Origin of the sequence: Achromobacter sp. ACM03 (genome assembly GCF_014851665.1) — a bacterium.
GTDB lineage: Bacteria > Pseudomonadota > Gammaproteobacteria > Burkholderiales > Burkholderiaceae_B > Achromobacter > Achromobacter aegrifaciens.
On sequence record NZ_JACVAD010000010.1, the window covers coordinates 55,096 to 111,105 of the forward strand.

54 protein-coding genes, 2 tRNA genes and 1 pseudogene (2 of these 57 cut by a window edge) are annotated in these 56,010 nt (G+C 65.5%); 24 read left to right on the forward strand and 33 right to left on the reverse strand.

All coding sequences use genetic code 11. The features are described 5' to 3' along the window. The 5 genes from IB257_RS28870 to IB257_RS28890 all read left to right on the forward strand — a co-directional run. Positions 1-333: the 3' portion of a GNAT family N-acetyltransferase gene (locus IB257_RS28870; protein WP_054458458.1), read on the forward strand. It extends 165 nt beyond the left edge of the window; only the last 333 of its 498 coding nucleotides appear in the window; its start codon lies beyond the left edge, outside the window; its stop codon occupies positions 331-333. Between the two features lie 185 nt (positions 334-518). Next, complete coding sequence (gene gltS / locus IB257_RS28875) at positions 519-1,727, forward strand: sodium/glutamate symporter (protein ID WP_054458457.1); 1,209 nt, start codon at positions 519-521, stop codon at positions 1,725-1,727. Next, positions 1,724-3,229, forward strand: a complete 1,506-nt coding sequence (locus tag IB257_RS28880; RefSeq protein ID WP_175161268.1) for a TAXI family TRAP transporter solute-binding subunit — start codon at positions 1,724-1,726, stop codon at positions 3,227-3,229. Before gltS ends, IB257_RS28880 begins: the two co-directional genes overlap by 4 nt. Positions 3,230-3,271: 42 nt before the next feature. After that, positions 3,272-3,538, forward strand: coding sequence for a hypothetical protein (locus tag IB257_RS28885; RefSeq protein WP_054458453.1), 267 nt, complete (start codon positions 3,272-3,274; stop codon positions 3,536-3,538). Between the two features lie 4 nt (positions 3,539-3,542). Next, on the forward strand, positions 3,543-4,007 hold the full coding sequence (locus tag IB257_RS28890; RefSeq protein ID WP_054458451.1) for a YaiI/YqxD family protein: 465 nt from the start codon (positions 3,543-3,545) through the stop codon (positions 4,005-4,007). Positions 4,008-4,031: 24 nt separating this feature from the next. Here IB257_RS28890 and IB257_RS28895 read toward each other — a convergent pair whose 3' ends face one another. Continuing rightward, positions 4,032-4,199, reverse strand: a complete 168-nt coding sequence (locus tag IB257_RS28895; protein WP_042796365.1) for a hypothetical protein — start codon at positions 4,197-4,199, stop codon at positions 4,032-4,034. Positions 4,200-4,301: 102 nt separating this feature from the next. Between IB257_RS28895 and IB257_RS28900 the strand changes: the two genes are divergently transcribed. Beyond that, positions 4,302-4,463: a hypothetical protein gene (locus IB257_RS28900; RefSeq protein WP_156337472.1), complete on the forward strand. Its 162-nt coding sequence runs from the start codon at positions 4,302-4,304 to the stop codon at positions 4,461-4,463. Positions 4,464-4,518: 55 nt separating this feature from the next. Here the strand turns inward: IB257_RS28900 and IB257_RS28905 are convergent. From IB257_RS28905 to IB257_RS28930, 6 genes are all read right to left on the reverse strand, one after another. After that, a tRNA-Val gene (locus tag IB257_RS28905) sits at positions 4,519-4,593 on the reverse strand. A 61-nt stretch (positions 4,594-4,654) separates the two neighbouring features. Beyond that, entirely contained in the window at positions 4,655-5,377 is a 723-nt protein-coding gene (gene dnaQ, locus IB257_RS28910) for a DNA polymerase III subunit epsilon (protein ID WP_054458449.1), read from the reverse strand. 3 nt (positions 5,378-5,380) lie between these two features. After that, entirely contained in the window at positions 5,381-8,497 is a 3,117-nt protein-coding gene (locus tag IB257_RS28915) for an efflux RND transporter permease subunit (protein WP_119450688.1), read from the reverse strand. A gap of 33 nt (positions 8,498-8,530) precedes the next feature. Next, the gene (locus IB257_RS28920) at positions 8,531-9,619 is read right to left on the reverse strand and encodes an efflux RND transporter periplasmic adaptor subunit (RefSeq protein ID WP_054458445.1); all 1,089 of its coding nucleotides are present in this window, start codon (positions 9,617-9,619) and stop codon (positions 8,531-8,533) included. 180 nt (positions 9,620-9,799) lie between these two features. After that, on the reverse strand, positions 9,800-10,261 hold the full coding sequence (gene rnhA / locus IB257_RS28925) for a ribonuclease HI (protein WP_054458443.1): 462 nt from the start codon (positions 10,259-10,261) through the stop codon (positions 9,800-9,802). Positions 10,262-10,328: 67 nt separating this feature from the next. Next, positions 10,329-11,102, reverse strand: coding sequence for a class I SAM-dependent methyltransferase (locus tag IB257_RS28930; protein ID WP_054458442.1), 774 nt, complete (start codon positions 11,100-11,102; stop codon positions 10,329-10,331). Positions 11,103-11,122: 20 nt separating this feature from the next. On the opposite strand from IB257_RS28930, the gene gloB reads away from it, so the two are divergent. The 3 genes from gloB to IB257_RS28945 all read left to right on the forward strand — a co-directional run bounded on the left by gloB (position 11,123) and on the right by IB257_RS28945 (position 14,858). Beyond that, on the forward strand, positions 11,123-11,944 hold the full coding sequence (gloB, locus tag IB257_RS28935; protein ID WP_054458440.1) for a hydroxyacylglutathione hydrolase: 822 nt from the start codon (positions 11,123-11,125) through the stop codon (positions 11,942-11,944). A 7-nt stretch (positions 11,945-11,951) separates the two neighbouring features. After that, positions 11,952-13,370 carry a transglycosylase SLT domain-containing protein gene (locus IB257_RS28940; RefSeq protein WP_054458438.1) on the forward strand — a complete coding sequence of 473 codons (1,419 nt, stop codon included), beginning with the start codon at positions 11,952-11,954 and terminating at the stop codon, positions 13,368-13,370. Positions 13,371-13,769: 399 nt separating this feature from the next. Further along, complete coding sequence (locus tag IB257_RS28945; protein ID WP_370540137.1) at positions 13,770-14,858, forward strand: ATP-binding protein; 1,089 nt, start codon at positions 13,770-13,772, stop codon at positions 14,856-14,858. A 68-nt stretch (positions 14,859-14,926) separates the two neighbouring features. On the opposite strand, the gene IB257_RS28950 is transcribed toward IB257_RS28945, so the two are convergent. After that, positions 14,927-15,859 carry a pyridoxal-phosphate dependent enzyme gene (locus IB257_RS28950; RefSeq protein WP_192493188.1) on the reverse strand — a complete coding sequence of 311 codons (933 nt, stop codon included), beginning with the start codon at positions 15,857-15,859 and terminating at the stop codon, positions 14,927-14,929. Between the two features lie 25 nt (positions 15,860-15,884). Then, positions 15,885-16,958 carry a succinylglutamate desuccinylase/aspartoacylase family protein gene (locus tag IB257_RS28955; RefSeq protein ID WP_192493189.1) on the reverse strand — a complete coding sequence of 358 codons (1,074 nt, stop codon included), beginning with the start codon at positions 16,956-16,958 and terminating at the stop codon, positions 15,885-15,887. A gap of 106 nt (positions 16,959-17,064) precedes the next feature. On the opposite strand from IB257_RS28955, the gene IB257_RS28960 reads away from it, so the two are divergent. Continuing rightward, on the forward strand, positions 17,065-17,949 hold the full coding sequence (locus IB257_RS28960; RefSeq protein WP_192493190.1) for a LysR family transcriptional regulator: 885 nt from the start codon (positions 17,065-17,067) through the stop codon (positions 17,947-17,949). Positions 17,950-18,066: 117 nt separating this feature from the next. Beyond that, on the forward strand, positions 18,067-18,852 hold the full coding sequence (fabI, locus tag IB257_RS28965) for an enoyl-ACP reductase FabI (RefSeq protein WP_013391441.1): 786 nt from the start codon (positions 18,067-18,069) through the stop codon (positions 18,850-18,852). Positions 18,853-18,900: 48 nt separating this feature from the next. Here the strand turns inward: fabI and IB257_RS28970 are convergent, their stop codons facing one another. Next, positions 18,901-19,299, reverse strand: a complete 399-nt coding sequence (locus tag IB257_RS28970) for an OsmC family protein (RefSeq protein ID WP_054458431.1) — start codon at positions 19,297-19,299, stop codon at positions 18,901-18,903. Between the two features lie 190 nt (positions 19,300-19,489). Here IB257_RS28970 and IB257_RS28975 point away from each other — a divergent pair, with 190 nt between their 5' ends. Then, positions 19,490-20,173: a tellurite resistance TerB family protein gene (locus tag IB257_RS28975; RefSeq protein WP_192493191.1), complete on the forward strand. Its 684-nt coding sequence runs from the start codon at positions 19,490-19,492 to the stop codon at positions 20,171-20,173. Between the two features lie 22 nt (positions 20,174-20,195). Here the strand turns inward: IB257_RS28975 and IB257_RS28980 are convergent, their stop codons facing one another. Together IB257_RS28980 and nadC are read right to left on the reverse strand one after the other, a co-directional pair. Beyond that, a complete protein-coding gene (locus IB257_RS28980) occupies positions 20,196-21,182 on the reverse strand; it encodes a tripartite tricarboxylate transporter substrate binding protein (RefSeq protein WP_054458428.1) in 987 nt (328 codons plus the stop codon). Positions 21,183-21,259: 77 nt separating this feature from the next. Further along, positions 21,260-22,144 (reverse strand): carboxylating nicotinate-nucleotide diphosphorylase, encoded by an 885-nt coding sequence (gene nadC, locus IB257_RS28985; RefSeq protein ID WP_192493192.1) that lies wholly within the window; start codon positions 22,142-22,144, stop codon positions 21,260-21,262. A gap of 236 nt (positions 22,145-22,380) precedes the next feature. On the opposite strand from nadC, the pseudogene IB257_RS28990 reads away from it, so the two are divergent. Continuing rightward, positions 22,381-22,527, forward strand: a pseudogene (locus IB257_RS28990) (type II toxin-antitoxin system RelE/ParE family toxin); the annotation flags it as partial. Positions 22,528-22,571: 44 nt separating this feature from the next. On the opposite strand, the gene IB257_RS28995 reads toward IB257_RS28990, so the two are convergent. Then, entirely contained in the window at positions 22,572-23,501 is a 930-nt protein-coding gene (locus IB257_RS28995) for a hypothetical protein (protein ID WP_054458550.1), read from the reverse strand. A gap of 199 nt (positions 23,502-23,700) precedes the next feature. Between IB257_RS28995 and IB257_RS29000 the strand changes: the two genes are divergently transcribed. After that, a complete protein-coding gene (locus tag IB257_RS29000; RefSeq protein ID WP_054458424.1) occupies positions 23,701-23,928 on the forward strand; it encodes a hypothetical protein in 228 nt (75 codons plus the stop codon). Positions 23,929-23,980: 52 nt separating this feature from the next. Here IB257_RS29000 and IB257_RS29005 read toward each other — a convergent pair whose 3' ends face one another. Continuing rightward, entirely contained in the window at positions 23,981-24,886 is a 906-nt protein-coding gene (locus IB257_RS29005) for a LysR substrate-binding domain-containing protein (RefSeq protein WP_054458422.1), read from the reverse strand. A gap of 140 nt (positions 24,887-25,026) precedes the next feature. On the opposite strand from IB257_RS29005, the gene IB257_RS29010 reads away from it, so the two are divergent. The 3 genes from IB257_RS29010 to IB257_RS29020 all read left to right on the forward strand — a co-directional run bounded on the left by IB257_RS29010 (position 25,027) and on the right by IB257_RS29020 (position 29,414). Further along, positions 25,027-26,016: a tripartite tricarboxylate transporter substrate binding protein gene (locus tag IB257_RS29010; protein WP_192493193.1), complete on the forward strand. Its 990-nt coding sequence runs from the start codon at positions 25,027-25,029 to the stop codon at positions 26,014-26,016. Positions 26,017-26,079: 63 nt separating this feature from the next. Then, positions 26,080-27,360, forward strand: coding sequence for a hypothetical protein (locus IB257_RS29015; RefSeq protein ID WP_192493194.1), 1,281 nt, complete (start codon positions 26,080-26,082; stop codon positions 27,358-27,360). Positions 27,361-27,542: 182 nt separating this feature from the next. Next, positions 27,543-29,414 carry a PhoX family phosphatase gene (locus IB257_RS29020; protein ID WP_119450699.1) on the forward strand — a complete coding sequence of 624 codons (1,872 nt, stop codon included), beginning with the start codon at positions 27,543-27,545 and terminating at the stop codon, positions 29,412-29,414. Positions 29,415-29,542: 128 nt separating this feature from the next. Here IB257_RS29020 and IB257_RS29025 read toward each other — a convergent pair. The 5 genes from IB257_RS29025 to IB257_RS29045 all read right to left on the reverse strand — a co-directional run bounded on the left by IB257_RS29025 (position 29,543) and on the right by IB257_RS29045 (position 35,348). Beyond that, positions 29,543-29,633 (reverse strand) — tRNA-Ser (locus tag IB257_RS29025). Positions 29,634-29,764: 131 nt separating this feature from the next. Beyond that, entirely contained in the window at positions 29,765-31,321 is a 1,557-nt protein-coding gene (locus tag IB257_RS29030) for a SpoVR family protein (RefSeq protein WP_082401331.1), read from the reverse strand. Continuing rightward, a complete protein-coding gene (locus tag IB257_RS29035) occupies positions 31,318-32,577 on the reverse strand; it encodes a YeaH/YhbH family protein (protein WP_175161254.1) in 1,260 nt (419 codons plus the stop codon). Before IB257_RS29035 ends, IB257_RS29030 begins: the two co-directional genes overlap by 4 nt. 12 nt (positions 32,578-32,589) lie before the next feature. Then, positions 32,590-34,506, reverse strand: a complete 1,917-nt coding sequence (locus IB257_RS29040; protein ID WP_370127010.1) for a PrkA family serine protein kinase — start codon at positions 34,504-34,506, stop codon at positions 32,590-32,592. A gap of 533 nt (positions 34,507-35,039) precedes the next feature. Continuing rightward, positions 35,040-35,348: a hypothetical protein gene (locus IB257_RS29045; protein WP_147400248.1), complete on the reverse strand. Its 309-nt coding sequence runs from the start codon at positions 35,346-35,348 to the stop codon at positions 35,040-35,042. A 75-nt stretch (positions 35,349-35,423) separates the two neighbouring features. Between IB257_RS29045 and IB257_RS29050 the strand changes: the two genes are divergently transcribed. Together IB257_RS29050 and IB257_RS29055 are read left to right on the forward strand one after the other, a co-directional pair. Further along, entirely contained in the window at positions 35,424-36,584 is a 1,161-nt protein-coding gene (locus tag IB257_RS29050; protein WP_054458411.1) for a DUF3142 domain-containing protein, read from the forward strand. Beyond that, a complete protein-coding gene (locus IB257_RS29055; RefSeq protein ID WP_192493195.1) occupies positions 36,571-39,051 on the forward strand; it encodes a hypothetical protein in 2,481 nt (826 codons plus the stop codon). The genes IB257_RS29050 and IB257_RS29055 overlap by 14 nt, the downstream gene beginning before the upstream one ends. On the opposite strand, the gene ribD is transcribed toward IB257_RS29055, so the two are convergent. Next, positions 39,048-40,199, reverse strand: coding sequence for a bifunctional diaminohydroxyphosphoribosylaminopyrimidine deaminase/5-amino-6-(5-phosphoribosylamino)uracil reductase RibD (gene ribD / locus IB257_RS29060; protein WP_370540136.1), 1,152 nt, complete (start codon positions 40,197-40,199; stop codon positions 39,048-39,050). The genes IB257_RS29055 and ribD overlap by 4 nt on opposite strands. A gap of 179 nt (positions 40,200-40,378) precedes the next feature. Between ribD and IB257_RS29065 the strand changes: the two genes are divergently transcribed. Both IB257_RS29065 and IB257_RS29070 read left to right on the forward strand, forming a co-directional pair. Then, on the forward strand, positions 40,379-40,942 hold the full coding sequence (locus IB257_RS29065) for a cysteine hydrolase family protein (protein WP_192493196.1): 564 nt from the start codon (positions 40,379-40,381) through the stop codon (positions 40,940-40,942). 17 nt (positions 40,943-40,959) lie between these two features. Continuing rightward, positions 40,960-41,925 carry a GlxA family transcriptional regulator gene (locus tag IB257_RS29070; protein ID WP_119450702.1) on the forward strand — a complete coding sequence of 322 codons (966 nt, stop codon included), beginning with the start codon at positions 40,960-40,962 and terminating at the stop codon, positions 41,923-41,925. A gap of 73 nt (positions 41,926-41,998) precedes the next feature. Here the strand turns inward: IB257_RS29070 and nrdR are convergent, their stop codons facing one another. Then, a complete protein-coding gene (nrdR, locus tag IB257_RS29075; protein WP_013391422.1) occupies positions 41,999-42,478 on the reverse strand; it encodes a transcriptional regulator NrdR in 480 nt (159 codons plus the stop codon). Between the two features lie 205 nt (positions 42,479-42,683). Further along, positions 42,684-43,934, reverse strand: coding sequence for a serine hydroxymethyltransferase (glyA, locus tag IB257_RS29080; RefSeq protein ID WP_054458401.1), 1,251 nt, complete (start codon positions 43,932-43,934; stop codon positions 42,684-42,686). A 205-nt stretch (positions 43,935-44,139) separates the two neighbouring features. Here glyA and IB257_RS29085 point away from each other — a divergent pair, with 205 nt between their 5' ends. Continuing rightward, positions 44,140-44,775 (forward strand): LysE family translocator, encoded by a 636-nt coding sequence (locus IB257_RS29085; protein ID WP_054458399.1) that lies wholly within the window; start codon positions 44,140-44,142, stop codon positions 44,773-44,775. 63 nt (positions 44,776-44,838) lie between these two features. On the opposite strand, the gene IB257_RS29090 is transcribed toward IB257_RS29085, so the two are convergent. After that, entirely contained in the window at positions 44,839-45,492 is a 654-nt protein-coding gene (locus IB257_RS29090) for a YbhB/YbcL family Raf kinase inhibitor-like protein (RefSeq protein ID WP_054458397.1), read from the reverse strand. Positions 45,493-45,564: 72 nt separating this feature from the next. Then, positions 45,565-46,794 (reverse strand): tyrosine--tRNA ligase, encoded by a 1,230-nt coding sequence (tyrS, locus tag IB257_RS29095; protein WP_192330138.1) that lies wholly within the window; start codon positions 46,792-46,794, stop codon positions 45,565-45,567. 255 nt (positions 46,795-47,049) lie between these two features. On the opposite strand from tyrS, the gene IB257_RS29100 reads away from it, so the two are divergent. Both IB257_RS29100 and IB257_RS29105 read left to right on the forward strand, forming a co-directional pair. After that, positions 47,050-48,459, forward strand: coding sequence for a M23 family metallopeptidase (locus IB257_RS29100; RefSeq protein ID WP_054458392.1), 1,410 nt, complete (start codon positions 47,050-47,052; stop codon positions 48,457-48,459). A gap of 76 nt (positions 48,460-48,535) precedes the next feature. After that, complete coding sequence (locus tag IB257_RS29105) at positions 48,536-49,657, forward strand: anhydro-N-acetylmuramic acid kinase (protein WP_306650853.1); 1,122 nt, start codon at positions 48,536-48,538, stop codon at positions 49,655-49,657. Between the two features lie 67 nt (positions 49,658-49,724). On the opposite strand, the gene erpA is transcribed toward IB257_RS29105, so the two are convergent. From erpA to IB257_RS29150, 9 genes are all read right to left on the reverse strand, one after another. Then, complete coding sequence (gene erpA / locus IB257_RS29110) at positions 49,725-50,096, reverse strand: iron-sulfur cluster insertion protein ErpA (protein ID WP_013391415.1); 372 nt, start codon at positions 50,094-50,096, stop codon at positions 49,725-49,727. A gap of 86 nt (positions 50,097-50,182) precedes the next feature. Next, entirely contained in the window at positions 50,183-50,929 is a 747-nt protein-coding gene (locus IB257_RS29115; protein ID WP_192493197.1) for a DUF6776 family protein, read from the reverse strand. Positions 50,930-50,973: 44 nt separating this feature from the next. After that, positions 50,974-52,038, reverse strand: a complete 1,065-nt coding sequence (gene argC, locus IB257_RS29120; RefSeq protein WP_054458385.1) for an N-acetyl-gamma-glutamyl-phosphate reductase — start codon at positions 52,036-52,038, stop codon at positions 50,974-50,976. A gap of 214 nt (positions 52,039-52,252) precedes the next feature. Then, a complete protein-coding gene (rpsI, locus tag IB257_RS29125; protein WP_006217310.1) occupies positions 52,253-52,645 on the reverse strand; it encodes a 30S ribosomal protein S9 in 393 nt (130 codons plus the stop codon). A gap of 9 nt (positions 52,646-52,654) precedes the next feature. Continuing rightward, positions 52,655-53,083 carry a 50S ribosomal protein L13 gene (rplM, locus tag IB257_RS29130; RefSeq protein WP_013391412.1) on the reverse strand — a complete coding sequence of 143 codons (429 nt, stop codon included), beginning with the start codon at positions 53,081-53,083 and terminating at the stop codon, positions 52,655-52,657. Positions 53,084-53,381: 298 nt separating this feature from the next. Then, the gene (locus IB257_RS29135; RefSeq protein WP_054458384.1) at positions 53,382-54,092 is read right to left on the reverse strand and encodes an ABC transporter ATP-binding protein; all 711 of its coding nucleotides are present in this window, start codon (positions 54,090-54,092) and stop codon (positions 53,382-53,384) included. Next, positions 54,089-54,877, reverse strand: coding sequence for an ABC transporter ATP-binding protein (locus IB257_RS29140; RefSeq protein ID WP_054458382.1), 789 nt, complete (start codon positions 54,875-54,877; stop codon positions 54,089-54,091). Before IB257_RS29140 ends, IB257_RS29135 begins: the two co-directional genes overlap by 4 nt. Further along, positions 54,870-55,745, reverse strand: a complete 876-nt coding sequence (locus IB257_RS29145) for a branched-chain amino acid ABC transporter permease (protein ID WP_054458380.1) — start codon at positions 55,743-55,745, stop codon at positions 54,870-54,872. Before IB257_RS29145 ends, IB257_RS29140 begins: the two co-directional genes overlap by 8 nt. A gap of 3 nt (positions 55,746-55,748) precedes the next feature. Next, positions 55,749-56,010, reverse strand: partial view of a branched-chain amino acid ABC transporter permease gene (locus IB257_RS29150; RefSeq protein ID WP_054458379.1) — the end only. It continues 620 nt past the right edge of the window; only the last 262 of its 882 coding nucleotides appear in the window; its start codon lies beyond the right edge, outside the window — the gene reads right to left on this strand; its stop codon occupies positions 55,749-55,751.

The window sequence follows — 56,010 nt, forward strand, 5'->3', positions numbered from 1 at the left end:
ATCTCCTATCCCTGGGATGCGGGACTGCCGCCCGCCCTGGACGTCGCGCTCGCGACGCTGCCGGCCGCGGCCGACCACTGGTTCCTGCACGACTGCGCCGTGGCGCCCTCGGCGCAAGGGCTGGGCGTGGGCCAGGCGCTGCTGCGCGCCGCCGCCCGCAGCGCGCATGAGGGCGGCTTGCGCCGCGCGAGCCTCGTGTCCCTGGAATCCGCCGTGGGTTATTGGCAGCGCCACGGCTACCTGCCGGTCAGCGCAGACAGCGCCGATCTGACCGAAAAACTGGCTGGCTACGGGCCGCGCGCGCAATACATGTCGCGCGCATTTCCGCTCTAGCCGCCCCGGCCGCGGCTGCCTGCGCCGCGGCTTTCCGCCCGCCCGGCTTCGCGCCGCGCGCCGCCCCCCTGCCCCCATGTACACCGCCCGCGCGGCGGACGTAACATAAGCCTCAGTCCGTGAGAGGCGGCAGGGTTCAAACAGCCAGAAAGTTCACCGTGCCCTGACAGGGCGCAAAGGTACCTATGATCTCGCTTACGCCCGTTCAATCACTGCTGGCATGCTGCCTCGTCCTGGTCATCGGACGCGTGCTCACCACCAGGATCGGCTTCCTCGCCCGCTACAGCATTCCGGACCCCATCGTCGGCGGCCTCCTGTTCGCCGTACTGGCCTACCTGCTGGCGACCTGGGGCGGCGTATCCGTCTCGCTGGAAACCAGCATCAAGCCGACCTTGCTGCTGCTGTTCTTTGGCAGCATCGGCCTGACCGCCAACCTCAAGCTGCTGGCCAAGGGCGGTCCCAGGCTGATTGCCTTCCTGCTGGCCCTGATCCCGTTCCTGGTGCTGCAGAACGCCGTCGGGCTGGGCATGGCCTGGCTGCTGGACATGCATCCGCTGATGGGCCTTTTGGGCGGCACGATCACGCTGGTGGGCGGGCATGGCACGGGCGCGGCCTATGCCACGCGCTTCGCCGACTTCAACAACATCCAGGACGTGATGGCGCTGGCGATGACCGCCGCCACCCTGGGGCTGGTGCTGGGCGGCGTGGTGGGCGGGCCGGTGGCCGAATGGCTGATGCGGCGCCACAAGCTGGCCGGCAGCCTGGACCACGCGCCCGGCGACGGCCACGAGCCTGCGGACCTGACGGAAAACGCACCCGCGTCCTCTGCAGGCTCCTACATCGTGTCCCTGACCGCCGCCCTGGTCTGCCTGGTGGTCGGCGGCTACCTGGCCGCCCTGGTCGAGGACGCCCCGGTCAGCCTGCCGAATTTCCTGTGGTGCCTGGCCACGGGCGTACTGATCCGCAACGGCGGCGAAAAGCTGGGTCTGAAGCTGGACGACCGCGCCACCGAAATCATCGGCACCATCTCGCTGTCGCTGTTCCTGGGCATGACGATGATGACGCTGGACCTGTCCAGCGTGGCGCGCCTGGCCGGCCCGCTGGCCCTGATGCTGGCGGTGCAGACCCTGGTGTGCGCGCTGTATGCCGCCTGGGTCGTATTCCGCATGCTCAAGCGCGACTACGAAGCAGCCATCATGTCGGCCGCCTTCTGCGGCTTCGCGCTGGGCGCGACCGCCACCGCCATCGCCAATATGCAGGCGCTGACGCGGCGCCATGGCCCGGCGCCGGAAGCGTTCATCGTCGTGCCGGTCACCGGCGCCTTCCTGGTCGACATCCTCAACGTGATCGTGCTGACCTCGCTGATCTCCTTGCCGTTCGTGGGAGGCATGTGACCATGTTCAAACGTCTTGTCATTCTGAGCTTCTGCCTGCTGCTGGCGGCCTGCGGCCGCGCGCCCGACACCGATGCCCTGCGCGCCGACGTGGAACGCAGCCTGGCCACCGCCTACGGCGCGGATTTGTTCCGCATCGCCGAGATCAAGCGCATGGGCTCGGCCTCGGACAGCAGCGCCCCGGCGGGCGAAACCCGCCGCGTGGTCTATTACGACGTCGAACTGGACCTGGCGCGCAACATCACCCTGGGCGCCTGGGACCAGCCCGGCGCCGCCGCGCTGGTCACGCTGCTGGGCGCCGGTCCGCGCAGCATCAGCGGCGTGAAATCCGGCGGCAACCAGGCCGGCGACCGCATCGTCGCGCACGCCAGCGCCATCTACCGCCAGGAAGGCGACACCTGGAAGCTGGTGACCCCGGCCGGCTTCAAGGCGGCCGAGGCGCCCAACCTGGACACCGGCGCGCCGCCTCCCGTCACGCGCCAGCTGCTGGACACGCTGGACCAGATCACCCATTCGGTTTCCTACAGCGCCTCCAGCACCGCGCAGCACGTAGTGCAGCAGGAACTGGAACGCTCCGTGGCGCGCATCAATGGCCGGCTGGCCCGCATGCAACAGGGCTATCCGCTCGCCGGCGGTCCGGACCGCGGCGAGTATGTGGCGTTCGCGCGCGCCCTGAGCGACGTCGCTCGCAAGCAGCAGATCCGGGTCTCGCCGCTGATCACGGGCGGCGGCGCCGAGAACATTGCGCTGTTGCGCAGCGGCGACGCGGTGGTGGGCCTGGCCCAGGCCGACACGGCGCGGCTCGCCTATGACGGCAAGGGGCCGTTCGCCGGCCAGGGGCCTTTCACCGGTCTGCGCGCCCTGGGCAGCCTGTATCCGGAACTGGTCCATATCGTGGTCCGCGACGACGCCGCCCTGCGCGGCGTACGCGATCTCAAGGGCAAGACCATCGCCCTCGGACCGGAAGGCTCGGCGGTGCGCGCCACGCTGGAAACCGTGCTGGCCGCGCACGGCCTGCAAGCCGGCCGCGACTACACCGTGGCCGATACGCCCTTCACAGAGTCCCTGCCTGCGCTGAACTCCGGCAAGGTCGACGCCGCCGCCCAGGTCATCGGCGTGCCCGCCACGCCCTTGCGCGATGCGCTGACCCAGGCGCGACTGAAGCTGCTGCCGCTGGACCCTGCCGCCATCAAGACGCTGACCGGGGCCGAGGACAACGCGCTGATGCCGCTGGACATCGCCGCCGGCACCTACCCCAACCAGACGGAGCCTATCTCCACCGTGGGCATGGCGGCGCTGCTGCTCACCACCGCGGACCTGACCCGGGACGAGGCCCTGGTGATCGTGCGCGCGGTCTATGTGACCGGGCAGGACCTGCTGGCCGCGGGCTCGGCCCAGGGCGCTCAGGTGGGCCTGGCGACCGCCCGCCGCGGCCTGACCGTGCCGCTGCACGACGGCGCCCAGGAAGGGCTGGCCAAGCTTGAACAGGCCAAGCCGCAATAAAGCCGGTTGCGCTTATGATTGCGCTCCCTACCAGGAATCTCCATGAATAAATTCGATCTGCAGAAAAACCAGGCCCTGAAGCTGGCCGGCCAGCTCAAGCAAGCCTCCACCCCGGACCGCTTCGGCACCGCCTCGCAAGTGCCCGACCGCCGCGAACAGCGCAAGCTGGACCAGGCCGCCGGCCTGGTGCCGTTCCCGCTGAAGCTGTCGCAAGCCCACGCCGACAAGCTGCGCGCCCTGGCGGCCGAACGCGGCGTGTCCACCAACGACATCGTGGCCGAAGTGCTGCAAAACGCGCTGGACAAGTAAGCGCATGCACATCTGGGTCGATGCGGACGCCTGCCCCGCAGTCATCAAGGACATCCTGTTCCGCGCTGCCCAGCGCTGGCAGCTGCCGCTGACGCTGGTGGCCAACCAGATGCTCTACACCCCGCCCTCGCCGCTGATCCGCGCGGTGCAAGTGCCGCGCGGCTTCGACGTCGCCGACGCCCACATCGCCGAGCGCGCATCCGAGGGCGACCTGGTGATCACCGGCGACATCCCGCTGGCCGCGCAAGTCCTGGAGAAAGGCGCAATGGCCCTGAACCCGCGCGGCGAACGCTATACGCCGGAAACGATCCGGGAGCGGCTGGCGCTGCGGGACATGATGGAAGAGCTGCGGGCCAGCGGCGTGGATACCGGCGGCCCGGCCGCATTCAGCCAGGCCGACCGCAAGGCCTTCGCAAACCAGCTGGACACGCTACTGGCGCGCGCGGCGCGCAAGACGCAGCAGGGCTGAAGTCCGGCCGGCCGCGGCTGGCGGTCAATAGAAGGTGATGTAGGCCTTGTAGATGATCGTGCCCAGGGCCGTGATCAGGCCTATGCCCATCAGCCCCATGCCGAGATTGCGGTCGCGCAGCCCGAAGCCGATCAGCATGAGCGCCACCCCGGCGCCGATAATGATCAACATGGTAGTGGTGTGCTCGGACATGACCTTCTCCTGTTCGCCTACGCCTGGCCCCACGGGCCAAAGCCTTTGTTATCCATGATAGTCAGGCTTGCATGCGACGCGGCTCAATCGATGAGAGTCCGCTTGCGTCAAATCAAGCTAAGCGTAATGAAAGGGACGGTTCAGCGCAATGGCTTGCTCGCAATGGGCAAGGCGTCCGGGCTTGAAGGCGGAATCATGTTCGATGCGCACAAAACAAAAAAGCCAACCTCGCGGTTGGCTTTCTTTGCTTTGCGTCTTTTTTAACCTTGGTACGCCGACAACGATAAGCCTGGGGCTTACGTCATCTTCCAAGGGTCTTTGGTGGGTAGTACTGGGTTCGAACCAGTGACCCCTGCCGTGTGAAGGCAGTGCTCTACCACTGAGCTAACCACCCCGAAAGAGGCGAAATATTAGCACGTTTTTTTTGGACGTGTGCAAGTCGCCTCGAAAAAACTTTATGCGGCCGCCACCGGCGCGTCGATCTTGCGCCAGGTGCACTCCCCGCCCACGGACTTGTCCAGGGCCGCGAGATAGTTTTCGTGTTCGGCCAGTTCCGCCTCGCTGGCCTTGATCACGGGCAGGCCCGAAGCGTCGAAGCGGGCCAGCTCGATGCCATTGCCGCCGCCGCTGGCGCTGTCGTCCACGTCGATCAGCAGCGCGTCCTGGCCGCGGGTCATGGCCAGCCAGACTTCCGCCAGCAACTGCGCGTCCAGCAATGCGCCGTGCAGGGTGCGGTGGGCGTTGGAGATGCCGAAGCGGTCACACAGCGCATCCAGCGAATTGCGCTTGCCCGGGAACAGCGAACGCGCATGCAACAGCGAATCCGTGACCGTCTCGCAGTACTCGGTGACCGCGCCGCGCCCGGTCTTGGCGAGTTCGGCGTTGAAGAACTTGACGTCGAACGCGGCGTTGTGCGCGATCAGCTCGGCGCCCTGGATGAACTTGACGAATTCGTCCGCGACATCGGCGAAGCGTGGCTTGTCCGACAGGAACTCCGTGGTCAGGCCGTGCACGGCCAAGGCCTCGGGGTCGCTGTCGCGGTCCGGGTTCAGGTAGATGTGCAGGTTGTTGCCGGTGGCCATCCGGTTGACCATTTCCACGCAGCCGATCTCGACGATGCGATGGCCCTGGGCAGGGTCCAGTCCGGTGGTTTCACTGTCAAAGATGATCTGGCGCATAACTTATTCCGACGCTTGGGCAGGCGCGGCGGGCTGCGCGTGCGGCGCCGGAGCGGGGTCCGGGTGATGCGCTGCGCTGCCGGCCTGGCCGGGTTTCTTGCGTGCGGTGGCGATCAAGGTATAGGCCACCGGCACGACGAACAAGGTCAGTAGTGTACCCAGCATCAGCCCGCCCACCAGGACCCAGCCGATCTGCTGGCGCGATTCCGCCCCCGCGCCCGTGGACAAGGCCAGCGGCACGGTGCCCAGCACCATGGCGCCGGTGGTCATCAGGATGGGGCGCAGGCGCAGCACGCTGGCTTCGACCACGGCCTCGAACAACTCCTTGCCCTCGTCGCGCAGTTGGTTGGTGAATTCGACGATCAGGATGCCGTGCTTGGTGATCAGCCCCACCAACGTGATCAGGCCGATCTGGCTGTAGATGGACAAGGTGCCGCCGGTCAGCCACAGCGCCAGCAGCGCGCCGGTCATGGACAGCGGGACCGACAGCATGATGATGAAGGGATTGCGCCAGCTTTCGAACTGCGCGGCCAGCACCAGGTAGATGAAGGCCAGCGCCATGGCGAAGACCAGATAGATGCTGCCGGAGGAATCGCGGAACTCGCGCGATTGGCCATCCAGGTCGGTCACGATGGTGTTGGGCAGCACGTCGCGCGCCACCTGGTGCATGTGCGTCAGGACTTCGCCCAGCGCGTAGCCGGGCGCCACCGCACCGTCGATCTTCACGGCGCGCAGGCGGTTGAAGTGGTTCAGCGATTGCGGCGACACGCCCTCGTGCACGCCCAGCAGATTGTCCAGCTGCACCATGCTGCCGTCGCGCGCCCGCACGTAGATGCCCGAGATATCGGTGGGATTGGCGCGGTCGCGCGGCGTCACCTGCACGATCACGTCGTACTGTTCGCCTTCGTCCTTGTAGCGCGTGACCTGGCGGCCGCCCAGCATGGATTCCAGGGTGCGGCCCACGGTATCCACATTGGCGCCCACGTCGGCCATCTTGTCGCGGTCCACGCGCACCCGCAGCTCGGGCGTATTCAGGCGCAGGTCGGTATCCAGGTTGATCAGGCCGGGATACTTGCGCAGCTCGGCCAGGAACACCTCGGTCAGGCGTGACAGCTCGGCGTAGGACGCCTGGCTCATGATGATGAACTCAACCGGCTTGGAACGCGCCGACTGGCCCAGCGACGGCGGATTGGTCGGGAACGCACGCACCCCGGGCAGCGAGGCGAATTGCGGCTGCAGCTGCTGCGTGATGGCCTGCTGCTTGCGGCTGCGCTCTTCCCAGGGTTTCAGGCGCAGGATGGCAGTGCCGTCCGTCACGGTGGGGAAGCCCACGGTCACCTGGCTGCCGCTGGCCTCCGGAATGTCGGAGTAGAACTTTTCGATGCCCAGCATACTTTCCAGCGTGTAGTTCAGCGTCGCCCCTTCAGGCGAGCTGACGATGCCGAACACCACGCCGCGATCCTCGATGGGCGCCAGCTCGCTCTTGACGACCTTGAACAGCACGCCGCTCGCGGCCGCGACCGCCAGGCCGATGGCCACCACCACCCAACGGTGACGCAGGGCCAGCGCCAGCGCGCGCCGGTAGCCGTTGCTCATGCCGTTGAGCCAGCCTTCGATCAGGTTGTACCAGCGGCTGTGGCTGCTCTGGTGGCGCAGCAGCACCGAACACATCATGGGCGTAAGCGTCAGCGCCACGAAACCCGACACCAGCACGGCGCCGGCCAGCGCCAGCGCGAATTCGATGAACAGCCGCCCGGTGCGGCCCGTGGCGAAAGCCAGCGGCGCGTACACGGTGACCAGCGTCATGGTCATGGCGACCACCGCGAAGCCGATCTCGCGCGAACCGCGCAGCGCGGCCTCCTTGCGCGGCATGCCCTCTTCGATGTGGCGGAAGATGTTCTCCAGCACCACGATCGCGTCGTCCACCACCAGGCCGATGGCCAGCACCATGGCCAGCAGCGTCAGCGTGTTGATGGAAAAACCGAACAGGTACATCAGCGCACAGGCGCCCACCAGCGACACCGGAATGGTGACGATGGGGATGATGCTTGCTCGCAGGTTGCGCAGGAAGAAGAAGATCACCAGCACCACCAGGACGATGGCTTCGCCGATGGTGTGGAACACGGAGTCGATGGAGCGTTCGATGAACACCGACGAGTCATACGCGATGTTCAGCTTCATGCCGGCCGGCAGGTTCTCGTTCAGGCGCGCCACTTCCTCGCGCGCCGCCTTGGACAGTTCCAGCGGGTTGGCGGTGGACTGGCGCGTCACGCCGATGTTGATGGCGGGCTTGCCGTTGAAGCGCGACAGCACGCGGTCGCTGGCGGCGGCGATCTCCACATTGGCCACGTCGCGCATGCGGACCGGATAGCCTTTGACGTTGGCGACGATCACGTTCTCGAACTGGGCCGGCGTCTGCAGGTCGGTGGAAGACACCACCGAGAACTCGCGGGCGCGCGACTCGATGCGGCCGGCCGGAATCTCGACGTTCTGGCTGCGCAGCGCGGCCTCCACGTCCTGCACGGTCAGGCCGTAGGCGGCGAGCTTGTCGCGGTCCACGTAGATGCGCATGGACGGCAGGCGTTCGCCGAAGACGCGCACCTCGGCCGCGCCGGGCAGCACCGACAGGCGGGTCTTGATGTAGCGGTTGATGTAGTCCGAGGTCTGGATCGCGGAGTACGAACCGGACTCGACCGCGATGTAGATGATGGGCTGGGAATCGGCCTCGACCTTGCCGATGATGGGCTCGTCGATCTCGTCGGGCAGGAAGCGGCGGGCGCGCGAAACCTTGTCGCGGACTTCCGCGGCCGCGGCGTCCGGATTGCGGGACAGGTTGAACTTGATGTTGATGAGGCTGCGTTCCGAGCGGCTGCGCGAGGTCATCACGTCCACGCCCTCGATGCCGGCCAGCTGGTCTTCCAGCGGCTTGGTCACCTGCGATTCGATCACCTCGGGCGAGGCGCCCTTGTAGGTGGTGTCCACCGACACGATGGGCTCGTCGATCTTCGGATACTCGCGCACGGTCAGGCGCGAATACGAAATCAGACCGATCAGCACGATGATCAGCGACAGGACCGATGCGAACACCGGCCGCTTGATGCAGGTTTCCGAGATACGCATTGCGCTACCGCCACATAGGGAAAAAAGCCGGCGTCACGCGCCGTTGGCCAGGACGGTCACCGCGGCGCCGTCTGTCACGCGCTGCAGGCCCGACACCACCAGCCGGTCGCCCGCCGCCACGCCGGTCAGGATTTCGACGCGGCCCTCGCGGCGCTCGCCGATGGTGACCTCGCGCCGCTCGGCCACGCCATCCTTGACGCGGTAGACGTATTGCGTCGCGCCCGAGGGCGACAGCGCGGCTTCCGGCGCGACCAGCGCCTTGTCCTGGTTGAACTGCAGCTGCACGCGGGCGAACATGCCCGGACGCAGCACCGCATCCTTGTTGGGGACCGTGGCGCGCAGCAGGATGGAGCGTCCGCCCGCGTCGACCAGCGGGCTGACCGCGTAGACCACGCCCTGGCGCTCCTGGCCGGGCAGCGCGTCCATGCGCAGCGTCAATTGCTGGCCCACGCCCACCTTGCTCAAATACATTTCAGGGACGCGGAAATCCACCTTGAGCGGATCGATCGCCTCCAGCGGGGCCAGGTCCTGGCCCTGGTTGACGTAGTCGCCCACCGACACGCTGCGCAGGCCCGCGATGCCGCCAAACGGCGCCGAGATCGTCATCTTGTCCAGCCGCGCCTGCGCCAGCGCCACGGCGGCTTCCTGCACCTTCAGGGTGCTGGCGGATTCGTCGCGCGCCTGCTGGCTGACGAAGCCCTTGCCCTGCAGCTCCACCGAGCGCCGGTAGTGGCTTTGCGCCAGCGTCAGGTTGGCGCGCGCCTGGGCCAGCTCGGCGCGCGGCACGGAATCGTCCAGCCGGATCAGCACGTCGCCGCGCTTGACCGGCTGGCCTTCCTTGAAATCGATCGACTGGATGCGGCCCGCGACCTCTGGTCGCAGCACCACGGACTCGTCGGAGCGCAGGCTGCCCACGGCCGAGATGCCGCGCGCGAAAGGAATCTCTTCAACGGCGGCCACTTCGACCCGAACGGGCGCAACGCGCGTCACGAGGGGCGCCTCGACGGCGCCGGGTTGTGGACTGACGGTTCCGAAGGCGAGCCAGCGCGGCACAAAAACGCCGAGCGCGGCCCCCGCGGCCAACCCTGCCGCTACGGCGGCGAGCAGTACTGCTTTTTTCATGCGCGAATGTGGCGGTATTGCGGCGCGGGCCTGGCATGCCCCCACGCGGACTGCGCCGCAGGAACTGGAATGAGGGTTGGCACTTTAGCACCCGGATTTACATACTGGAACAATCCTGAAGCCGGATGAAAGAACTAAATCCGCCCCAGAGGGCGGATTTGAGGGTATATCCCGATGCCCTCAGCCCCGGCGGGCCGATTCCACGCCCATGTTGGCCAACTGGTCGGCCCGTTCGTTTCCGGGATCGCCGGCATGGCCGCGCACCCAGCGCCAGGACACGGTATGGCGCTGCACCTGTTCGTCCAGCAGTTGCCACAGCTCGGCGTTCTTGACCGGCTTCTTGTCGGCCGTCATCCAGCCGCGCCGCTTCCAGTTGGCGAGCCACTCGGTCATGCCCTTCATTACATATTGGGAGTCCGTATGGATGATGACCGTGCACGGGCGCTTGAGCGCGCGCAGGCCCTGGATGACTGCCAGCAGTTCCATCCGGTTGTTGGTGGTCTGGAGTTCGCCGCCATGCAGGGTCTTTTCATGGCTGCCGGCGCGCATCAGCACGCCCCAGCCGCCCGGACCGGGGTTGCCCTTGCAGGCGCCGTCGGTCCACATTTCCACTTTCTGCTCGTTCGCTTTGTCGTCCTGCATGGTGCTGCTTGGTATTCCTTGCTAAAAAAAGTCCCAAAAATTGGCCCCGCGGCGCGGGACTGGGGCCTCAGGAGCCGTCGTCCGCGTGGCGGTTGACCACCACGGACGCGGCGCGGGCGCGTTTGGGCTTGGCCTTCTTCCAGGCCGGGCCAATGATACGCATGCCGGCCACCCGCTTGACGGCCGACACCAGATAGACCGCGCCGCCCACGCTCCACCAGCGGGCGCCCGCCGACTCCAGGAAGGACCAGCGCTGCAGCCACTTTTCGCTGCGGCAGGCCGGGGCGTAGCAGCCGAAGTGGCTGGCCTCGACCTCGAGCGACAGCAGCTTGAACCAGTCCTTCAGGCGCGGCAAGGACACCTGGGATGACGGCGGCTGCGGCAGCCAGGGTTCCATGCCGGGCATGCGCGTGCGCATGCCCCACATGCTCCAGGGATTGAAGCCCGAGATCACGACCCGCCCTTCGGGCACCAGCACGCGTTCGACCTCGCGCAGCACGTTGTGGGGATCGTCCGCACACTCAAAGGCATGCGGCAGGATCAGCAGGTCCACGCTCTGGGATTCGAACGGCAGGGCCTCGGGCTCGGCCAGCACCACCCGCGACTGCCAGGCCGCCGCGCTTTCCGCGGACGGGGTCTCGGCGCCCACGTAGCCCTTGAAGGGCATGCGGTTGGCGCGCAGCAGATTCATGTCCGCCAGACCCACCTGCCAGGCGTAATATCCGAACACGTCCGCGACAGCCGCATCGAACTGCGCCCGCTCCCAGGCCAGTACGTACTGTCCCGGCGGCGTCTGGAACCATTCGGCCAGTTCTACAATCGGCGGAGTATCTTCTGCCACGTTCTATTCCTTCGAATCCCATGCAAGCCTTGACCGCCCCCACAGGCGGCCGCGATCGCAACGCCGCGGTCTTGCCTCTACCCGCCTTCAACGACAACTACATCTGGGCCATCGTCCGCGGCGATGAAGCCGCCGTGGTCGATCCCGGCGACGCCGGCCCGGTGCTGCAATGGCTGGCCCAGAACGGCTTGAGACTGCGCGCCATTCTACTCACGCACCATCATGGCGACCATGTGGGCGGCGTACCGGAATTGTCCCGCATCGAGGGCATTACCGTATACGGCCCCGCGCATGAACAGCTGCCGCGCTGCGACGTGCGCCTGGCGCAGGGCGACCGCGTGGCGATCCCGGAACTGGACCTGGATCTGGCCGTGCTGGACGTGCCCGGGCACACCGCCGGCCATATCGCCTACTACGGCCGGGCGGCCGGTCAGGAGCCGGTTCTGTTCTGTGGCGACACCCTGTTTGCGGGGGGCTGTGGCCGTCTTTTCGAAGGCACTCCGGCGCAAATGCATGATTCTTTAGGGAAATTTGCCGTTTTACCGCCAGATACACAGGTTTTTTGCGCACACGAGTACACTCTAGCGAACTTGCGCTGGGCCTTGGCAGTCGATCCGGCCAACCGCAGCCTGCAACAGTGGCACCAGCAGGCCCAGCAATTACGAGCAGAAGGTCTTCCCACGCTTCCGTCCACCATCGGGCAGGAACGCGCGGCCAATCCGTTTTTGCGCACGCAAGAAGTTGAGGTCGTCCACGCCGCAGAGCGCTGGGCCGGCCGCAGCCACGCTACGCCGGTAGAGGTTTTTGCCTCCCTTCGTGAATGGAAGAACGATTTCAAGTGACAACCCGATGAATCTATCCCGACTCCTTCTGCCGCTCATGCTGGCAGTCCTCGCCGGTTGCGCAGGAACCAAAGCCCCCGATAGCAAGAACCTCACCACCAATTCGCAAGGGCGATACATCGCCCGCGACACGTCCCGGACGGTTGACCTGACCAACCCGCCCGCCGACGCCTGGGACCGCATCCGCCGCGGTTTCGCCATCCCCAACCTGAACACCGATCTCTCGCAGCAGTGGACCGAGTACTACGCGTCCCACCCCGAGTCGGTGCAGCGCATGGCGGAACGCGCAGGCAAATACCTGTACTTCATCGTCGACGAGATCAACCGTCGCGGCCTGCCGACAGAGCTGGCGCTGCTGCCCTTCGTCGAAAGCGCCTACAACCCGACCGCGCTGTCGCGCGCCCAGGCGTCCGGCCTGTGGCAGTTCGTGCCGGCCACGGGCCAGCACTTCAACCTGAAGCAGGACTGGTGGCGCGACGAGCGCCGCGACCCCATCGCCTCGACCAACGCGGCGCTGGATTACCTGGAAAAGCTGTTTGAAATGCAGGGCGACTGGTACCTGGCGCTGGCCTCGTACAACTGGGGCGAAGGCTCGGTGCAGCGCGCCATGGCCAAGAACGAGGCGGCCGGCCAGGGTACGGACTACCTGTCCCTGAACATGCCCGATGAAACCCGCAACTACGTGCCCAAGTTGCAGGCCATCAAGAACATCATCGCCGATCCGCAACGTTACGCGGTGGCCCTGCCCCCGGTGGGCAACACGCCCTACTTCGTGACGGTCCAGAAGAACAGCGACATCGACCTGGAAATCGCCGCCAAGCTGGCCGAAATGCCGCTGGACGAATTCAAGGCGCTGAACCCCTCGTTCAACCGTCCCGTGATCCGCGGCGACCACGGCCCCACCCTGCTGCTGCCGGCCGACCGCGTCGAGATCTTCAACGCCAACCTGACCAACTACAAGGGCGACCTCAGCGCCTGGAAGATCTACCATACGCGCCGCGGTGAATCCTACGCCTCGATCGCCAAGCGTTTCGGCGTGAGCGAAGCCACGCTGCGCCAGACCAACGACATCGGTTCGCGCCAGAAATCCGCCTCCGGCCAATCCCTGCTGGTGCCGGGCGAACCCGGCACGGGCGGCGTGCAGCTGGCCTCGCTGGCCACGCCGGTGGGCGCGCTGGACTCGACACCGTCGGACAACAAGGCCGCCGCCCCGCGTGGCCGCACCACCCAGGCGCCAGCCGCCCGCGTAGCCAGCGCCCGCCCCAATGTCCGCACCCACAAGGTACGCCAGGGCGACACGCTGTTCTCGCTGGCCAAGCAGTACGGCACCTCGGTCGACGCGCTGCGCGCGCTCAACAACATCAAGGGCAGCGCCCTGAAGGTCGGCTCGCAACTGCGCGTGCCGGGCACCAACGCCCGCGGCTGATCGGCGCAGAAACAATAAAGACTCACCATGAAACGACCCCAGAAGTTGGACTAGTGTCCGACTTCTGGGGTCAGTCCATTTTCGGCCGGTGATTTCTATGGAAAATTGCTCCCATTCGGCCGAAAAACCATGCGTCGTCAAGCGCAAGCCCAACAAGCTGCATAGGGAACGGCCCCGCAGGAGATTAATTGGCAAGTTCGCTTGCCGCAATCCCACTATCCCTTCTCTTAATCTTGTTGATAGCGAAATTAGTGAAATTATCGATTCAGGATAATTTCTCTAATTTCCGTACATATGAACCCTGTCCTGAACCCATACGCGCCAGGCGCAGGCAGCCCTCCTCCCGAACTCGCGGGACGTGCCCACATCCGCGAGGACGTGCGCGTGTGCTTGTAACGCCTGAAGCGGGGCAAGCAAGCCAAAAGCGTCTTGTTGTTCGGCCTTCGTGGCGTCGGAAAGACTGTGCTCTTGGACAAGATGCGATCCGATGCGGAAGATAGAGGCGCGCACACCGTTCGCGTCGAGGCCCCCGAGAATAAGTCCTTGCCAGCACTACTGGCGCCGCAACTGCGCTTGGCCCTCCTGCGCCTAAGCAGAGTAGAGGCCGCCAAAGACATCGCGATCAGGGGGCTAAGAGGCTTGGCCGGCTTCGCAAGAAGGCTCAAGGTCTCGTTTACGGACATCGAAGTCGGCTTCGACTACGAACCAGAACCCGGCCTTGCTGATAACGGAGACCTGGAAGAGGACCTTGCCGCGCTGCTTGAGCAAGTTGGCCGTGCTGCCCGAGCAGCGGATACCGTGGTCGCCCTCTTCATTGATGAACTCCAATACGTTGAAGAAGAGCAACTGGCGGCGCTGATCTCCGCGCTACACCGGTGTGCACAACAGCAGTTGCCCGTTACCTTGGTCGGCGCAGGACTACCCCAGCTACGCGGGCGCATGGGCCAGGCGAAGTCCTATGCGGAACGACTGTTCAAATTTGCCGAGATTGGAGCGTTGAGCACGGCTGATGCAACGTTGGCGATCAACGTACCGGCAAACAATGAAAACGTCGAAGTCGAACCCGCCGCGATCGACTCGATCATTGCCGTAACGCAGGGGTATCCATACTTCCTACAAGAGTGGGGAAAATGCGCCTGGGATGTTGCGGCAGCCAGCCCGATCACTGTGGAGGACGTCGAGAACGCGTCTCGCGAAGCCGTCGCAGCATTGGATGAAGGTTTTTTTCGCGTCCGATTCGATCGGCTTACTCCGGCCGAAAAAAAGTACTTACGCGCGATGGCGGAATTGGGACCTGGTCCTCACAGATCCGGTGATATTGCGCAGCGGTTGGGCCGGCCCGTTGCGTCCTTTGGCCCCGTTCGTGGCTCTCTGATCGTCAAGGGAATGCTCTGGAGCCCAACTCATGGCGACACGGCGTTTACCGTGCCTATTTTCGACGCATTCATGAAACGCATCATGCCCGGAGACAGCTGGCAGACGAACTGAGGCCTATGTATTGAGGCACTGGAGAGCTGTCCTTGAAGGCGCTCCCCGAGAGCGTCAAAACCAACTCCTTAACCTCCACCACCTGCTAACTGCGTACTCCATTGCGTCAGCTGGCCCGCCGTTACGCCCACGCCGCCGCACAGGATCACCGCCACCGATCGTGCGTTCTTCAGGAGATCCGAACCGCCGTCCAGCGCCGCAATCGAGGCGCCGCAGGCGGGCTCGACCAGAATGCGGTGCTCCAGCAGCACGTCCTCGCAGGCTGCCACCGCGGCGGCATCCGATACCACCACGCTCTCGATGGGATGCTCCTTCGCCAGCTCTAGCGCGCGGTCGCAGACCTGCCGCGCGCCCAATGAGGTCGCAATGGACCGGATCTCGGGCAACAGCACCGGCGCCCCCGCGCCCAGGGCCTGGGCATAGGAGTCGGCGCCGGCCGTCTCGGCCGCAATCACCGGCACTTCCGCCCAGCCATTGCGCCGCAGGCCTTCGACCACGCCGCATAGCAGCCCGCCGCCGCCGACCGAGCAGATGACCGCATCCGGCCGCCCGCCCTGCCGGGCCAGCTCGTCGATCATGGTCGCGTGCCCCTCCCACAGCAAAGGGTCGTCGAAGGGATGCAGGAACGCATCCGCCTCGGTCATGAGTTCCAGCGCGCGGGCATTGGCCTCCATCCAGGAGGCGCCATGCACCATGACCTCCGCCCCTTCGGAGCGGATCAGGCTCTTGGCGCGCTCCGAGGTCGTGGCGGGCACCACCACCGTCACCGGCGTGGCCAGCATGCGGCCGGCGTAGGCCACCGCATAACCGGCGTTGCCGCCGGACGAAGAGATGAAGCGCCGGGCCCCGCGGGATTTGTAGATCTGGCAGGCGTGGCCTATGCCGCGGGCCTTGAACGAGCCGCTGGGCTGCAGCGCCTCCATCTTCAGGCGCACGTCCTTGCCGCTGCGCAGGGAGAAGGCGCGGGATGCGAGCGCCGGGGTTTCGATATGGATTGCCATGTTCCGTTCTTCAAAAATGGGTGAATCAGGCCGCGCTGGCCACAACGCAGCAGACGTTGCCGGGCACGACGATGCCGGGATGGCGCTTGGCGAAGATGACGCCACTGGTCCCGTAAACCAGCTCGACCGGCGCGCGGCGCGGATCGAATGTCTGGTGGATGCGGCCCGCGGGCTGGCCGGCCTCGACGGCTTCGCCATGCCGATGGTAAGCCTCGAACACACCGCGTTCGGAGGCGATGACGTAGGACTTCGCGCCGCTGACCTTGCACAGGGGCGCTGGCTGCGCCGCCAGCGGCTGGGCGCAAGCCTGGTCCAGCACGCCCCAATTCGCCAGCACGCGCAGCGCGCCGGCGCGGCACAGCGCGAGCGCACTGTCCGTCACCGTGCCGCGTCCCGCCATCTCGGTGCTGACACAGGTAAGCCCCGCCGCCACGGCCGTGGCGACGCTGGTGCGGGTATCGCCCAGCGTGTCCAGCATCACGTTGAACGGCGCGCCGAAGGCCATTACGGCATCGATGTTGCGCTGGGTCTGCCCGGCGTCTTGCGACGGCTGGACCAGGGCGCTGGGAACGATGTCCAGCGACGAACCGCCGGAATGCAGGCTCAGGAACGCGTCGCCGCGCGAGAACAGCTCGTCGCTGACGTAGGCGGCGATCTGTTCCGTGATGCTGCCCGCATGGTCGCCGGGAAACGTGCGGTTCAGGTTCTTGCCGTCCAGCGGCGAGGTACGCAGGCCGGCTTCCGCTGCCGGCGCGTTGAGCGCGGGCATGACGATCAGGCGCCCCCGAATGCGGTCCAGCGGCAGGTCGCGGATGAGTTCGCCCAGCACGATCTGGCCTTCGTACTCGTCGCCGTGGTTGCCGGCTTCCAGGATGACGGTGGGGCCGTCGCCATTGGCCAGCACCGCCATGGGTATGCGCACCGTGCCCCAGGCGTCTTCGTGCGGCGACTGCGGGATGTGCAGGAAGCCCGCCTGGCGTCCAGGCGCGTCGAGATCGATGTCGGTGAAGGCCGTCGCGCAGTGCGGGTTGCGTGCCGGCAGGTGCGCGACCCGCCGGTCACGCAATAACGGCGACTCGCGGAATGTCGGTTTCGTCATAGACCTTTTGGGTATACGTTATGGGGTTAAATCCGAAAATATAGGTATTTGACTGACCAGCAACAAATACTTTTGATGCTTGCTACATATGCCCGGGAGGCATGGCATGGAATTGAGACAGTTGCGCTACTTCGCAGCGGTGTGCGCAGCCGGCAGCGTGGCCGGCGCGGCGAAGGCGTTGCATATCGCCCAGCCCGCCCTGTCGCGCCAGATGATGGCGCTGGAAGAGGAATTCGGCGCGCAACTGCTGGTCCGGTTGCCGCGCGGCGTGGCGCTCACGCGCGCTGGCGAAGCGCTGCTCGCCCACGCGAAACTGATGCTGGCGGGTTCCGAAACCCTGCGGGCGCAGGTGGCGCTGGCGGCCAATGGCAAGGCAGGCTCGCTGAAGATCGGCATCATGCCCGGCTACAGCTGGCTGCCCGGCCTAGGACAGGCGATCGCGGCCCTGTCGCGCGCCTCGCCCGATACCGATGTACAGCTGGAATCCGGCCTGTCGGCCTGGCAGCTCGATGCGATCAAACGCCACGAGCTGGACATGGGCGTCGTCGCCTGGCGCTCTCCGCTCGATGGCGAAGTGGAGGGAATGAAGATCTATGAAGACCGCATGCTGCTCGCCATGCCCGCGGCGGTGGCGCGCAACGTCGGCAAGATCCGCACGCTCAAGGACCTGGCGGGCCAGAAGTTCATCCTGTTCCCGCGCGCCGGATCGCCCTCGCACTATGACGCGCTGATGCGCATCCTGAAGGCCGCCGGCATTCCGTTGACGCGCCCGGCCGCCGTGGCGACCGATCTTCCCACCATCCTCGGCCTGGTGTCGGCCGGCCTGGGCTGCGCCATCATTCCCGCCTCGTTCCGGCTGCATGGTCCGGCCGGCGTGGTCTTCAAGGAAATCGGCGGCATAGACCTGACGTTCGATCTGGAGTTGGTCTGGCGCGCCGACCAGCGCGATCCCTTGCTCGCCAGTTTCGTGCGCCTGTTTCCGCCGCTCTGAAAACCGTCCTAAAGGCTCATGCCGGTCGGATCCGTCCCAGGGATTTTCATATCGCGAAACCGCGCAAACTCCTTAAAATAGGCGGATTCCAGAGGGAAAAAATCAAAGGATAGAAATATGGGCTTTCTCGCCGGCAAGCGCATCCTGGTCACCGGGGTGCTTTCCAACCGATCCATCGCCTACGGCATCGCGCGCGCCTGTCACCAGCAAGGCGCCGAACTGGCGTTCACCTACGTGGGCGACCGCTTCAAGGACCGCGTAGGCGAATTCGCGGCTGAATTCGGCAGCAAGATCGTGCTGCCCTGCGATGTGGCCGAAGACAGCCAGATCGAAGGCGCCTTCGCCGAACTCGGCCAACACTGGGACGGCCTGGACGGCCTGGTGCACTCCATCGGTTTCGCCCCGCGCGAAGCCATCGCCGGCAACTTCCTCGACGGCCTGTCGCGTGAAGGTTTCCGCATCGCACATGACATCTCGGCCTACAGCTTCGCCGCCATGGCCAAAGCCGCGCTGCCGCTGATGGAAGGCCGCAACGGCTCGGTGCTGACGCTGACCTACCTGGGCGCCGAACGCGTGGTTCCGAACTACAACACCATGGGCCTGGCCAAGGCCTCGCTGGAAGCCAGCGTGCGCTACCTGGCCACGGCGCTGGGCCCGCGCGGCATCCGCGCCAACGGCATTTCCGCCGGCCCCATCAAGACGCTGGCCGCCAGCGGCATCAAGGACTTCTCGGCCATCCTGAAGTTCGTGGAAGCCCAGGCTCCCCTGCGTCGCAACGTCACCATCGAAGACGTGGGCAACGTCGCCGCCTTCATGCTGTCGGACCTGGCCGCCGGCGTGACGGGCGAGATCACCCACGTGGATGCCGGTTTCTCGACCATCGTCCCGGGCATGGAAGACTGAATCCGCCCGCGGCGGGGCCGCCGGCCCCTGCCGCCGCAACCGGCCTCGTCAGGCCGGCTGCACCACCACGGTGGACACCTGCACGTCCACCGCCGTCATCAGCTTGTGCACCGGGCACTTCTCGGCCACCGCCAGCAGTTCGTCGATCTGCGCGTCGGACAGCTCGCCGTTCAGCGTCAGCTTGGCCGTCAGGCGGTAGATCCCCTTGCGCTCCTCGCTGGCGTCGCGCACCACTTCCACGCCCACCGATTCCAGCGGCAGGCCCTTGCGCTGCGCGTAGACCATCAAGGTCATGGCCTTGCAGCCGCCCAGGGCGGTGTCGAAGTAGTCGTGGGGGTCGGGGCCGGCGCCGGCAGGCTGGGGCATGTCCAGCGGCAGATCGTGGCCTTCGGCCGTGGCGGTGAATTGCAGCGTGTTGGGCGCATTTTGGCTCACGCGGATGCTCATGGGTCCTGTCTCCTGGTAACGGGGTCCTGACGGGCAGCCGCCGCGGCCGCCCCAGACCACGTTGTATCACCTGGCGGGCGCTCCAAGGACGTCGCCCGCGCAAGCAACTGACTGTAAGCTGAACTTCTGCCTCCCGCTCCGGTCGGATATCTCTATCCGCAATACCTGAGCAAACGTTAAAGGGGGCCGCATGAGCGCCAGACAACTTCTCGATCAACTGCTGCAGTCCGGGCAAGGGCTGCTGTCGGACACCACCAATCGCGTGCAGAACGCCACGGGCGGCAAGGGTTCGTCCTTCCTGACCGGCCTGGGCGGCGGCGCGTTGGGCGCGGGCGCGCTCGGACTGCTGCTGGGCAGCAAGAAGGCCCGCAAGATCGGCGGCAAGGTTGCCATGTACGGCAGCATGGCGGCGCTGGGCGCCCTGGCCTATCGCGCCTATGGCGACTGGCAACGCAGCCAGGCTGGCGCGCCGGCCGCTCCCCCGCAGACGCTGGACCGCCTGCCCGCGCCCCAGGCCGAGCAGCACAGCACGGCTGTGCTGACCGCCATGATCGGCGCGGCCAAGGCCGATGGCCACATCGGCCCGGAAGAACGCGCGCTGCTCGAAACTGAACTATCCAAGCTGTCGTCGGACGCGCAAGACCGCCGCTGGCTTGAAGCCGAACTGTCGCGCCCCCTGGATCCGTCCGTGATCGCGCAAGCCGCGCAAACGCCGGAAATGGCGGCCGAGATGTACCTGGCCAGCCTGCTGGTGGTGGATGAGGAAAGCTATATGGAACGCGCCTATCTGGACGAACTGGCGCGCCAGCTCAAGTTGCAGCCGGGCCTGAAGGAACAGCTGGAACAGCACGCCCGGGCCGCCGCCGCGGCCTGAGTCCGGCCGGCCTGCGCCCGGCTCAGTCGGCGCGCAAGCCGATCGCCTGCGTCAGGGCGGTGTATCGGTCAATATCCGCGTCGATCATGGCCTGGAATTCACGCGGGGTGCTGCTGGCGGGCGTAAAGCCCTGTTCGCGCAGCGCCGCCTGCACCTCGGGGCGCTGGACGATCTTCGCCACTGCCGCATTCAACTTGGCCACCACCGCGGGCGGCGTGGCCGCCGGCGCCAGCAGGCCATGCCACTGGTCCAGCGCGTAGCCGGGCACGCCCTGCTCGGCCACCGTCGGCACCGACGGCAACAGCGGCGAGCGCGCCGGCGAGGTCACGGCCAGCGCCCGCAACTTGCCGGCCGCAATCAAAGGCGCGGCGCTGGACGCGGTGACCACGCCCATTCCAACCTGGCCGGCGGTCACGTCGGTAAGCGCCGGTCCGCAACCCTTGTAAGGCACGTGCTGCAAAGGTGCGCCGGTGGCGCGCGACAGCATCTCGCCGGCCAGGTGTTGCGGCGTGCCGTTGCCGCAGGACGCGAACGGCAGCGGGCGGTCCGGCGTGGCGGCGGCCAGCGCATCGTCCAGACTGCGCCAGGGCGAAACCGCCGGCACCACATACACCGACGGCACGAAGGCCACGTTGATGACCGCCGCAAAATCCTGCTTGGGCGAGAAGCCCAGATTGCTGTAGACCCCCGGATTGATCGCGAAGGAACTATTGACCATCAGCAGCGTATGGCCGTCGGCTGGCGCTTCGGCCACGGCGCGCGCGCCGATGTTGCCGCTGGCCCCAGGACGGTTTTCCACCACCACCGCCATGCCGAACTGCTCCTGCAAGCTGGCGCCGATGCGGCGCGCCAGCAGGTCGGTGCCGCCACCCGGCGGAAACGTCACCACGATGGTGATGGGGTGCGAAGGATAAGCGGCGTCCTTGGGCGCTTCGCCCGAGGGTGAATTGCCGCAGGCGGCCAGGGGCAAAACCAGGAATGCGAGAACAGAGCTAAGCAGGCGATTCATGATGCGGGCTTGCAAGCGTCCCCGCGCGGCATGCGCGCGGGGGCATGGGCAATGCCGGCCGGTGGCCGGCGGAAAGGTCAGGCGTCCAGGCCGATGTCGAGCACCTTGGCGCTATGGGTGATCCAGCCCACCGCGATCTGGTCCACCCCGGTGGCCGCCACCGCCGCGGCGGTTTCGGGCGTGATGCGCCCCGAAGCCTCGGTGATGGCCCGGCCGCGCGCCATGGCCACGGCGCGGCGCAGATCGTCCAGGCTCATGTTGTCCAGCAGCACCACATCCACGCCCAGGGACAGCGCCGTTTCCAACTGCTCCAGCGTGTCCACTTCCAGTTCGATCTTGACCATGTGGCCGATGCCGGCGCGCGCCCGCTCGACCGCCGTCGCGACCCCGCCCGCCAGCGCGATGTGGTTGTCCTTGATCAGTACCGCGTCGTCCAGGCCGTGACGGTGATTGCTGCCGCCGCCGACACGCACCGCGTACTTCTGCACGGCGCGCAGGCCCGGCATGGTCTTGCGGGTGCAGGTGACGCGGGCGCCGTACCCTTCGATGGCGCGGGCGATGGACGCAGTGGCGCTGGCCACGCCGCTCAGATGGCACAGGAAGTTCAGCGCCACGCGTTCAGCCGTCAGCATGGCGCGGGCGTTACCGCTGATGCGGGCGATTTCCGCGCCTGGCTGCAATTCGCTGCCGTCGCGCAGCACAACGTCGAACTTGATGCCCGGGTCCATGGCGCGAAACGCCAGGCGGGCCAGGTCCAGCCCGGCCAGCACGCCTTCCTGGCGCGCGACCAGACGGGTCTGCGCCGTGGCGTCGGCGGGCACGATGGCGTCGGTGGTCAGGTCCCCGGCGCGTCCCAGGTCCTCGAGCAAGGCCGCGCGCACCAGCGGCTCCAGCATGACTTCCGGCAGAGGGGGAACGGGCAGTCGGGCGATGGTCATAGGCGCTTCGGCTTTAATGCTCATTTTGAGTATTTACCAGTTAAAAAAAGGCGCGCGGAGATTGCGCACCACTTATGCTAGAGACGAGCATAAGGCTTGTCAAGCGTCAGCCATTTTCCGTCCAGTTTGAAATAGCTTGTGTGATCGATTAAATTTTAATCACTGTGATTATTTCGAGATCATTAGCGTGTCATCGAGTCCGAAATCTGCCTCGCGCTGATCACGGCGTCGCCAGGAGCAGGGCAAGATCAAGTTCTTAGACCAACCCGCGTATTGGCGAACAACTGTTCCAATTCGAACCACGAGAGGTGAGAAGAATCCTGGTTGGAGAGTACGAGATTCGCTACGAAAACCAGGATGCGGTTGTCCACGTGCTGCGGCTGTGGCACACCCGCGAGAACCGCTAAAACTCTTGGGTGACTTGGACTCTCAAGCGTGATGCATCTCAACGTCACATCGCCCGAGACAGCGGCAACTTGCTCCCTGCAATAGCGCGCTCCAGCAGCACGTCACGACGAAAACGGAACAGCTTGGCCGGCCTGCCGGCCGTGCCCGTGGCCATTTCGCCCGTCTCTTCGACCAGCGCCTGCTGCTCGATGAGGCGGCGGAAATTCTGCTTGTGCAGGCCACGCCCGGCCAGCGCCTCCACGGCCAACTGCAATTGCAGCAGGGTGAACTGCGCGGGCATCAACTCGAACACCACGGGGCGGTACTTGATCTTGGCGCGCAGCCGCGCGATGCCGGTGGCCAGGATGCGACGGTGGTCGTGGCGCATGGGTTCGCCCGGCACCACGGCGCCCTTGCCCCCGCGCCGGGCCGCTTCGGGCACCAGCCCCGCTTCGAAGAGCAGCTCGTAGCGCTGCAGCACCATGTCCTCGTTCCAGGGCGAGCCGTCCAGTCCGAAGGTGATAGCGGCGCGTTGGCGGCGGCGCATGCGCACGGCCGCATCGCTACTGTCTTCGCACCAGGCGGCCAGACGCGGGACGATTATTTCTTCCACCAACGCGGGCGTGCCCGTGCGCTGGTCTTCCCAGGGGAAGTAGCGGTACCAATCCTGCCAGCCGACTTGCGCCACGCCGGTCTCGCCCGCCTCGCGCGTCAGGCCCAGGTAGCTGACCGACATCACGCGCGCGCCCGATTCATCGGAGCGGTCGCCGTCGGCGAAGGTGTAGAGCTGCTCCACGTAACCCAGCGGGTGATGGGTCTGCTCCTCCACCCAGGCGCGCAGCCCGGCCTGCAGCGAACGGTGCGACAGCTTGAAGGGACCGGCCGGCAAGGCGCGCGCATCGTCGGTCGTCAGCACCCGCGGCTCGCCGTTGGTGACGGCGACCAGCACGGCAACGAGTTCAGCATGGACGGAGCGTTCGACGGATTCAGTCAAGGTAGGCGTATGGAAAGTGAGAAACCGGGCGGCTTGCGGCAAGCCGCGAGGCGTCGGAAATTATAAGGGTCGGGCTCCTGCAACAGCCCCTTGCAAACGTGACAGGCATTCCTGCTCCCAGCCGGCCGCACGGCCCTAAGATGGAAGTGGCAACCAGGCGCGTCGCCATCCCGGGACGCCCGCAAGCGGAGCAGACATCATGTTGAAAACCGCCCCCGATCCGCAGGCGGCCAAGGCCGCTGAAACGGAACAACCCGTCGCCGTCGACCCGCGCAAAGGCACCGAAATCCTGCCGATGGCGGACCACAGCAAAGAGGTCGCCGGCATGCCAAGGCGCGGACGCGCCATGGCGGAACCTGGCGAACCCGGCATCATCACCCCGGAAGATGACGTGCTGGATACGTCTTACGAAAACCGCAAGAGCTGAGCCGACGCGATGGCCAGATGATACGCGAGCCCGGGCGCGGCCCCTGCCGCGCTCAGGTCGCGTCCGGCTGCGCCTGGAAACCGCGCGCCAGGATCTCCACGAAGGCCTCGGTCACCGACGACGGCGCGGTCTGCGCGGGGTAAGCCATGCTGACGCGCACCGGCAGGCGCGGCGTGAACGGCCGTATCGCCAAACGGTCCGCGAACACCGCGGCGATGTAGGGATTGACCACGCCCAGGCCGCTGCCGGCGGCAGCCAGCGCGCAGATGGTGGATGAATAGGTGGTCTCGATTTCCGAGGCGGGCTGCGCCTGATGTTCCTGCATCGCGCCGCGCAGCTGCAGATAGACGTCGTCATCCGCGTTCAGCACCAGCAGACGGCGCCCGTCCAGGTCCATGATGTCGACGGACGGCTGCGCGGCCAGCGGATGGTCGGGCCGCATCACGCAAACCGCCGCGCTTTCGTGCAAGGCCTGCATTTCCAACTGTGCGCCGTCCATGGGCGCCGTAGTCACCACCAGGTCGTAGGTGCCGTGCAGCAACCCTTCCCGCAGATACTGGCTGCCCACGGTCTGCATGTTGATGTGGACCTCGGGATAGCGCTGCGCGAAGGTCTCGATCGCGCCGGGCAGCACGCCCAGGCCCAGCGCCGGGGTGCAGGCCAGCCGCAGCACGCCGCTGCCGCTGCGCCGCATCGCAGCAACGCGGTCCTCGATGCGCTCCAGCCCCACGAAGTGCCGCTGCACGGTATCGAACAGATCCTTGGCCTCGCGCGTGGGTCGCAAGCGGCCGCGCTCCATGTCGAACAGCTTCAGGCCGCTGGCCTGCTGCACCTGCGCCAGCAGCCGGCTGACCGAGGGCTGGGTGGTGCGTAGCATCTGCGCCGCGCCGGTAGTGGTGCCGGCCAGCATGACCGCATGGAAGGCTTCGATCTGGCGGAAATTCAGGGGTCGGCTCATGGCGGGCAATGTATAGCAAACTTGCATAGCCTATGTTGAAAAAAGAATTTTTTCAAATACATGAGGACTCCTACACTGGTTTTCCCAAGGGCGCCGCCAGATGCGCCCCCCGCACTACCCAACCTTCCAGGGGAAACCACATGAACCTCCGCCGCTCCTGGCGCCAACTCCTGCAAACGCTGTGCCTGGGCCTGACGACAGCCGCCCTGCCGCTGGCCGCGCACGCGCAAGCCAACTATCCCGACCGCCCGGTGCGCATCATCGTGCCCTTCACCGCAGGCGGCAGCTCCGATATCCAGGGACGGCTGTTGGCCGAACACCTGGGCAAGCTCTACGGCCAGTCGGTAGTGGTGGAAAACCGCCCCGGCGCGGGCGGGCACATCGGCGGCAAGTTCGTCGCCGACTCGGGGCCGGACGGCTATACGCTGCTGCTGGGCTCCATCGGCCTGCATGCCACCTACGGGGTCTACAAGAACCTCAACTACCAACCCGCCCGCGATCTGAAGCTGATCACCATCGTGGCCGAGATGCCGCACGTGGTGGTGGCCAACCCCGCGCTGGAAGCCAACACCCTGGCCGAACTCACCGCGCTGGCAAAGGCCAAGCCGGAAACGCTGCACTTCGGCTCGGCCGGCGTGGGCTCGTCCGTGCACATGGTGGGCGAGCTCTACAAGATGGCCGCGCAGGCGCCCATCGTGCACATTCCATACCGCGGCAGCTCGGCCGCCACCAACGACCTGCTGGGCGGCCAGATCCAGTTGCTGTTCGAGAACGTGCCCACCACCATCGGCTACATCCAGGCCAAGAAGCTGAAGGCGCTGGCCATCACCGGCGCCACGCGTTCGCCAGCCCTGCCCGACGTCCCCACCGTCGCCGAAGCAGGCCTGCCCGGCCTGACCGTGACGTCCTGGACCACGCTGGCCGCCAGCAAGGACGTACCGGACGCGCTGATCGAAAAGATCAGCGCCGACCTGCGCCGCGTCTACGCCGACCCGGCATTCCGCGAAGGTCTGGAGCGCCTGGGCATGACTCCTGTGGGCAACAACCCCGCCGACGCGCGCGCCTTCGTCGAACGCGAACGCGCCCGCTGGAACCAGGTCATCGAAACCGAACACATCACTGCGGGCTGAACGCCCGGGGCGGCGCCTGCGCCGCCCTTTTTTCTTTCCGACTTCCTCTTTGCCCTGCCATCCATGAACCGCATGCTCGCCACGCCCATCGCCTGCCGCCGCCTGGGCGTCACGCCGCACCATCATTTCTTCGGCTACTACAACAAGACCGTCTGGCATCGCGACGGCCGCTATCTGCTGGCCAACCGCACGCCGTTCAAGGACGCGCGACTCACGCCCGAGTTGAGCGCCGAGGTGGGTTACTTCGATCTCCAGGACGGCGACCGCTACCACGTCGTGGGCAGCACCACGGCCTGGAACTGGCAGATGGGCTGCCAACTGCAATGGCTGGACGGCGAGTCCGAGCCGCAGATGATCTACAACTGCCGCCGCGACGACGACAGCGGCTTCTATCCGGGCTTCCGCTCCGCGGTCCACAACGTCGCCACCGGCCAGACGCGCCACCTGCCGCTGCCCATCTACGTGGCCGCGCCCAACAGCCGCTACGCGCTCTGCGTGGATTACCGCCGCCTCTACATCACGCACGAGACCATCGGCTACAGCGAACACGCGCCCGGCCCCGTGGACTACGCCCCAGCCGACGACGGCATCCACAGCATGGACCTGGAAAGCGGCGCGCACCGCCTGCTGGTCAGCTACGCCGACCTGCGCAACTTCCATCCGCGCGACTCGATGGAGCGCGCCATCCACTGGGTCAGCCATATCGAGATCAATCCTTCGTCCTCCCGCATCCTGTTCCTGCACCGCTGGACCGAACGCGTCAAGGACGAGACCTGCTTCCTGCACCGGCTGATCACCATGAACGCCGACGGCAGCGACATGCGCCTGCTGGAATGCTCCGACCATCCGCTGCCGCAACTGGCCGACGACTTCGATCCCGGCGCGGTCGGCACGTTCGACTACGAGAAATCCGAATACCAGATCTCGCACCCGCTGTGGCGCGACGACCAGACCATCATCGTTTGGGGCCCGCATGACGGCAGCATCCACTACCACCTCTACCGCGATGCGCCCGGCGGCGCGGTCCAGGTCGTGGGCGACGGCGTGCTGACGGAAAACGGCCACATGACCTACTCTCCCGTGAACACGCGCTGGCTGCTCAGTGACACCTATCCGGACTCGACCACGCACGAGCGCATCCTGTTCCTCTACGACATGCAGACCGGCCTGCGCCATTCGCTGGGCAGCTTCTACGCCGATCCCAATCTGTCCAAGGAAAACCGCTGCGACCTGCATCCGCGCTGGAGCCGCGACGGCACGCAGGTCTGCATCGACTCCGTGCACGAAGGCGAGCGGCAGATGTATGTGCTGGACGTCACGCCCATCGTCGGGCCGCAAGACTGACAATCGCAACGCCGCCGCCTCAACCGGAATTCCGATCACGGGCTCGGTCAGGCGGCGGACTACCCACTTAACCATAAGGACTTCACACTATCGTCACCCCGTTGTAACGACCGACCTTTAACCTCGCTTTCGTTTTGCTTACAAACAATTGAGCGACTCGATCGCGACACTATGAGGTTGGAATGTCTTACTTGACTGATAAATTGCGCGCCCCCTATCGCGAAGCCCAAGACGAAGTCACCGTTCCCGGGCAGATGTTCGACGAAATCGTCGCCGCGAATCCCCAGCGCCGCACTTTGCTGAAGAACAGCTTCGGCCTGTCAATGCTGTCCGTGTTCGGCGCATCGACCCTGCTGACCGCCTGTGGCGGCAGCGACGATGACGACGACGACACCTCCGGCAACGAGCCGGGCGAAGGCGGCACCAAGCCGCCCCCCGGCCCCGACTATTCCGTCACGTTCACCCCGCTGGCCGACAAGATCGTCGCCGACACCGTCACGGTTCCCGCAGGTTACGTGGCCGAAGTGCTCTACTCCGCCGGCGACAAGTGCATGATCGGCTCGGCTGGCTACGCCGGCGTGCCGCAGTCCTATCCCGCCACGGAAACCCAATCCGGCGGCCAGCACGATGGCATGCACTTCTATGCCCTGCCCGGCGTGGACCCCAACCAGGGCGGCCTGCTGGTGCTGAACCATGAAGCGCTGGACGACGAGACCCTGGACCAGAGCGTCGAGGGCGTGAAGACCCGCCTGTCCAACGTCGGCGTGTCCGTCATCGAAATCGCGCGCAGCGCCAATGGCGCATGGGCCGTCAAGACCGACTCGCGCTACAACAAGCGCTACACCGGCAACACCGTCTACAACGTCAGCGGTCCGGCCAAGTCCGTCGTGGGCGACACCGTCGTCGGCACGCTGAACAACTGTTCCAGCGGCGACACGCCCTGGGGCACCTATCTGACCTGCGAAGAAACGCTCAACAACTACCACTACAAGACCGGCGACGCCGGCAAGCCGGCCGACGAAGGCTATGGCTGGGTGGTGGAAATCGATCCCCAGAACCCGGATTCGACCGCCGTCAAGCGCACCGCGATGGGCCGCTTCAGCCATGAAAACACGGCCTTCATGCTGGACGAGAACAACCGTGTTGCTTTCTACATGGGCGACGACACCACGCCTGGCTGCATCTACAAGTTCGTGCCGAGCAAGCCGTACGATCCCGCCAACCGCGCCGCCAACATGGGCCTGCTGGACGAAGGCACGCTGTACGCCGCGCGCTTCAATGACGACGGCAGCGGCAACTGGGTCGAACTGACCGTGGGCAAGAACAACCTGACCGCCGGCGCCACCGATCCCGGCAATTTCACGCAGGTCGCCAGCGGCACCGTGATCACCGGCAAGCTCGTCAACTTCAATACGCAGGCCGACGTGCTGGTCAACACCGGCGCCGCCGCCCGCGTCGCCGGCGCCACGCTGATGGACCGCCCGGAATGGATCACGGTGGGCGTGGACAAGACCGTGTACTGCACGCTGACCAACAACGGCAGCCGCAAGCGCACCAGCGCCGCCAACCCGCGCGTCAACAACTCGCACGGCCACATCATCCGCTGGCACGAGCGCGGCGACTCGCCCCTGGCCACCACCTTCGAGTGGGACCTGCTGCTGCTGGCCGGCCGCGACAAGGCCGACGGCGTGGCCGCCAACCTGACGGGCAACGTCAACGGCGACACCTTCTCCAGCCCCGACGGCATCCGCGTCGACCCCAAGGGCCGCCTGTGGGTCCAGACGGACGCCGGCACCAGCGCCTCGACCACGGACTTCTTCGGCAACAACTCGATGTACTACATCGACCAGAAGACCGGCGAATCCAAGCGCTTCCTGGTCGGCCCGCTGGGCTGCGAAATCACCGGCATCGCCTACACGCCGGACCTGACCACGTTCTTCATCAACATCCAGCACCCGGATCAGACGTGGAACACGTTGCGCGCAGGCGGCGGCGATGCGCGCTCGGCTACGGTGGTGGTGCGGCGCACTGATGGGAAACCGGTGGGCGCGTAAGCGTTCCGGTCCAAGACGCCGCCCGGCAAATTACGCCGGGCGGCGTTTTTTATGCCGCGAAAATGCAAAAAACCCGCAAGGCTTGAGCGCTTGCGGGTTTTTTGTGTACTGCTTTGCAGTGCGAATTCTGGCGGACAGAGGGGGATTCGAACCCCCGATACGCTTTTGACGTATACACGCTTTCCAGGCGTGCGCCTTCAACCACTCGGCCACCTGTCCTATCTGCGATTTTCGCTGCGGGCGAGCCGCTGCAGAAAATGCGAATCCGCGATTCTAGCAGATTTCGCACAACGCCGACAAGCGGACAAAGAAAAAGGGACGCCAACGGCGTCCCCTGCTTTGGCCGACCACTAGGAGGCTGATGCCGGCGGATCCTGTTCCCGGTAGGAGCTGACGGTGCCGTCCGGCTCGGTCTCTTCCAGCCGCACCCTGAAACCCCACAGTCGGGCCAGGTGCTTCATCACCTGTTCGGCGTCCTCGCCCGCCAGCGGGCGGCCGCGGCTCTTCAGGTGGCGCAGCACCAGCGAGCGGTCGGAGTCGCGGTTGAAGCGTACCACCTGGATGTCCGGCACCATGTTGTCGCGGTTGTGTTGCGCAGCCAGCAGGCGGCGGATGTCGCGGTAGCCTTCGTCGTCGTGGATGGCGGCGACTTCGAGCTTGGGGTTGGCCTGGTGGTCGGAGATCGCGAAGAAACGGAACTCGCGGATCAGGCGGGGCGACAGGTACTGCGAGATGAAGGATTCGTCCTTGAAGTTGCGCATGGCGAAGTCCAGCGTCTTCAGCCAGTCGCCGCCGGCGATGTCGGGGAACCAGCGCCGGTCCTCGGCCGTCGGCGCCTCGCAGATGCGGCGGATGTCGGACATCATCGCGAAGCCCAGCGCATAGGGGTTGATGCCGCCGTAGCCGCGTTCGTCGAAGCCGCGCTGGCTGACCACGTTGGTGTGGCTTTGCAGGAACTCCATCATGAAGCCGTCGTTGACCAAGCCTTTTTCATGCAGCCGGTTCAGGATGGTGTAGTGCCAGAACGTGGCCCAGCCTTCGTTCATGACCTTGGTCTGGGTCTGCGGATAGAAGTATTGCGCGACCTTGCGGACGATGCGCACCAGTTCCTTCTGCCACGGCGCGAGCTTGGGCGAATACTTCTCGATGAAGTACAGCAAGTTCTCTTCGGGCTCCGGCGGAAACACCGAGGCCTCGACGTGGGTGTCCTTGTCGGCCTCCAGGCGCGGCAGGGTACGCCACAGGTCGTTGTACTGCAGCCGGGCATGCTCCTGGCGTTCGGCCTGGCGCGCGGCCTCTTCCTTGTAGGAAATGGGCGTGGGGCGCTTGTAGCGGTCCACGCCGTGGTGCGAGAGCGCGTGGCAGGAATCGAGCAAGGATTCCACCGCGTCGATGCCATAGCGGTCCTCGCAGGACATGACGTATTTGCGCGCGAAGACCAGGTAGTCCAGCACACCGTCGGCATCGGTCCATTGCCGGAACAGGTAATTGCCCTTGAAGAACGAGTTGTGGCCGTAACAGGCGTGGGCGATCACCAGCGCCTGCATCGTCATGGAGTTCTCTTCCATGAGATAGGAGATGCAAGGGTTGGAGTTGATGACGATCTCGTACGCCAGCCCCTGCATGCCGCGGCGGTAGAACTGCTCGTTGCGGATGAATTCCTTGCCGTACGACCAGTGCGGATAGCCGATAGGCAGACCGGCCGACGCGTAGGCATCCAGCATCTGTTCCGAGGTGATTACCTCGATCTGGTTCGGGTACGTGTCCAGTCCGTATTCGGCGGCGACCTTGGAGATCGCGTCGTCATAGGACTGGATCAGTTCGAAGGTCCATTCGGAACCCTGGGAGATGGGCCGGGCGCTGCCGGCGGCCTCCGGTTCCACGAGCGCTCCCACGATGGCATTCATGCGGTTTCCTTTTTGAACAGGTCATGGAACACGGGGAAGATCTCGCCGCGTTCGCAGATGCGCCGCATGACGAAATGCGGCTCCAGTTTCTGTTCATATTCCGCCCACAGGCTGCTCTTGCGCGCCTCCTGCGAGTCGGGCACTTCGATGTAGGCAAAGTAGCGCGTGGCCGGCAGCAGATGTTCGGCCAGGAAGCGCGCGCTCTTGCCCGCGTCGGCGCCGAACGAGTCGCCGTCGCTGGCCTGCGCCGCGTACACGTTCCAGGCGGTCGGCGGATAGCGCTTCTCCAGGATCTCGCGCATCAGTTCCAGCGCCGACAGCACGATGGTGCCGCCGCTCTTGGGATCGTAGAAGAAGGTATGTTCGTCGACTTCCTCGGCGTTGTCGGTGTGGCGGATGAAGACCAGGTCCACGTGTTCGTACTTGCGCGACAGGAACAGGTAAAGCAGCGAAAAGAAGCGCTTGGCCAGGTCCTTCTTGTTTTCGTCCATGGAGCCCGACACGTCCATCAGGCAGAACATGACGGCGCGCGCCATCGGGATGGCCACCGACACCCGGTTGCGGTAGCGCAGGTCCAGGTCGTCCAGGAAAGGCACGCGGGCCAGGCGTTCGCGGCAACCTTCGACGTCCTGCTCCAGCGCCTTGATCTCGTCGGGGGGAGCGCCCGCTTCCAGCGCCTTGGCCAGGCGCTCCTCGGCATCCTCCAGATCGGCGCGCGCCTTCACGCCGAGCGACACGCGGCGCGCCAGCGAGGACTTGAGCGTGCGGCTGATGCTCAGCATGCTGGGCGAGCCCGTGGTCGTGTAGCCGGCGCGCTGCCATTTCTTCTGGCTGACCTCGCCCAGCTGCGTGCGCGCCATGTGCGGCAGTTCCAGGTCCTCGAAGAACAGGTTCAGGAATTCCGCCCGCGACAGGCTGAAGGTGAACTGGTCGACCGATTCGCCTTCGCCCGGCTCGGAGCCGCCTTCCCCCTGCCCGCCTTGCGGCCGGTCGAACGTGTCTCCCTTGGCAAACTCGCGGTTGCCGGGGTGCACGATCTCGCGGTCGCCGCCCTGGCCGTGATGGAAGGTCGGCTCGGAGATGTCGCGGGCGGGCAGGTTGATCTCGCCGCCCTGATCCATGTCCTGGATGGAGCGGTCGCGGATCATCCCATGTACCGCCTTGCGGATCTGGTTCTTATAACGCCGGAGAAAACGCTCCCGGTTGACGGCGCTTTTATTGCGCCCGTTAAGACGGCGATCGATGAGTGAATTCATGATTCACCTCGCTCAGGAAGACTTCCTCACACGGAGATACCACTCGCACAGCAGTCTCACCTGCTTTTCCGTGTAGCCCTTTTCAACCATGCGATCCACGAAGCTCTGGTGCTTGGACTTGTCCTCGGCCGACGCCTTGGCGTTAAACGAGATCACCGGCAACAGGTCTTCGGTGTTCGAGAACATCTTCTTCTCGATCACTTCGCGCAGCTTTTCATAGCTGGTCCAGGTCGGGTTGCGGCCGTTGTTGTTGGCGCGCGCCCGCAGCACGAAGTTGACGATCTCGTTGCGGAAGTCCTTCGGGTTGGCGATGCCGGCCGGCTTCTCGATCTTTTCCAGTTCGTCGTTGAGCGCGCTGCGGTCGAAGCTTTCGCCGGTTTCCGGGTCGCGGAATTCCTCGTCCTGGATCCAGCAGTCGGCAAAGGTCACGTAGCGGTCGAAGATGTTCTGGCCGTATTCCGAGTAGGACTCGAGGTAGGCGGTCTGGATTTCCTTGCCGATGAATTCCGCGTAGCGCGGCGCCAGGTAGCCCTTGATGAATTCAAGATAGCGCCGGCGGATTTCCTCGGGATAATCTTCGCGGCCGATCCGCTGCTCGAGCACGTACATCAGGTGCACCGGGTTGGCGGCGACTTCGGTCTGGTCGTAGTTGAAGACGCTGGACAGGATCTTGTACGCGAAACGCGTCGACACCCCGGTCATGCCTTCATCTGTGCCGGCATAGTCCTTGTATTCCTGCAGGGCCTTGGCCTTGGGATCCACGTCCTTCAGGCTTTCGCCGTCGTAGACGCGCAGCTTCGAATAGATGCTGGAATTCTCGGGTTCCTTCAGGCGCGTCAGGACCGAGAACTGCGCCATCATGTCCAGCGTTCCCGGGGCGCATGGCGCCGCCGACAGCGAACTGTGGTGCAGCAGCTTTTCGTAGATGCGGACCTCTTCCGACACCTGCAGGCAGTAAGGCACCTTGACGATGTAGATACGGTCGAGGAACGCCTCGTTGTGCTTGTTGTTGCGGAAGGTCTGCCATTCCGATTCGTTCGAGTGGGCCAGGATGGCGCCGTTGAACGGGATCGCGGAAAAGCCTTCGGTGCCCTTGAAGTTGCCTTCCTGGGTTGCCGTCAGCAAGGGGTGCAGCATCTTGATCGGGGCCTTGAACATCTCGACGAATTCAAGCAGCCCCTGGTTGGCCAGGCACAGCCCGCCAGAGTAGCTGTAGGCATCTGGATCGTCCTGCGAGTGGCGGTCGAGCATGCGGATGTCGACCTTGCCCACCAGCGACGAAATGTCCTGGTTGTTCTCGTCGCCAGGTTCAGTCTTGGCGATGGCGATCTGGCGCAGCACCGACGGGTTCAGGCGCACGACGCGGAACTTCGAGATGTCGCCGTCGAACTCCTTCAGGCGCTTCACGGCCCAGGGCGACATGATGCCGCTCAGGTAGCGCCGCGGGATGCCGTATTCCTTTTCAAGCGTGTCGCCGAAACGTTCCGGGTGGAACAGTCCGAGCGGCGATTCGTTGACCGGCGACCCCTTCAGGGCGTAGATGGGATAGGCCTCCATCAGCGACTTGAGCCGCTCCGCGATGGACGACTTGCCGCCGCCCACCGGGCCCAGCAGATAGAGGATTTGCTTGCGCTCTTCCAGTCCCTGCGCGGCGTGCTTGAAGAACGCGACGATCTGTCCGATCACGTCCTCCATGCCGTAGAACTCCTGGAACGCCGGATAGCGTCGGATGGTCCGGTTGGAAAACAAACGGGAAAGACGTGGGTCGTTGCGCGTATCCACGACTTCGGGTTCGCCTATTGCCGCCAGCATGCGTTCTGCGGGGCTGGCGTACGCCATGGGATCGCTTTTGGCGAGGTTGAGGTACTCCTCGAGAGAGAGTTCCGATTCCTGCTCTCTTGCATACTGCGACTTGAAGCCTTCGACGATGTTTTGCACGGAAACCTCCTACAACACGCGAAAAATCCAATACGTCCCTACCTGCCCCCATTGTGCCTCAGCGCTCGCGCATTACTAGACAATCTCGCGATAAGCACTGTCGGCCGGATGGTATGTTGCTTTCGCCACACATCAACCAAAGGCATGATCAGGCCCTTTCCAGTTAGGCTGCACTCTTCGGATGCAAGTTCCGTCAGGGAATGCAACTTAAGTGAATAAGTTCACTCGTTCGACTTCAGCATATCGCTGTATGCGTGCGTGCATGATGCATCCGCACATGAAATGCTCAGCAATGATTTGAAGGGAAGAGCGATGTCCCAGGGATTTTTATGATGCGGGCATAAACCCGATGCGCCCGCTGTGCGATGGCAGCGGACGGTCTGAACGGCGCGTAGCGTCTTCGTTCAGCAGCGTGCAGGTCCGGTTGTGAAAAGCACCGATGACGCTGCACGAGGATCCGTGGTGACGAGGGCGCGTGGCATTGCACGGTGTAGTCCATCAGTGCGTGGCGCCAAGTCATGTGCCTATGCTAAAGCCAATTGACGTTTTTGTGGCAATTCATTTAACGCAAGGCCAAAAATAGTCGTGTCGCGCGCTTTCAAATTCATGCAATAGACACGCGCTGCAACCACGCAAACCTGCGCAAACTTGATGGCATATCGATAGCGCTGGCGCATCGCGAATCGCCTGCAAGCCCGGATTACGGAGGTCTGCGCGATTGGCAGCCGCGAACGCAGAGTGCTAATACCCCTTGCGGCGGCGATAGAATCACGCATTCGAAACGCGCCGCGCATTTGGTTCGCTTCCTGTCGTCCGCCCATCGCCATCGCCACATCATAATTTTCCGATTTTTGACCCGCCGCATGAAGGTCCTCGTCAAACGCTGTCGCGCAGTGCTTTGCAGCGTCTTGCTGCTGCTTCTGGCCGCTTGCGGCAAGCAGGCGGATCTGCCGGCCGACGCCTATGTCTGGCAACGCGTCTGGACGCCGCCGGTCAGCCAGGCGCTGGCCGACAGTGCCGACGTGGTGCGGGCATGGCGCGTGCTGATGGCGGAAATGAACCCGGATGGCAGGTGGTTCACTGCTGCGCCCGATCTGGCCGCACTGGCCGCGGCCAAACGTCCCGTCATCATGGTTTTCCGCCTGGACGGTCGCGCCGATGCGCTGCCCGCCGCGGAAGTGCTTGCGCGGATCAACGCCGCGCGCGGCGCATGGGAAAGCGCGGGTATCGGCTTGGCCGGCATCGAAATCGACTACGACTGCCCAACCTCCAAGTTGCCCGCCTATGCGACGTTCCTGGAGACCTTGAAGCAGGGCCTGGGACCGGATCTGCCTTTGTCGATAACCGCGCTGCCGACATGGCTGGGCGGCGCCGGGCTCGACGCGCTGTTGCGGATTCCCGATGAAGCCGTGTTGCAGGTCCACGCCGTGCTGAGTCCCGAACAGGGGCTGTTCAATGCCAGGCGCGCAAGCGCCTGGCTGGCGGCGTTCGCGGACCGCACCCAGCGGCCATGGCGCGTGGCGCTGGCCACCTATGGCAGCCGCGTAAGCTGGAACGACGACGGCAGCATCGCCGCGGTCGAAAGCGAACGCCCCGCCCTGCTGCCGGGCGGCCGCGCCAGCGAACTGGTGGCCACCCCGGCAGCCATGGCGGCTTTCATCGATGAGATCCACCGCGCCCGTCCGCGCGGACTGGCGGGCATCGTCTGGTTCCGCCTGCCCACCGCGCGCGACGAACGCGCCTGGAGCCTGGCCACCTGGCGCGCCGTACTGACGCGCCAGCCCCTGTCGCCGGCGCTGTCCGTCACGGCGCGCGCAGCAGGCGGCAGCGGCGCGCAAGACCTGATTCTGGCCAACGGCGGCAATGCCGACGCAGCCCTGCCCTTCGCGATCCGCTGGCAAGGCGCTTGCCGCGCGGCCGACGGCATCAATGGCTATACCCTCGAACATGATTCCAGCGGCGCCTTCCTGCGCCGCTCCCAGAATGGCCTGCTGCATGCCGGCGGCCAACGCAACATAGGCTGGATACGCTGTGAAAACGGGCCCACGAGCTTCCATGTACAACCGTAAATCGCTTGCGGCGCTGCTGCTCCTGACGGGAGCCGGTATCGTCATCGCCTGCGGGCCGGAGTTCCCCGCCCAGCTGCTCGACGACCGCGCGGCTACGCTGCGTGCGACGCCGGCCAACGCTTTCAGCTATGAAACCGCGCGCCTCGTGGACGCCAGCGATGCGCTGCGAGCCCGCGAAGCCTATGAATTGCCGGACGGCAGCTACCTGCAAAACGCCCTGCCGGAAGACCGCGATCCCGCGCTCACGCCGGCGCAGCGGACCACGGCTCGCGCCATGCGCGCGCAGGCCGATGGCGACCGGGCCTATGCGCTGGGCGCCGATTTGCCGGAAGCGGTGCGTCTTTACGCCGCGGCCGCGGTCGACACCCATGCCGCCCGCGAAGCGCCGGACACCGACCGCCTGCTGGAGCAGGCGCGCGCCCGCTACCGCGCCATTCTCCAGTTGCCGGCGCAGCAGGCCGCGCCACGCAGCGTCTGGGCCGCCTATATGCTGGCAGAAATCGGGGACGAGACAGAGTTAGCCACTGACGACGCCGAGGCGCAGCGGCAGGCTGCGGCACAAGCCTATGGCCGCGTGCGGCAACTGGCGCGCGACGGCGCGCCGGACCCGCTGGGCCTGGCCGTTGCCAGCTACGGCCAGGAGGCGCGCCTGTTCCTCGCCGGGCCGCAGGGGCAATGCAGCTATATGGAGCTGGTCAATGCCGAGCCCTGCATGGACGCCATTCCCGCGGCCTCGCTAAAGCATGCGCTGCGCCTCTATGCCGAACAGGCCGCGCGCGACTCCGCGAGCGGCAATGCATCGCTGCGCATGCTGGCCGAATGGGCCTTGGAAGATCCGGCGCGCACGCGCCGCCTGATCGACGATCCAGTCGCGCAACGCCTGCTGGTGGCCTACGCGCTGGCCAGGGTCGGCGACATCGTGGACGGCAGGCCGGACAGCGCCAGCGATCCGTACGCCGCCTACGATACGACTGGCCAGGTGGGGTTGGCCGATGCGGCGCAAGGGCATGACGTCACACCCAATCCGGCGCTGCAATCGCTGGTTGCGGCATTGGAAACCCAGGACCTGAAGCAGGTGCCGGACGCCGACCGCGTGGCCGCGCTGGCCTACCGCATCGGCCGCTACGAGCTGGCGCAGACGTTGGCCGCGCGGCTGGATACGGCCTTGGCCTGGTGGGTCCGCGCCAAGCTGGCGCTGCGGCAAGGCGATACGCAGGCGGCGGCCCAGGCCTATGCCCAGGCTGCACGCGCGTTTCCGCGCGCCGACGGCAGCCTGGAGGCTGTCGGCGCGGCGCGCCTGCTGGGCGAACAAGGCGTGTTGACGCTGTCGCGCGGCCAGTATGTCGAGGCGCTGGATCAACTACTGCACGCCACCGTGAAGGACGATCCGGCCAATCCGGCCGGAGGCTTCTGGTTATCCACCCCGTACTGGAATGACGCTGCCTACGTCGCTGAGCGCGTGCTGACCACCGCCGAACTCAAGTCCTATGTGGACCGGCATGCGCCCGCCACTCCGGCGCCGGCAAGGTCCGTGCCGCGCGATCCGCAGAATTTCTACGACTGGGTAAGGCAGCATCCCATCACCGCATCCGATCGCCTGCGCCTGCTGCTGGCGCGCCGGATGGTGCGCGAAGGTTCGATCGAGCTGGCGCTGCCCTATTTCCCCGCCGATTCGGACGCCCGCTACGCCACGCTGGAAAGCGTCGACGGCAAGTGGGAAGTGCGTCTGCAGGAAACCCGCCGGCTCGCCGCGGAGTATGGCGCGGCCTTGCGCCGTGCCGGGAGCGCCTGGGGCCGCACATCACGGGCGCAAGCCTGGTACGAAGCTTCGCGGCTGGCGCGGCGCGACGGGATGGAGATCATGGGCTACGAACAGGAGCCGGATTTTGCGGTCTATGGCGGCAACACCAGTTATGGCGCGGGACGCAGCGCGGTCCCAGGCTGGAAGGCAGAGGATGACGATGCCGGAACGCCCGACACGCCGGCCTTGCGTGCCGCCGCCGCGCTGCCGGGCCCGTTTGTCACCGAAGAGGAACGCCGTCGCTATGCCGCCAGCGAAGCGCAGCCCTACACCCGCTTCCACTACCGCGAGATCGCGGCCAATCATGCGCTGCGCGCGTCCGACGAGCTGCCACGCCGCTCGCAAGCCTACGCCGCCGTGCTGTGCCAGGGCGCCCGCTACATCATCGACGACTCCCCGGAACTGGCCGCCACGATCTACCGCCGCTATATAGAACACGGCGCGCAGGTGCCGTTCAGCGGCTCTTTCGGCCGCGAATGCGCCGCGCCCGATTTCCAGGCGGCTGCCTGGTTCCATTACACGCAGGCCGGAAAATCGTGGGAACGTCTGCGCCGCGACCATCCCGGCCTGCTGCTGGCGGCCGCGTTGTTGGCCCTGGCCGGCGGCGCTGCCACGATCCTGGCCTGGCGCTACACCGCGGCGCGCACGGGCCGGCGCCGCGCCTAAGACAGCTCAGGCAGCTCCACCCGCCGCGTCAGCTGATTCCAGGTGTCGGCCACCCGGGCGCGCACGCGCAGATCTGCGCCCACCGGCGCGGTCTCGATGAATTCATAGCGGCGGGCGCCGTCCAGGTGCTCCAGCATGGGCAGGCGGACCATGCCGGCGGCGTCGCCCAGCAGCACCGGCGCCAGGTACAGCAGCAGTTCATCCACGCAGCCCGCGGCGACCAGCGCGCCGCTCAGGCCCGCGCCGGCTTCGACGTGGACCTCGTTGAACTGTTCCTGCGCCAGCCAGCGCATCATCGCCGGCAGATCGACCCGGCCCGGCGCCTCGCCCGGCAGCAGCACCACGCGGGCGTTCCTGGCCTGCAGGCGCGCGGCCTTGGCGGCATCTTCGCGAGCCGTGAAGATGATGACCTCGGCGCCATCGAACAACCGCGCGTCCTCGGGGATTTCAAAACGGCCGTCCACTACCGCCTTGCGCGGCTGGCGGGGCGTGTCCACGCCTCTGACATTGAGCTGCGGATCGTCTTTCAGCACGGTGCCCATGCCGGTCAGCACCACGCAGGCGCGGGCGCGCCAGCGGTGTCCGTCGGCGCGAGCCTCGGGTCCGGTGATCCATTGCGAGACGCCGTTATGCAGCGCGCTGCGCCCGTCCAGCGAGGCCGCCATCTTCATCCACACCCACGGCAGGCCGCGGCTCATGCGCGAGATGAAACCCGCGTTGATGGCCAGCGCCTCCGCGCGGCAAACGCCCGTGGTCACCGCGATCCCGGCATCGCGCAGACGCGCCAGTCCTTGCCCATTGACCAGCGGATTGGGGTCGCCGATGGCCACCACGACCCGCGCCGGCCGGGCCGCAAGCACAGCGTCCACGCAGGGCGGCGTGCGGCCGAAATGGCTGCAGGGTTCCAGGGTGACGTAAAGCGTGGCGCCTTCCACGGATTCGCCGCGCGCCTGGACGTCGCGCAAGGCGCAGACTTCCGCGTGCGGGCCGCCCGGCGGCTGCGTGGCGCCTTCGCCCAGCACCCGGCCGTCGCGCACGATCACGCAGCCGACCCGGGGGTTGGGCGCGGTGGTGTACATGACGGTCTGCGCCAACGCCAGGGCGCGGCGCATCCAGAAAATGTCGTCGTTGTCGCTGGGAATCATCATGTCCAGGATTGTATGTCCGCCGCAGGGCGGGCAGGCGGTCCGGCAGCGGGTCCACCGGGGCAGCGGCGGCCAATGTCCGTTTTAGGCCGATGGCCGTCTTTCGCCGCACTCGCCGCCACGCCGGATTGCAGTAAAAATAGCTGCACACCCCTAAAATTCGCCCTCCAGGAGCGCGATCCATGAAACAAGCACTGATCGTCATCGACGTACAAGACTCTTTCCGGCAACGTCCGTTTTGGGATGAAGCCGAGTACCCTGCGTTCGTGGAACAGATCCAATCCCTGATCGACGCCGCCCAGGCCCGCGACATTCCGGTGCTGCAGGTGTTCCACACCAGCGTGTCGAACGACCCCGCCAACCCCTTCTCGATGGCCTCCGGCCACGTCAAGACGCTCAAGGAACTGCGCATCGAGCCCACCGCCGTGTTCCACAAGACCGTGCATTCCTCGCTCTACGCCAAAGACGCGGACGGCGCCAGCCTGCAGGACTGGCTGGTGAAGCACGGCATCGAAGGCATCATCGTCAGCGGCATCCGCACCGAACAGTGCTGCGAAACCACCTCGCGCCACGCCAGCGACGCCGGCTACAAGGTGGTGTTCCCCACGGACGCCACCCTGACCTTTGCCATGCAGAGCCCGTCCGGCCAGCATTACACGTCGGCCGAGATCCGCGACCGGACCGAGCTGGTGCTGCAAGGGCGTTTTGCCCGCATCGCACGCGCGGCCGACGCGCTGGCGGCCTGACACTGGCGGAGGGCCGCATGGTTCCAGTGTATTTCGTGCTGACGCGGGGCGTCGTGCTGCTGGACGTGGCAGGCCCCGCGGAGGCCTTCCGCGTCGCCAACAAGCTGGTTCCCGGGGCCTTCGAACAGCATTTCTGCGGCCCGTCCCGGGAAGTCGAAAGCGGCCTGCCGGGCCTGCACCTGGCTCATATCCAAGCCTTGCCGGCCAGCCTGCCGCCCGAAGCCCTGGTCATCATTTCCGGCGTGGTGGGCAAGCCCACGCGCCTGGACGACCCCGACTCGCGCGCCATCATCGACTGGCTCGCGGCCCGCCATCCGGTGGACGGCTTCACGCTGATGACGGTGTGCGCAGGCGCCCTGTTCGCCGCCGCCGCCGGCCTGACGCGGCAGCGCGACTGCACCACACACCACACTTGCCTGGAACAGCTGGCCAGCATTGACCCGAGCGCGCGGCTGCATGACAACCGCATCTTCGTCGAAGACGGCAAACTGGTCAGCAGCGCCGGCATCACGGCCGGCATCGATTTGGCTCTGCACATGGTGTCGCGCCATTGCGGCCCGCGCGTGGCCAGCGAAACCGCGCGCGACATGGTGGTCTACCAACGGCGCGCCGGCACGGATTCCACGCTGTCGCCCTGGCTGGACCATCGCAGCCACCTGCATCCAGGCGTGCACCGGGTGCAGGACGCGGTCATCCGCGACCCGGCGGCTCCCTGGTCGGCGCAATCGCTGGCGGACCAGGCACACACCAGCGCGCGCCATCTGACGCGGCTGTTCCGCGAACACGCGGGCTGCACGCCGATGGACTACCTGTATCAGATACGCGTGGCGCTGGCGCGCGACCTGCTGCGCGATACCCGGCTGGACCTGGAACGCGTGGCCGAAAAGTCGGGATTCGGCTCGGCGCAGCACATGCGCCGCGTCTGGCGCAAGTTCCAGCCGCTGACGCCCAGCCTGGCGCGTACGGCTCCCACCATGCAATGACGGCGCCGCAGCGCCGTCATTTTCGAGCTTCGATGCGGCCAGCCGGCCGCGGATCGGTTGAACCTGAGCCCTGCTAGTCCTTGCGCAGCTTGCCCGGCAACAGCGGTCCTTGCATCTCGCGGATGGCTTCGACGAATTCGCCGATGTCCTCGAAGCTCTTGTAGACCGAAGCGAAGCGCACGTATGCCACCTTGTCGAGCTTGCGCAGTTCGTTCATCACGAGCTCGCCTATATGTTCGCTGGGCACTTCACGCAGCCCGCTGGCCAGCAACTGCTCTTCGATGCGCGCGACCGCGGCGTCCACGTCTTCCGTGCTGACGGGACGCTTGCGCAGCGCCAGGCTCAGGCTGGCGCGCAGCTTGCCGGGGTCGTAGTCGCTGCGGCTGCCATTGCGCTTGACGATGGAGGGCATGGCCAGCTCCACCCGTTCATAGGTGGTGAAACGTTTGTCACAGGACAGGCAGCGACGGCGACGGCGTATGGCGTCGCCTTCTTCGGAGACCCGGCTGTCTACGACCTGCGTTTCGGCATTGCCGCAAAATGGACACCGCATGTGTGATCCCTAAAGGCACTGAGGGGGCAATAGTTGAGCATATTGTAACGAGGCGTCCGGCCGCCAGCGCCAATACGGGCTAATCCGCCCCCGTATTTTTTACCAGGCGGCGCCAGCCGCCCGAAAACAAAGGGACGGCGCCTTGCGGGGCCGTCCCTGGTAGACCGCTGCGGCCGGGCCACAGCCCGCCGCAGGGATTGCTCGCTTACTTCTTGCCGTAGACCGGCAGGCGCGAGGTCAGTTCGTTGACCTTTGCACGCACGGCGGCGATGTTGGCTTCGTCGCGCGGGTTGTCCAGCACGTCGGCGATCAGGTTGGCGGTCAGCTCGGCTTCGGCTTCGGTGAAGCCGCGCGTGGTCATGGCCGGCGTGCCCAGGCGGATGCCGCTGGTCACGAAGGGCTTTTCCGGGTCGTTCGGGATGGCGTTCTTGTTGACCGTGATGTGGGCCTGGCCCAGCACGGCTTCCGCTTCCTTGCCCGTGATGCCCTTGGAACGCAGGTCCACCAGCATGACGTGGCTTTCGGTGCGGCCGGAGACGATGCGCAGGCCGCGCTTGACCAGCGTGTCGGCCAGCACCTTGGCGTTCTTGACCACTTGCTGCGCGTAGTCCTTGAAGGCGGGTTCCAGCGCTTCCTTGAAGGCCACGGCCTTGCCGGCGATGACGTGCATCAGCGGACCGCCCTGAATGCCGGGGAAGATCGCCGAGTTGATGATCTTCTCGTGCTCGGCCTTCATCATGATGACGCCGCCGCGCGGGCCGCGCAGCGACTTGTGCGTGGTCGAGGTGACGAAGTCGGCGTGCGGCACCGGGTTGGGGTAGGCGCCGCCAGCGACCAGGCCGGCGTAGTGGGCGATGTCGACCATGAACAGCGCGCCGTTTTCACGGGCGATGCGGGCCATGCGCTCGAAGTCGATGTGCAGGGCGTAGGCGGAGGCGCCAGCCACGATCAGCTTGGGCTTGTGCTCCTTGGCCAGTTGCTCGACCTGGTCATAGTTCAGGACTTCGTTTTCGTCCAGGCCGTAGGAGATGAAGTTGTACAGCTTGCCCGAGGCGTTGACCGACGCGCCGTGCGTCAGGTGGCCGCCTTCGGCCAGGCTCATGCCCAGCACGGTGTCGCCCGGCTTCAGGACGGCCATGTACACGCCCTGGTTGGCCTGCGAACCCGAGTTGGGCTGCACGTTGGCGGCTTCGGCGCCGAAGATCTGCTTCAGGCGGTCGATGGCCAGCTGCTCGACCACGTCCACGTATTCGCAACCGCCGTAGTAGCGCTTGCCCGGATAGCCTTCGGCGTACTTGTTGGTGAGCTGCGTGCCCTGGGCTTCCATGACGGCCGGGCTGGCGTAGTTCTCCGAGGCGATCAGCTCGATGTGCTGTTCCTGGCGGACGTCTTCCTTCTGGATGGCGGCCCAAACGTCCGGGTCAGCCTTGGACAAGGTGAGGTTGCGGTCAAACATGACGGGGGGTTCCTGAGGCGGTAAGAGAGGAGAAAACTGCGCCCGGGTGGGTAAACCCGGAGAATGACGGATAGTTTACCCCGTTGGACAGGATCAAATGCTCCCAAAATGCAGGGAACCCGGGCAAAATTCCCGGCATGGGCGCGAAAACCACGCCATCCTCCGCGGCCGGAAAAGCCGTCTCAATCCGACTTGAGAAACTTTCATGCAAAGCGCCACGCTCATAACCTACTCATTAGTAGCTGCGGTCAGCGTCGTCAGCCCCGGCCCGGCCACCATGCTGGCCATCCGTAACGGCGCGGCGGGTGGATGGCGGGCCGTGCTGCCCTCCACCCTGGGTAATGTCACCGGGCTGTTCCTGCTGTCGGCCGCCGCCATGCTGGGACTGGGCGTGGTGCTGCAATCGTCCGCCATGCTGTTCATGCTGCTCAAGCTGGCCGGCGCGGCGTACCTGCTCTACATCGGCCTGCGGCACCTGCTGGGCCGCTCGAACATTGCGCCGCCCGCAGACGCCGCCGCGCTGGCGCCGCGCAGCGCCGGGCGGCTCTATTCGGAAGCCGCGCTGGTTGCAACGCTGAACCCCAAGCCCATTCTGTTCTTCACGGCGCTGTTTCCTCAGTTCCTGAACGCGGCCGAGCCCTTGCTGCCGCAGTTCTTCATCCTGACGGGCATCTTCACGGGCATGTCGCTGGTGTCGCTGCTGGCCTATGGCGCCTTGGCCCACCGCGCCCGGCGCCTGCTGCGCCAACCCCGCATCGTGACCTGGATCAACCGCCTGGTCGGCGCCATCTTCATCACTTTTGGATTGGCGCTGCTGCGGCTCAAGCGCGCCACGGGCTGAACCTTTTCGGCGATGAAAAAAGGCCGCAGTCGCAAGACTGCGGCCTTTCTGTGGCGCGGCGAATCAGGCCGAGGTGGCGCCGATCTGCTTGGGAGCCAGTTTCGGATTGAGCGTATAGGTGCCGGTCAACGACGCCTGCGCCAACACGTGCTTCTGGATCGCGCGCAGCGCGTCTTCGCCGGTGAACGAACCCTGCAGGTTCAGCGTGGGCACGTCCAGCGCATACAGGGTGAAGACGTAGCGGTGCGGGATGGCGTCGTTCCAGGGCGGGCACGGGCCGTCATAGCCGAAGTAGTCGCCGCTCATGTCGTGATCGTTGGCGAACCATGACGAGTACGAGTTGATGCCCTGGCGCGCATCCATCGGCGCCAGCGGGCCGCCCTTGCCGCGCGGCGTGATGCCGCTGGAGAAGGCGCCTTCCTCGATGTCGCGCAGGTCGGCCGGCAGATCGACCAGCACCCAGTGGAAGAAGTCCACGCGGGGCAGGCTGGCCGGCACCTCGCGGCCTTCCTGGTTGACGTCGTCGGGTTCGGAGGGCACATCGGGATCATGGCAGATCAAGGCGAACGACTGCGTGCCCGCCGGAACTTCGTCCCAGGAGAACTGCGGGTTGAAGTTGTCTGCCAGCGCGACGTGCGATTGCGCATCGATCCTGCCGAAGGCGTAGCGTTCGGGAATCGACTCGTTATCGGAAAAGGACAAACTCGAAAGTTTCATGTCGTGCTCCTTGATGTGCCGCAAAGGCCCCACTGCCCCTGTCTGTACCCTCAGCGTATCAAAACTTCGCAATCATGGGTTCAAGTTAACACGCGCAAATTTGCGCTTGCCCACCTGAACGACGTAAGTCCCCGCCGGCAATTGCAACGATTTGTCTTCCACGCGGTCGCCATTGACGCGCACGCCGCCTTGCTCCACGTTGCGCTGCGCTTCCGAACCGGAGGCCACCAGGCCGGCTTCACGCAGCAGCTTGAGGATGCCCACCGGCGCGCCGCCGATGTTCACTTCGGGGATGTCGTCGGGGATCGCCCCGTCGCGGAAACGGGCTTCGAACGAGGCCAGCGCCTCATCGGCAGCCTTGGCGGAATGGAAGCGCGCAATGATTTCCTGGGCCAGCATGACCTTGGCGTCGCGCGGGTTGCGGCCGCCATCGATCTCCTGCTTGAGCGCCGCGATCTCTTCCAGAGAGCGGAACGACAGCAGCTCGAAGTAGCGCCACATCAGCGTGTCGGAAATCGACATGAGCTTGCCGAACATCGAATCGGGCGACTCCGAAATGCCGATGTAGTTGCCCTTGGACTTGGACATCTTCTCTACGCCATCCGTCCCGACCAGCAGCGGCATCGTCAAGATGCACTGCGGCTCCTGTCCATACTCTTTTTGCAGCTCGCGCCCGACCAGCAGGTTGAACTTCTGATCGGTGCCCCCCAGCTCCAGATCGGACTTCAGCGCCACCGAGTCATAGCCCTGCATCAGCGGATACAGGAATTCATGGACCGAGATCGGGATGCCGCCCTTGAAGCGCTTGGTGAAGTCCTCGCGCTCCATCATGCGCGCGACCGTGTAGCGCGACGCGAGCTGGATCATGCCGCGCGCGCCCAGCGGATCGCACCACTCGGAGTTGTAGCGGATCTCGGTGCGCGCCGGATCCAGCACCAGGCTGGCCTGGGCGTAATAGGTCTTGGCGTTGGCCTCGATCTGTTCACGCGTGAGCGGCGGGCGCGTGTTGTTGCGGCCGCTGGGATCGCCGATGGTGGACGTGAAATCGCCGATCAGGAAGATGACGTTGTGGCCCATGTCCTGCAGCTGGCGCATCTTGTTCAGCACCACCGTGTGACCCAGGTGGATGTCCGGCGCGGTCGGATCCAACCCCAATTTGATGCGCAGAGGCACGCCCGTGGCGCGGCTCCTGGCCAGCTTGCGGGCGAATTCGGACTCGACCAGCAACTCATCGCAACCGCGCTTCGCTATACGCAGGTCTGCTTCGACTTCGGGGGTAATCGGGGCTTCTGAGGGTGACATGGCAGGGGGACCAACTCGGCTTCAGCCGATAAAAAGGTGTAAAAAGTGACGAAAACTATCGAAAATTCTAGCCGAATCAGCTAGGATACCGCCCTAATCATACGCAATTGCCATCTATACGCAGTTGTGGTCCGGTTTACACCCCGTTGTTCACAAGATGCGCCCCGCGCCAGCCCTTGCCCCGAAATGTGCGCGCGAGGGCCGTTCGTGTCACGCACCCTGCGAGCTCAAGCCACCTGAGAGGGTATCTTCACGATGAATCGTGGCCTCCACGAAATGGCGAGTAGCATCAAACGCAAAGTTGCTGCCGTGTTTGCGCCCGGCGAGCCCAAGCCCCAGCGCTCGGGACTTTTCCGCCGCACTCTCCTCGTCACCGCAATTGGTCTGTTCGCTGGCGCCGCCGCCCTCGGCATGGTGCAGCAACCCGACCGCACTGAACTCCCCCCTTCGCGCATCATCAGCAGCGTCCTGCCGCTAAGCGCCGAGCAAGTCGAAGTCAGCACTCCCAGTGCCGCTCCCTATATCAGCGAAACCCGGATCCGCGCCGGCGACACGCTGGCCGCGGTGCTGCAACGCCTGGAACTCGACGCGCCCAGCCTGCAGACCTTCCTGACGCACGAAGCCAGCGCCCGCAGCATCTACAAGCTGTACCCGGGCCGCTCGGTGCAGGCCGCGACGGACGAAGCCGGCAACCTGATCTGGCTGCGTTACATCCACACCCCCGGCAACGAGACGGACGGCCAGGTCGTGACGCGCATGCTGCACGTCGCGCCGGCAGGCGACAGCTACAAGGCCGAGGAAATCACCGAAAGCACCGAACGCCAGACCCGCGTCGCCGTGGGCACGATCCGTTCGTCGCTGTTCGGCGCCACCGACGCCGCCGGCATCCCGGACTCGGTCACCATGCAGATGGCCGACATCCTCAGCGCCAAGATCGACTTCTTGCGCGACCTGCGCCAGGGCGACAAATTCCGCGTGGTCTACGAAGTGCGTTCGCACGACGGCCGCTACGCCGGCGCCGGCCGAGTGCTGGCGCTGGAATTCATCAACGGCGACAAGACCTACAACGCCGTCTGGTTCAGCCCCGACGAAAAGAGCGGTTCGTACTACGACTTCGACGGCACCAGCCTGCGCGGCGCGTTCCTGCGTACCGCCCTGAAATTCAGCCGCATCAGCTCCACCTTTGGCATGCGCATGCACCCCATCCACAAGACCTGGACGGGACACAAGGGCGTGGACTACGCGGCGCCTTCCGGCACGCCGATCCACTCTACCGCTGACGGCACGGTGGAATTCTCCGGCTGGCAGAACGGCTACGGCAACGTCGTCATCGTCAAGCACCACGGCAAGTATTCGACGCTGTACGCCCACCAGAGCCGCATCGCCGAAGGCATCACCAAGGGTTCGAAGATCTCGCAAGGCCAGTTGCTGGGCTATGTCGGCGCCACCGGCTGGGCCACCGGCCCGCACCTGCACTATGAATTCCGCGTGGACAACCAGCCGATCGATCCGCTGTCGGTGGACCTGCCGGTCGCCCGCAGCCTGGAACCCGCCGAAGTCCGCGCCTTCAACCAGGCCGTGGCTCCGTACAAGGCGCAGATCCAGCTGCTGACCGAGTTCCAGCAGACCCTGCCCGACGCGCTGACCAACGTGGCCAGCCGCTAAAGCCGGCCTAACGTCCCCGTCAAAGGCGGCCCCGCACTCTCAGTTGCGCGGCCGCTTTTTCTTTTTCGAGGCTCTCGTGAATCCTTCCACAACTAACGCTCAGCTCTATATCGGACTGATGTCAGGCACCAGCGTGGACGGCGTGGACGGCGTGCTGGTGCGCCTGGGCGACGGCGCGGCGCCAGCCGTGCTCGCCAGCGCCAGCCTGCCCATGCCTGCGGACCTGCGGCGCGAACTGCTGGCCCTGAATCAATCCGGCGACGACGAGCTGGCCCGCGCCGCGCTGGCCGCCAACGCCCTCGCCCGCCTGTATGCCCAGGCCGTGGCGGCCCTGTTGCAGCAGGCCGGCGTCGCGGCCGGCGACGTGACCGCCATCGGCGCCCACGGCCAGACGGTCCGGCACCGGCCCGACCTGGGCTACACCGTGCAACTCAATGCCCCCGCCGTGCTGGCGGAACTGGCCGGCATCGACGTGGTGGCGGATTTCCGCAGCCGCGACGTGGCCGCGGGCGGCCAGGGTGCGCCGCTGGTGCCGCCCTTCCACGCTGCCATCTTCGGCGCGCCGCAAGGCCGCGCCGTCCTCAACCTGGGCGGCATCGCCAACGTGACGCTGCTGGAGCCGGGGCATGCGCCCCGCGGCTTCGACACGGGACCCGCCAACGTCCTGCTGGATGGCTGGTGCCAGCGTCACCTGGGCCGGCCTTATGACGCGGATGGCCGCTGGGCCGCGACCGGCCAGGTGCTGGCGCCGCTGCTGGAACAAATGCTGGCCAGCGAACCCTGGTTCGCCCTGCCCCCGCCCAAGTCCACCGGGCGCGACCTGTTCAACATGCAATGGCTGGACGACCGCCTGGCCGCGTTCGACGGCCCCAAGCCTGCGCCGCAAGACGTGCAGGCCACGCTGCAACGCCTGACCGCGCGCACGGTCGCCAATGCCGTCGATGCGGCCGCGGCGGGCACGCAAGAAGTCTTCGTCTGTGGCGGCGGCGCGCGCAATCCGGGCCTGATGCGTGAGCTGGCCTACTGCCTGCAGCGGCCCGTGCACGCCACCGATGCGCTGGGCGTGCCGGCGCAGGAAGTCGAGGCCCTGGCGTTCGCCTGGCTGGCGCAGGCCTTCGTGCAGCGCAGGCCGGCGGGCCTGCCCGCCGTCACCGGCGCGCGTGGCCCGCGCATCCTGGGCGCGCTCTATCCCGCCTGAAAACCGCACGCCCATGCAAAAAGCCCTTCGGCGCGCCGAAGGGCTTTTGCTTTTCCTGCCTGGGTGATTAAACCGAGAACGAGGAACCGCAGCCGCAGGTGGTGCTGGCGTTGGGATTGCGGATGACGAACTGCGCGCCTTCCAGGTCTTCCTTGTAGTCGATCTCTGCGCCGACCAGGTACTGGAAGCTCATCGGATCCACCAACAGTTGCACGCCAGCCTTGTCCAGCACGGTGTCGTCATCGTTCACGACTTCGTCGAAGGTGAAGCCGTACTGGAAACCCGAACAGCCTCCGCCCTGCACGAAAACGCGCAGCTTCAGCTCAGGATTGCCTTCTTCGGCCAACAGATCCTTCACTTTGGCCGCGGCCGAGTCGGTAAACACCAGGGGAGCAGGCGGGGCGGCCTGCAGGTCGACGGTTTCGGTCACTGCATTCATGGTTCACTCCTGGCCGGTTCGGCCATATTTCGGTGAGCGGCAACGGCGCTCGCATAGTGTCACTATAGCGCAGGGCTTGCGCAGACTCAAAGTTCGAGCTTGACGCTTCTTGACGCCCGGACCGTGTCGCCCTCCAGGACGCTGACGGTCACGCTTTCGGGGACAAATCCGTCGGGCAGCGCCAGGATGCCCTGGCTGCGCTGATACTGGTCGAACTGCAGGGCCAGCGGCGAGGTCGGCGTGCTGTCTCCAGGAATGGCGACGGAGCCGGATTCGGCCTTGACCTGCATGGGCGCCAGATCCACCTTCACGGTCTCGCCCTTCAGGATGCCGGTGGCCTGGAAACGCAAAGCGCCCGAAAACGGAGACCCGCCATTGCGGCCGCTGCGCATCAGCAGGACCTTGTAGCGCAGGCCGCCGCCACTGCGGTCGATCTCGACGCCGCGGATGTCCACCGAACCCTCGGGGCCCGGCGGCAACAGCTGCTCATAGAACGCCAATTGATCGCGGACCCGGCCGACCTCGGCCTGAACCGTGCGCAGCTGCGTTTCCAGTTCCTGGCGCGCGGCGCGTTCAATGACCAGTTCGCCGTCGGCGGTGTCCAGTTGGCCCTGCGTGTAACGCAGCTGGGTCGACTGCTGACGCATGGCCTCTTCCTGGACCTCGGCCTGCCGGGCGCTGATCACCACGGCATCCTGCGGCCGGTAGAGCTTGCGAGCGTAGAAAAAACTGGCGGAACCGCCCAGCAGCACGCCGATCAGCAGGCCCACGAATACGCGCGCCAATCCGCCGGCGGAGCGAGGCTGGGGCGTGGTAGAGGAATCGGCGGACATAAAGAGCGGCGGCTTGCGGCCTTACGGCCGCAAGCCTGCGTACATCAAGGCAGGATCGCGACCTGGTCCAGGCCGGTCGATTCAGGGATGCCGAACATCAGGTTCATGTTCTGCACGGCCTGGCCAGCGGCGCCCTTGACCAGGTTGTCCTGGATCACCAGCACGATCAGTTGGTCGCCATTGCCGGGGCGGCTGAGCGCGATGCGCAGGTTGTTGGAGGCGCGCACCGAACGGGTTTCCGGCAGGCTGCCGGCGGGCATCACGTCGACGAAGGGTTCGTCGGCGTAGCGCTGTTCGAACAGGGCCTGGAAGTCGGTATCGCGGGCCTCGGGCAGGATGCGCGCGTAGATGGTGGAGAACATGCCGCGGATCATCGGCACCAGATGCGGCACGAAGGTCAGGCCGACCTTGCCGCCAGCAATCTTTTCCAGCTGCGCGACGATTTCCGGGTGATGGCGGTGGCCAGCCACGCCGTAGGCCTTGAAGTTGTCGGAGGCTTCGGAGAAGAGCGAGCCCACTTCCGCCTTGCGGCCAGCGCCCGAGACGCCCGACTTGCAGTCGGCGATCAGGGTTTGCGCATCGATCAGCTTCTTGCCGCCTTCGAGCAGCGGGGCCAGGCCCAGCAGCACGGTGGTGGGATAGCAGCCGGGGTTGCCGATGACGCGGGCCTTGGAGATGGCCTCGCGGTTCAGCTCCACCAGGCCATACTGGGACTCGGCCAGGATGTCCGGGCAGGTATGGGGAATCTTGTACCAGCGTTCGAACGTGGGGATGTCCTGCAGGCGGAAGTCCGCGGCCAGGTCGATGACCTTGGTGCCGGCATTGATGAGTTCCTGGGCCTGGGCCATGGCAACGCCGTGGGGCGTCGCGAAGAACACGACGTCGCAATCCGTCAGCGTGGCCTTTTCCGGCGCGGAGAAAGCGATATTCACGCGGCCGCGCAGGTTCGGATACATGTCAGCCACCGGCAGCCCGTCTTCCTTGCGGGACGTGATGGCGGTCAATTCCACATTGGGATGCTGCGACAGCAAGCGCAGCAGCTCGACGCCGGTGTAACCGGTGCCGCCGACGATACCAACCTTGATGCGGGTGTTCGATGCTTGGGCCATGATGTGTGCTCTTCGTAGAACGAGGATCGATTGTATCGCTCGGGAAAGCGGGTGTTGCGGCTAAGAGCCCGAAATGGCACCGCAGTCCTTCTTTCCGACCGGAGGGAATGCGCGGAGTTCCGCGCGGGACGTACAACGGCCGGACCGCATCCGGCGCTGGAACAAACAGTGCGAAAAAAAGCCCGCCGAAGCGGGCTTTTCTTGCAGCAGCGTATTAACGCTTGCTGAACTGCTTGCGCCGACGTGCCTTGCGGAAGCCGACCTTCTTGCGTTCGACTTCGCGGGCATCGCGGGTGACAAAGCCAGCTTGCGACAGTGCGGGCTTCAGGGTCGCGTCGTAGTCGATCAGGGCACGCGTGATGCCGTGACGGACTGCGCCGGCCTGGCCGGTTTCACCGCCGCCGTGCACGTTGACCTTGATGTCGAACGATTCCAGGTGGCCGGTCAGTTCCAGCGGCTGGCGCACGATCATGCGGCCGGTTTCGCGGGCGAAAAAGTCGTCGACGGGCTTGCCGTTGACAACGATCTTACCCGTGCCCTTCTTGATGAAAACGCGAGCCACCGAGGTTTTGCGACGGCCGGTTCCGTAATTCCAGTTACCGATCATGGCGTTTCCTTAGATATCCAGCGTCTTGGGCTGCTGGGCGGTGTGCGGGTGCTCGGCACCGGCGTACACCTTCAGTTTCTTGATCATGGCGTAGCCCAGAGGACCCTTGGGCAGCATGCCCTTGACAGCCTTCTGGATGGCGCGGCCGGGAAAACGCTCTTGCATCTTCTCGAAGTTCGTTTCACGGATACCGCCCGGGTACGTCGTGTGGCGGAAGTACTTCTTGTCCTTCGCCTTGGCGCCCGTAACAACGATATCGGCAGCGTTGACGATGACGATGTAGTCACCGGTATCAACGTGCGGCGTGAATTCAGGTTTGTGCTTGCCACGCAGACGACGTGCGACTTCGCTGGCCACACGACCGAGGACTTTGCCCTTGGCGTCGATCACAAACCAGTCACGTTGGACTTCATGCGGCTTGGCCACAAAGGTCTTCATGATGGTTCCTAAGAATAAAAATTTTCCTGGCTGGACCATCCAGCCAGTTTTTTTCCCCGAACTAGACCGAAATCCAAGAAAGAACCCATCGGGTTTTCCAAATATTCAGTCGATATCAGCGTCTTGCCTAAGCGTTATTACCCGCCCGTGCATTAGCCAAAATGAGGGAAAGCCTGCGATTCTAACACAGCTGCTCAAAAAGTGGGCAACTTAATCCGCGTTGGAAATACGCCGACGGCGCCCTGAGGCGCCGCCGGCACATCCAAACAATCAGGGACGCACGCCCTGGAGCGCCGGTTCAGGCGCCCAGGTAGGCTTCCAGCACGCGCGGATGGCCCAGCAGTTCGCGGCCGGTGCCGGTCAGCGCCATGGCGCCGTTCTCCAGCACGTAGCCGTGCTGGGCGATCTTCAGCGCCTGGCGCACGTTCTGCTCGACCAGGAACAGGGTCAGGCCGTCGGCGTTGATCGCGCGCAGGGAGCGGAAGATTTCCTGCACCACGATGGGCGCCAGGCCCATCGAGGGTTCGTCCAGCAGCAGCAGGCGCGGCTTGGCCATCAGGGCCCGGCCGATGGCCAGCATCTGCTGTTCGCCGCCCGACAGGTTGCCGGCGATGCCGGTGATCCGCTCCTTCAGGCGCGGGAACAGGTTGAACACGTATTCCAGGTCCGAGTCGACGTTCTTCAGGCCGCGGCGGTAGGCGCCCAGCTCCAGGTTTTCGAGCACGGTCATGGTGGTGAGGATGGCCCGCCCTTCCGGCACCTGGACGATACCGCGCGCCACCAACTGGTGCGGTGGCAGGTTGGTGATGTCCTCGCCTTCGAAAGTGATCTTGCCGCGCGCCTTGGGCAGCAGGCCCGACAGCGCCAGCAGCGTGGTCGACTTGCCGGCGCCGTTGGCGCCGACCAGGGCGGTGATTTCCTTGGCGTTCAGGTCCAGGTCGATGCCGCGGACGGCTTCGATGTGGCCGTAATTGACCTCGAGTCCGCGGACTTCCAGCATGGCGCTCATTTGGCGGCCTCCGCTTGTTCGGTGTCTTCGTCGTCTTCGCGGCCCAGATAGGCTTCGATGACCTGTTCGTTGTTGCGGATCTCGTCGGGTCCGCCGCAAGCGATGATCTTGCCGAAGTTCAGCACCGCGATGCGCTCGCACAAGCCCATGACGAAGCGCATGTCGTGCTCGATCATGAGGATGGTGTAGCCGCGGTCGCGGATCGCCAGGATCTCGCGCATGAGTTCGGCGCGCTCGCCGGTGTTCATGCCGGCGACCGGCTCGTCCAGCAGCAGCAGCTTGGGCTCGGTGGCCAGCGCGCGCGCCAGCTCCAGGCGGCGCTGTTCGCCGTAGGACAGGTTATCCGCCAGGTCGTTGGCCTTGTGGTCCAGGCGCATCCAGGTGAGCAGTTCGTGCGCGCGCTCGCGAGCGCGCTTTTCGTGCTCGCGGTAACCCGGCAGGCCCAGCAGCAGGCTGGGGAAGCCGTAGTTCATGTGGCGATAAGCGCCCACCACCACGTTCTCCAGCAGCGTCATCTCTTTGAAGAGACGGATGTTCTGGAAGGTGCGGGCGATGCCCATGCGCGTGATGCGGTGCGGCTTCTTGTCCAGCACGCTCTGGCCGTTGAACGTGATGGTGCCGCCGCTGGGCGGCAACAGGCCGGTGATGAGGTTGAAGACCGTGGTCTTGCCGGCGCCGTTGGGGCCGATCAGGCCGAAGATGGCGCCTTCGGGAACCGACAGGCTGACGTCATGCAGCACATGCAGGCCGCCGAAGCTCTTGGAGACGGAAGAAAGCTCAAGCATGGCGCTTGCCTCCCTGGCGTCCTTGGCGCATCCAGCGCTTGAAGCGCGCCGGATCCCAGATGCCTTGCGGCAGGAACAACACAATCACCACCAGAATCACTCCATTCGCGACCAGGCGCAGATCGGCAAAACCGCGCAGCATTTCGGGCAGCACGGTAATGATGAAGCTGCCCAGCACGGGACCGGCCAGGCCGCCGATGCCGCCCAGGATCGCCATGGTCAGGATTTCCACGCCGCGGTCGAAACCGTATTCGTTGGGGCCGATGAAGAAGGTCAGGTGCGCGTTCAGGGCGCCGGCCAGACCCGCGATCATCGCGCCGGCCACGAAGGCCAGCATCTTGTTGGCGCGCACGTCGATGCCCATCAGGCCGGCCGCGGTTTCGTCGCCGCGGATGGCGTCGAACGAGCGTCCGATCTTGGAGGCGCGCACGCGCCACAGCACGAACAGCACGATGACGACCGACAGCACCACATGCCACCACTGTGTCAGCTGCGGGATGCCGTTAAGGCCCAGCGCGCCGCCGGTGATGGACTCGGTGTTGAGGATGGTCACGCGAACCACTTCGCCAAAGCCCAGCGTGGCCATGGCGAGATATACCCCGGACAGCCGCAAGGTCGGCAAGCCGATCAGCGCCGCCACCAGCGCGGGCGCGGCCATGCCGCCGGCCAGCGCGACCGAGAACGGCGCGTCGTAGTTCATGGTGAGCAGCGCGGCGGTGTACGCCCCGATGCCCATGAAGGCTGCGTTGGCCATGGCCAGCATGCCGCAAGCCAGGGTCAGCCAGATGGAGAGGGCCAGCAAGGCGTTGGTGCCCAGCGTGAGCACCAGGTTGCCGTAAATGGCCCAGAAGTTTTCGAATCCGCTCATTCTTTAAGCCTTGCGTTGAACCACTTTGCCGAACAGACCTTGCGGGCGCACCAGCAGGATCAGGAACAGCAGGCCGAAAGCCACCGCATCGCGCATGGTGGAGCCGATGTAGGCCACCGACAGCACCTCGGCAAAGCCCAGGAACAGGCCGCCCAGCATGGCGCCGCGGATGTCGCCCATGCCGCCCAGGATGATGACCGCGATGCCCTTGTGCAGCATCGGCTGGCCCATCAGGGGGAACAGCGCGTTGGAGTACAGGCCGATC

Coding starts and splice junctions, on each gene's coding strand:
- gltS (WP_054458457.1), top strand. CDS start 519: ATGATCTCGCTTACGCCCGTTCAATCACTGCTGGCATGCTGCCTCGTC.
- IB257_RS28885 (WP_054458453.1), top strand. CDS start 3,272: ATGAATAAATTCGATCTGCAGAAAAACCAGGCCCTGAAGCTGGCCGGC.
- IB257_RS28890 (WP_054458451.1), top strand. CDS start 3,543: ATGCACATCTGGGTCGATGCGGACGCCTGCCCCGCAGTCATCAAGGAC.
- IB257_RS28895 (WP_042796365.1), bottom strand. CDS start 4,199: ATGTCCGAGCACACCACTACCATGTTGATCATTATCGGCGCCGGGGTG.
- dnaQ (WP_054458449.1), bottom strand. CDS start 5,377: ATGCGCCAGATCATCTTTGACAGTGAAACCACCGGACTGGACCCTGCC.
- IB257_RS28915 (WP_119450688.1), bottom strand. CDS start 8,497: ATGCGTATCTCGGAAACCTGCATCAAGCGGCCGGTGTTCGCATCGGTC.
- IB257_RS28920 (WP_054458445.1), bottom strand. CDS start 9,619: ATGAAAAAAGCAGTACTGCTCGCCGCCGTAGCGGCAGGGTTGGCCGCG.
- rnhA (WP_054458443.1), bottom strand. CDS start 10,261: ATGCAGGACGACAAAGCGAACGAGCAGAAAGTGGAAATGTGGACCGAC.
- gloB (WP_054458440.1), top strand. CDS start 11,123: ATGCAAGCCTTGACCGCCCCCACAGGCGGCCGCGATCGCAACGCCGCG.
- IB257_RS28940 (WP_054458438.1), top strand. CDS start 11,952: ATGAATCTATCCCGACTCCTTCTGCCGCTCATGCTGGCAGTCCTCGCC.
- IB257_RS28950 (WP_192493188.1), bottom strand. CDS start 15,859: ATGGCAATCCATATCGAAACCCCGGCGCTCGCATCCCGCGCCTTCTCC.
- IB257_RS28955 (WP_192493189.1), bottom strand. CDS start 16,958: ATGACGAAACCGACATTCCGCGAGTCGCCGTTATTGCGTGACCGGCGG.
- IB257_RS28960 (WP_192493190.1), top strand. CDS start 17,065: ATGGAATTGAGACAGTTGCGCTACTTCGCAGCGGTGTGCGCAGCCGGC.
- fabI (WP_013391441.1), top strand. CDS start 18,067: ATGGGCTTTCTCGCCGGCAAGCGCATCCTGGTCACCGGGGTGCTTTCC.
- IB257_RS28970 (WP_054458431.1), bottom strand. CDS start 19,299: ATGAGCATCCGCGTGAGCCAAAATGCGCCCAACACGCTGCAATTCACC.
- IB257_RS28975 (WP_192493191.1), top strand. CDS start 19,490: ATGAGCGCCAGACAACTTCTCGATCAACTGCTGCAGTCCGGGCAAGGG.
- IB257_RS28980 (WP_054458428.1), bottom strand. CDS start 21,182: ATGAATCGCCTGCTTAGCTCTGTTCTCGCATTCCTGGTTTTGCCCCTG.
- nadC (WP_192493192.1), bottom strand. CDS start 22,144: ATGAGCATTAAAGCCGAAGCGCCTATGACCATCGCCCGACTGCCCGTT.
- IB257_RS29000 (WP_054458424.1), top strand. CDS start 23,701: ATGTTGAAAACCGCCCCCGATCCGCAGGCGGCCAAGGCCGCTGAAACG.
- IB257_RS29005 (WP_054458422.1), bottom strand. CDS start 24,886: ATGAGCCGACCCCTGAATTTCCGCCAGATCGAAGCCTTCCATGCGGTC.
- IB257_RS29010 (WP_192493193.1), top strand. CDS start 25,027: ATGAACCTCCGCCGCTCCTGGCGCCAACTCCTGCAAACGCTGTGCCTG.
- IB257_RS29015 (WP_192493194.1), top strand. CDS start 26,080: ATGAACCGCATGCTCGCCACGCCCATCGCCTGCCGCCGCCTGGGCGTC.
- IB257_RS29020 (WP_119450699.1), top strand. CDS start 27,543: ATGTCTTACTTGACTGATAAATTGCGCGCCCCCTATCGCGAAGCCCAA.
- IB257_RS29030 (WP_082401331.1), bottom strand. CDS start 31,321: ATGAATGCCATCGTGGGAGCGCTCGTGGAACCGGAGGCCGCCGGCAGC.
- IB257_RS29035 (WP_175161254.1), bottom strand. CDS start 32,577: ATGAATTCACTCATCGATCGCCGTCTTAACGGGCGCAATAAAAGCGCC.
- IB257_RS29055 (WP_192493195.1), top strand. CDS start 36,571: ATGTACAACCGTAAATCGCTTGCGGCGCTGCTGCTCCTGACGGGAGCC.
- ribD (WP_370540136.1), bottom strand. CDS start 40,199: ATGATGATTCCCAGCGACAACGACGACATTTTCTGGATGCGCCGCGCC.
- IB257_RS29065 (WP_192493196.1), top strand. CDS start 40,379: ATGAAACAAGCACTGATCGTCATCGACGTACAAGACTCTTTCCGGCAA.
- IB257_RS29070 (WP_119450702.1), top strand. CDS start 40,960: ATGGTTCCAGTGTATTTCGTGCTGACGCGGGGCGTCGTGCTGCTGGAC.
- nrdR (WP_013391422.1), bottom strand. CDS start 42,478: ATGCGGTGTCCATTTTGCGGCAATGCCGAAACGCAGGTCGTAGACAGC.
- glyA (WP_054458401.1), bottom strand. CDS start 43,934: ATGTTTGACCGCAACCTCACCTTGTCCAAGGCTGACCCGGACGTTTGG.
- IB257_RS29085 (WP_054458399.1), top strand. CDS start 44,140: ATGCAAAGCGCCACGCTCATAACCTACTCATTAGTAGCTGCGGTCAGC.
- IB257_RS29090 (WP_054458397.1), bottom strand. CDS start 45,492: ATGAAACTTTCGAGTTTGTCCTTTTCCGATAACGAGTCGATTCCCGAA.
- tyrS (WP_192330138.1), bottom strand. CDS start 46,794: ATGTCACCCTCAGAAGCCCCGATTACCCCCGAAGTCGAAGCAGACCTG.
- IB257_RS29100 (WP_054458392.1), top strand. CDS start 47,050: ATGAATCGTGGCCTCCACGAAATGGCGAGTAGCATCAAACGCAAAGTT.
- erpA (WP_013391415.1), bottom strand. CDS start 50,096: ATGAATGCAGTGACCGAAACCGTCGACCTGCAGGCCGCCCCGCCTGCT.
- IB257_RS29115 (WP_192493197.1), bottom strand. CDS start 50,929: ATGTCCGCCGATTCCTCTACCACGCCCCAGCCTCGCTCCGCCGGCGGA.
- argC (WP_054458385.1), bottom strand. CDS start 52,038: ATGGCCCAAGCATCGAACACCCGCATCAAGGTTGGTATCGTCGGCGGC.
- rpsI (WP_006217310.1), bottom strand. CDS start 52,645: ATGATCGGTAACTGGAATTACGGAACCGGCCGTCGCAAAACCTCGGTG.
- rplM (WP_013391412.1), bottom strand. CDS start 53,083: ATGAAGACCTTTGTGGCCAAGCCGCATGAAGTCCAACGTGACTGGTTT.
- IB257_RS29135 (WP_054458384.1), bottom strand. CDS start 54,092: ATGAGCGCCATGCTGGAAGTCCGCGGACTCGAGGTCAATTACGGCCAC.
- IB257_RS29140 (WP_054458382.1), bottom strand. CDS start 54,877: ATGCTTGAGCTTTCTTCCGTCTCCAAGAGCTTCGGCGGCCTGCATGTG.
- IB257_RS29145 (WP_054458380.1), bottom strand. CDS start 55,745: ATGAGCGGATTCGAAAACTTCTGGGCCATTTACGGCAACCTGGTGCTC.